The sequence below is a fragment of the Amycolatopsis sp. MtRt-6 genome, from assembly GCF_017308975.1.
Taxonomy (GTDB): Bacteria; Actinomycetota; Actinomycetes; order Mycobacteriales; family Pseudonocardiaceae; genus Amycolatopsis.
Window position 1 is genome coordinate 1 of record NZ_JADWPD010000050.1, and the last position, 56504, is coordinate 56504.

Below are 56504 nucleotides of genomic sequence, written 5' to 3' on the forward strand. Positions count from 1 at the left end.
CCATCGCCTTCACGATCAATAACCGGCCCCGCAAGATCCTCGGCTGGCGAACCCCGGCCGAGGTCTTCGCCGAGCAGCTACGCTCATTACAAACACCCGGTGTTGCATCGACCGATTGAACTCGCCCAGTACACCTCCAGCCAGTTCCGGGCCGCTCTGGCCGAGCACCGGATCCGGCCGTCGGTGGGGCGGGTGGGGTCCTGCTACGACAACGCCGTCGCCGAAGCCTTCTTCGCCACGTTGAAGACCGAGATCGGCACTACGATCTGGCGGACCCGAGCACAGGCCCGCCAGGACGTGTTCACCTGGCTGCGCTACTACAACCACAACAGGCTGCACTCCACCATCGGCCAGAACACCCCCGCCGAAGCCCGAACCAACTATCGTCAGGCCCACGCTGCCTGAAACCCCGTGTCCGCCTCAACGGGGCAACTCCACACGCGTGATTGGAGAGGCATCACGCGGGGCGGGAAAGACGACACGCCGGAAGCCATTTGGCTTCCGGCGTGTCGTGCGGGAGGCAGGTCAGGCGTCCATGGCGTCGGCCAGGGACTTCGGGCGCATGTCCGTCCAGTTCGCTTCCACGTGGTCCAGGCACTCCTGGCGGGACGACGGGCCGAAGGTGACCGTCCAGCCGGCCGGGACCTCGGCGAACTCCGGCCACAGGCTGTGCTGGTTCTCGGCGTTGACCAGCACCAGGTACGTCCCGGCGGGGTCTTCGAACGGGTTGGTCACGGCAGTCCTCCTCCTCAGGCGGTGATGTCCGTGCGGGCACTCTGCACCAGCGCGGTCAGCTTCTGGATGACCGGCGTGGCGAGCAGGTGGTTGAAGCGCGGCTCGGCCGACCAGTCTCCCAGCTGGTTGGCCTTGACCGCGGGCAGCTGGTTCCACGTCGGGAACTGCGTCATCTGGGCGCGCGGCAACGCGTACGAACGCGAGTCCGTCAGGATCAGGTCGGCCGGGTACTTGCCCGCCTGCTCCCAGGACAGTTGCTCCCAGTAGTCCTCGCTGCCGCCGCCGGAGACGATGTCCAGGCCGAGCTCGCGGTAGTACGCGAGGTCGGCGAAGAACTCCGGCTTCGCGATGTACAGGCCGTCCTTGTCGCCGTACAGCACCAGGACCTTGAGGCCGGCCTTCTCCTTCGCCGCCGCGCGCAGGTCCTCGGACGCCTTGTCGAAGTCCGCCTTGGCCTGCTTCATGGTCGCCGAGTTCGCGTCGCCGCCCAGGGCGACCGCCAGCTGCGAGTAGCGCTCGATCACCTTCGGCAGCGTGACCTTGTACTCCGACAGCGCGACGATCGGCGCGACCTGCTGCACCTTCGGGCCGAGGTCGTCGGTGAGCACCCACATGTCCGTCGGCTTGGTGCCGGTCAGGCCGGTGACGACCAGGTCCGGCTTCAGCGCGGCGAACTTCTCCATGCTGAAGTCGTCCCAGGCGTTGCCGATCGAGGTGACGGCGTTCAGGTCGATGTTGCCGGCCTGGATCTCCTTGCCGCCGTCGGCCGTCTTCTGCGGGCCGAACACGCCGACCGGGCGGACGCCGTAGTCCCAGAGCGCGGCGGCCGAGCTGGCGTAGGCCACCACGCGCGCCGGACGCTGGTCGCGCGTCGCCTTCTGGCCGCGGTCGTCGGTGAACTCCCACGGGCCGGCGGCGGCACCGCTCGACGGCTTGTCGCCGCTGCTGCACGCGGTGAGGGCCGCGGCGGCGGCAACGCCACCCGCCCCGATCAGGAATCCACGCCGGCTGAGCCCGGCAGCGCCTTCGAACACGGACATGAGAACCTCTCGCCGAACTTTAGGATAGGCACACCTTATTTAGGGCAGCCTGCCAAAGCAACTGTGTCAGCGCCCACGGCCGGACAGCTGCGCCGCGGCTCCCGGCACCGGCTCGGCCGGGTCGTGTCCCAGGTGGACCTGCCGGTTGTCCGCGTCCACGTGCACCACCCGCGGCCGGTGCCCGGCGCGCTCGGCCTCCTCCACCTGGGCGTAGGTGATGATGATGACGAGGTCGCCGGGGTGCACGAGGTGCGCGGCCGCGCCGTTGACGCCGATCACGCCCGACCCCGGCTCGCCGGTGATGGCGTAGGTCTCCAGCCGGGCGCCGTTGGTGATGTCGACGACCTGGACCTTCTCCCCCTCGACGATGTCCGCGGCGGCCATCAGGTCCGCGTCGATGGTCAGCGAGCCGACGTAGTGCAGGTCGGCCTGGGTGACGGTGGCGCGGTGGATCTTGGCGTTCATCAGGGTGCGGTGCACGTCTACTCCGTGTCTCGGGTGATCAGGATTCGTTCGGGGGCTCCGGGTGGCGGAGCCCCCGGCCCGGGGCGGAGCCCCGGTTTCAACACAGCGGCGAGACCCGCCGCGGTGGGGGTACGGAAGAACTCGGCGATCGCCAGCTCGGTCCCGAGCCGCTCGGTGATCCGGTTGCGCAGGACCACCAGCAGCATCGAATGGCCGCCGAGGGTGAACAGGTCGTCGTCGGCGCCCACGGCGGCGACGTCCAACACCTCCGCGAAGATCTCGCAGAGAGCCTTCTCCGTCGCCGTTTCCGGCGCCCGGCCGCGCGCCTCGAACGTGGGCACCGGCAGCGCGGCCCGGTCGAGCTTCCCGTTCGGTGTCACCGGGAACGCGTCCAGGGGCAGGATCGCCGCGGGCACCATGTACTCCGGCAGCGACCGCGCGAGGAACGCCCGCAGCTCCACCGGATCAGCGGTCGCAGGAGTCGTGTACGCGACCAACCGCTCGTCCCGGACGACGACCAGCGCCTGGTCGACGTCGTCGTGCCGGGTCAGCGCGGTCTCGACCTCGCCTGGTTCGATCCGGAAGCCGCGGATCTTGACCTGGTCGTCGGTGCGGCCGAGGTACTCGAGCTGCCCGCCGGGCCGCCAGCGCACCAGGTCACCGGTGCGGTACATCCGCTCCCCCGGCTCGAACGGCGAGGCGACGAACCGGTCCGCGGTGAGCGCCGGCTGCCCGTGGTAGCCGCGGGCCAGCCCGGCGCCGGCCAGGTACAGCTCGCCCGGCACCCCGGCCGGGACCGGCGAGAGGCCGCCGTCGAGGACGTACGCCCGCGTGTTGTGCACCGGACGGCCGACCACCGGCCGGTCGGCGTCGCCGAAGCGGCCGACCAGCGCGTCCACCGTGGCCTCGGTGGGGCCGTAGAGGTTGTACGCCGCCGTGCCCGGCGTCGACGCCAGGGTCTCCCACAGCGTCTGCGAGACGGCTTCACCGCCGACGCCGACCACGCCGAGGGCGCACCGGCCGTCCGCGATCACCCCGGCCGCGGCCAGCTGCGCGAAGTGCGACGGCGTCAGCTCGAGGAAGTCCAGCTGCCGCTCGCGCACGACCGCGGCCAGCCGCGAAGGGTCGCGACGGGTGTCGTCGTCGACGACGTGCACCTCGTGCCCGTCGAGCAGCCACAACTGGGGCTGCCAGGACGCGTCGAAGAAGAACGCCCACGCGTGCCCGACCCGCAGCCGACGGCCGCCCGCCGCGGCGACGGCCGGGCGGTAGAGCGTCTCGCGGTGGCTGTGGAACAGGTTGACCAGCCCGGAATGCGGGATGACGACGCCCTTGGGCTTGCCCGTCGAGCCGGACGTGTAGAGCACGTACGCCGGGTTGGCGGGCGAAGGCGGGGTAAGCGCCGCATCAGTGTCCACAATGTCCTCGACGAACAGCGCGCCGGGCACCGGCGAAGCCAGCGAACGGCTCGTGAGCACCAGCGCCGCCCCCGAGTCGGCGAGGATCGCGGCGATCCGGTCCGCGGGCTGGTCCGGGTCCACCGGCAGGTACGCCGCGCCGCTCTTGAAGACACCGAAGATCGCCTCGACGACCGCCGCCGACCGCGGCAGCACGAGCGCCACGACCTTCTCGGGACCCGCCCCCTGCGAGGCCAGCCACCGGGCGAGGCGGTCGGTCCGCGCGGCGAACTCCGCGAACGTGACACTCGACGAAGCGTCGCTCAACGCGGTCGCGTCGGGAGTCGCCGCCACCTGGGCGGCCAGCCTGTCGACGACCGTCGGGGCCGAGAGCGTCAGCGGCGCCCCGGCACCCCAGTCACGCAGGATGCGGTCCCGCTCGGTTGCGTCGAGGACGTCGAGCCGGCTCAGCGGCCGGTCCGGGTCCGCGACGACCGCCGCCATCACCCGGACCAGGCGCTCGGTGAGCGTCCGGGCCGTCGGCTCGTCGAAGAGGTCGAGGCTGTATTCGAGGTCTCCGTCGATGCCTTCGGCCGTTTCGACCAGGTCGAACGACAGGTCGAACTTCGCCTGCCGCAGCCCGGTGTCGCGGTAGGCCGCGTCGAGCCCGAGCAGCCGTTCCGGCTCGGCACCCGAGTGGTAGACGGCGAGCATCACCTGGAACAGCGGGTGCCGGGAGAGGGACCGCGGCGGGTTGAGCAGCTCGACGAGGTGCTCGAACGGCAGGTCCTGGTGGGCGTACGCCGCCAGGTCCGCTTCGCGCACGCGGTTCAGGAGCTCCCGGAACGTCGGGTCGCCGCCGGTGTCGGTCCGCAGGACGAGGGTGTTGACGAAGAACCCGGCGAGGTCCTCCAGCGCGTGGTCGGAGCGGCCGGCCACCGGCGTGCCGAGGGGGATGTCGGTCCCCGCCCCGAGCCGGGTCAGCAGCGCGGCCAGCGTCGCCTGCAGGACCATGAACGTGCTGGTGTCGCTGCGGTGCGCCAGCTCCCGCAGGCCGCGGTGGACGGCGGCGGGCACGGTGAACGGCACGGCGGCGCCGCGGTTCGTCGACCGCGCCGGCCGCGGCCGGTCCGCCGGGAGCGCCAGCTCGTCGGGGATCCCGGCGAGGGTGTCCCGCCAGAACGCCGCCTGCCGGCCCAGCACGCTGTCCGGGTCGTCGGCGCGGCCGAACATCTCCCGCTGCCACAGCGTGTAGTCCCCGTATTGCACCGGCAACGGCGTCCACTGTGGACGCTCGCCGCGCAGCCGGGCCGCGTAGGCGGTGCCGAGGTCGCGTTTCAGCGGCGGCAGCGACCAGCCGTCCCCCGCGACGTGGTGCACCAGCAGCACGAACACGTGCCGCTCCGGTCCGGCCGAGACGAGGGTGGCCCGGATCGGGAGCTCGGCGTCGAGGGTGAAGCAGTACGACGCCGCCGCGGTGACGCGCTCGTCGAGGTCGGCTTCGGCCACGGTCTCGGTGACCAGCACCGGCCGAGCCTCGTCGAGCACGACCTGCCGCGGAGTGCCCTGCTCCTCGACCAGCAGCGTCCGGAGGACTTCGTGCCGCGCCACGACGTCACCCAGCGCCGCCTGCAACGCGTCGACGTCGACCGGGCCGGTCAGGTCCCACGCCCACGGGATGTTGTAGGTCGCGGACAGCCCGTCGAGGCGGTCGAGGAACCACAGCCGCTGCTGCGCGAACGACAGCGGCAGGACGTCCGGCCGCCGCGCCGGGACCAGTGCCGGACGGCGGCCGCGGCCCGGGTCGAGGGCCGCGGCGAGCCGGGCCGGGGTCGGCGCGTCGAACACCGCCCGGATCGGCACCTCGACGCCGAGCAGCGCGCGGATCCGGCTGACCAGCCGCGTGGCCAGCAGCGAGTGCCCGCCGAGGGCGAAGAACCCGTCGTCCGGACCGACGGCCGGGACGCCGAGGACGTCGGCGAACAGCTCGCACAGCGCCTGCTCGGCGGGGGTCCGCGCGAGCCGTCCGGAGGCGCGGACCTCCGGGTCGGGCAGGGCGGCGCGATCGAGCTTGCCGTTGGCGTTCACCGGCAGCTCGGGCAGAACGACGATCGCCGACGGCACCAGGTACTCCGGCAGCCGTGCGGCGAGCGACGCCCGCAGCGCGACCGGGTCACCCGCCGGCGCCACGTAGGCGATCAGCCGGTTCTCGCGGGCGATCACGGCCGCGCGCGTCACGGACGCGTCGGCCGTCAGCGCGGCTTCGACTTCGCCGGGCTCGACGCGGAAGCCGCGGATCTTGATCTGCTGGTCGGCGCGGCCGAGGAATTCCAGAGCCCCGTCGGCGCGGCGGCGGACCAGGTCGCCGGTGCGGTACATCCGCTCCCCCGGCTCGAACGGCGAGGCGACGAACCGCTCGGCGGTGAGCGCCGGCCGGCCGAGGTAGCCGCGGGCGAGCCCGGCGCCGGCCAGGTACAGCTCGCCGCGGACGCCCGGCGGCACCGGGCGGAGACCGGCGTCGAGGACGTACGCGCGGGTGTTGGCGACCGGCCGTCCGATGGCCACCGGGCCGCAGACCTGGGCGAGGCTGTCGCCCGCGACCTCCGAGCAGCCGTAGAGGTTGACCAGTTTCGCCGACGGCCAGCGAGCCGCCACCTTCTCGGCGAGCGTCTCGGAAAGCGGTTCGCCGCTGGTGATCCAGGTGGTCACCGAGTCGAACGCGCCGGCCGGGGCGTCCTCGGCGAAGGTGTCGAGGAGGCTCGGGACCACCGTGAGCACCTGCGCGCCGGTCTCGCGCACGAAGGCGGCCAGTGCCAGGGGGTCGGTGGCCGTCGTGTCGTCGGCGAGGACCACCGGGTCACCCGCGACGAGGCCGCCGAGCAGCTCGGTCGAGCCGTCGATGAACGTCAGCGCGCTCTTGGCGACGCGCACGCCCGGGGCGAGGTCCCGGCCCCAGCGCAGCCGGTTGGCCAGGGCCCGCTGGGTGCCGGCGACGGCCTTCGGACGTCCGGTGGAGCCGGACGTGAAGATCACGTACGCCGGGTGGTCCGGGCTGATCGACGGCCAAGCCGGCTCCGGCCCGGTGTCGCCGGGCCGGACCAGGCGATCCCCGAAGCCGTCTTCGGCGACGACCAGGTGCGGTGCCGCGTCGGTGAGCATCAGCTCGACGCGGTCGGCCGGGTGGTTGCGGTCCAGGGGCAGGTAGGCGGCGCCGGTCTTGAGCACCGCCAGGAGGGCGACCACCAGGTCGACAGACCGCGGCAGCGCGACGGCCACCACGCGTTCCGGCCCGGCGCCCCGGGCGAGCAACGCGCGGGCGAGGGCCGTGGCCCGCGTGTCCAGCTCGGCGTAGGTGAGCCGTTCGGAGCCGAACGCCAAGGCGAGGGCGTCCGGTGTCCGCGCGACCTGGGCCGCGAACAGCTCGGCCGTCGTCTCCGCGGGCAGCGGGGTCGCGGGGGCGGCGGCGAGCTGCTCGTGCTCGGCGGCGGTGAGCAGGTCGACGGCGCCGATCCGGGTGTCCGGGTCGGCGACGACGGCGGCCAGGAGCGTCCGCAGCCGCTCCAGGAGCGCCTCGACGGTCGAGCGGTCGAAGACGTCGCTGTTGTACTCCGCCGTGCCGCGGATCCCGCTCTGGTGGCCGGGCCGCTCGCCGACGAAGAACGTCAGGTCGGCCCGCGCGGTGCCGGTGCGGACCGGCTCCTCCGCGACGGCGAGGCCCGGCAGCGCGAGGTCGGCGACGGCGTTGTTCTGCCACGCCAGCATCGTCTGGAACAGCGGGTGGTAGGCCAGCGACCGAGCCGGGTTCAGCGCCTCGACCAGCCGCTCGAACGGCACGTCCTGGTGAGCGTAGGCGTCGAGGCTGCGGTCCCGCACCCGGGCCACCAGGTCGCGGAACGACGGGTCACCGCCGGTGTCCACGCGCAGGACCAGGGTGTTGACGAAGAAGCCCACGAGGTCGTCGAGCGCGGCGTCGGTGCGGCCGGCGATGGAGGTGCCGAGCGGGATGTCGGTGCCCGCGCCGAGCCGGGTCAGCACCGCGGTGAGGCCGGCGTGCACGACCATGAACACGCTGGCCCCGCAGGCGCGGGCCAGCTCGACGAGTCCACTGTGGAGTTCCGCGTCCCAGCCGAAGGCGAACTGCTCGCCGCGGTAGGACGCTTCCGCCGGGTGCGGCCGGTCGGTCGGCAGCTCGATGCGTTCGGGCAGGCCGGCCAGGGTTTCGCGCCAGTAGGCCAGCTGCGGTTCGATCACCGGCTCGCCGAGGACGTCCCGCTGCCACAGCGTGTAGTCCGCGTACTGCACCGGCAGCGGCGTCCACCGGGGAGCTTCCCCGGCCTGCCGGGCGGTGTAGGCCGTCGCGAGGTCCCGCCACAGCGGCGCGGTCGACCAGCCGTCGGAGGCGATGTGGTGGAACACCAGCACCAGGACGTGCTCGCGGGCGCCGAGGCGCAGCAGCTCCGCGCGCAGCGGGAGCTCCGACTCCAGCTCGAACACCGCGCCGGCCGCCTCGGAAACCGCGTCGGCGAGCGTGGCCTCGGTGACCGCGCGGACCGGCAGCGGGATCGTGACGCCGTCGAGGACGAGCTGCCGCGCCTCCCCGTCGATCTCGGGGAACACCGTGCGCAGGGCTTCGTGGCGTTCGACGACGTCGGACAGCGCCGCGCGGAGCGCGTCGACGTCGAGGTTGCCGGTCAGCCGGACGGCCGACGGCATGTTGTAGGTCGCCGACGGGCCTTCGAGGCGGTGCAGGAACCACAGCCGCTGCTGGGCGAACGACAGCGGCAGCACGTCCGGCCGCGGCTCGGCACGCAGGAGCGCGGGCCGGGCCGGTGCCGAGCCGGAGGTGGCCAGCAGGGCGGCCAGGCCGGCCACCGTCGGCGCCTCGAACACCGACCGCACCTGCAGTTCGACGCCGAAGACCGCGCGCAGCCGGGCGACCAGGCGGGTCGCCATGAGCGAGTGGCCGCCGAGGGCGAAGAAGTCGTCGTCGACGCCGATCGACGACGTGTCGAGGACTTCGGCGAAGAGCCCGCAGAGGACCTCTTCGACCGGTGTCCGCGGGGCCCGGCCGGCGGTGACCGCCTGCTTGTCCGGGCTCGGGAGGGCGCGCCGGTCCAGCTTGCCGGAGGCCAGCAGCGGGAGCCGGTCGAGGACCACGAACGCCGAGGGCACCATGTACTGCGGCAGCCGGTCGCGGACGTGCGCCCGCAGCGCCGCCACCAGCGTGCTCGTGTCCCGTTGCCCGGCCGGGTGGTTGCCCAGCGCTTCGAGGGCGGCCCGGACCGGGCGGCCGCGGTGGATGCGCGTGGGCTCGCCGGTGGTGAAGACGGCTTCCAGCGCGCCCTCGTCCACGGTGAGGGTCGCGTAGACGCGGTAACCGTGCCGCGCGCCGAGGTCGTGCAGCGTCTCGGGGTCGACGCCGGATCGATCCTCCAATGAGGACAGTGCCGCCTCGGCGTCGCCGGCGGCCAGTGCGGCGACGGCGGCGAGTTCGCCGGACAGCCGGGCGTTGGGCACGCCGGTGACGCGCAACCGGGCCGGGCGGGCCGCCAAGGCTGCTTCCAGGTCGTCCAGGGCGACGACCAGCTCTTCGGGGGTGTCGGGTCGCGGTGCCTTGCGGAGGACGACGTCGTAGCGGTGCCGGGTCAGCTCGTTGTGGGCGTGGCCGCGCTTGACCCACAGGTCGACGTCGTCGAAGCCGTCGAGATCCAGGGCTGCGAAGAAGTCCGGGTCCAGGACCAGCTCGCCCTCGCGGGCGATCGCCTGGTCGACGGCGGCGACGTCACGGCGGCCGTGGCGCAGCTCGGTCGCGGTCCGGAACGCCCGCAGCGAGCGGAGGTTCCGGATGTCACCGAGGAAGATCACGCCGCCGGGCCGGACGTGCGCCGCGGCCGTGCGGATGACCTCGGCGAGGTAGCCGACGCTCGGGAAGTACTGGGCGACCGAGTTGATGATCACCGTGTCGAACTCCGGCAGCTCGCCCAGGTCGTGGGCAGGGCGCGCGGCGAGGTGCACCTTGCTCGCGAACGGCGTCGCCGCGAGTTCCCGCCGCAGGTTGGCGATGGCCTTTTCGGACAGGTCGACGCCCCAGTACTCCTCGGCGTCCGGCGCGATCCGCGACAGGATGAGCCCGCTGCCGACGCCGATCTCCAGCACCCGCTTCGGCCGCAGCGCTTGGATCCGCTCGATGGTCGCAGCGTGCCACTCGCGCATCTCTTCCAGGGGGATCTCGGAGCCGTCGTAGCTGGAGTTCCAGCCGGTGAAGTTCTCCTCCAGCCCGCCGGACGCGGCTTCGGTGAAGACGTTCTCGTGCAGCTCGCGCCACTCGCCGACGTGGTCCAGCTCCGCTTCCTCGTCCCGCCCGGCCGCGGGCACGGCATAGGCGATGAGCCGCCCGTCCTGGGCGACGACGACGGACTGCCCGACGGCCGGGTGCTCGGCGAGCACCGACTCGATCTCGCCCAGTTCGATGCGGTAGCCGCGGATCTTGACCTGGTCGTCGGCCCGGCCGAGGAACACCAGCCGGCCGTCCGGCAGCCACTTCACGAGGTCGCCGGTGCGGTAGAGACGGCCGCCCGAACCGAACGGGTCCGCCACGAACCGCTCCGCCGTCAGCGCCGGCCGGCCGAGGTATCCCCGCGCCAGGCCGGAACCCGCGAGGTAGAGCTCCCCCACCACGCCGGGCGGGACCGGCCGCAGCCCGGCGTCCAGGACGTAAGCCCGGGTGCCGGGGTCGGGGACGCCGATCGGGACGACCGTCGCGTCCGCCAGCTCGGCCGGGTCGCTCTCGCCGAGGGTCGAGTTGGTGGTCGCCTCGGTCGGGCCGTAGGCGTTGAACATCCGCCGCCCCGGCGCCCAGCGGCGCACCAGCTCCGGCGACACGCGTTCGGTGCCCGCCAGCAGCACGCTGTCCCGCGGCAGGTCGAGGTCCGCCGGCATCGCGTCGAGCAGGGCGGGCGGCAGGATCATGAAGTCGACGCCGTGGGCGTGCGCGTACTCGGTGAGCGCCGGGCCGGCGACCCGCCGCTCGGCCGGGACGACCACCAGGCGGCCGCCCGACAACAACCCGAGGCAGAGATCCCAGAAGGCGACGTCGAAGCTCGGCGACGCGAACTGCAGCACGCGGCTGTGCGGGCCGACCCCGAAACGTTCGACCTGGGTGGCGACCAGTTTCGCGACACCGGAGTGCTGGAGAACGACACCCTTCGGCCGTCCGGACGAGCCGGACGTGTAGATCACGTACGCCGCGTTCTCCGGCTTGACCACAACCGCGGGGTCCACTGTGGACGACGCTTCGAGTGCCGCGTCGTCGAGGAGGACCCGGGGCAGGGCCGCGGGCAGCTTCGCCTCGACGTCCCGGGTGGTCACCACGCAGACCGGGGCCGCGTCCTCGACCATGTAGGCGATCCGGTCGCCCGGGTAGTCGACGTCGATCGGCAGGTACGCGGCACCGGCCTTGAGCACCGCCAGCTCGGCGATGATCATGTCGACCGACCGCGGCACGGCCAGCGCGACGACCCGCTCCGGGCCGGCACCGCGAGAAAGCAGCAGGTGCGCGAGGCGGTTGGCGCGGGCGTTCACCTCGGCGTAGGTCAGCTCGACGTCCTCGAACACGAGTGCCACCGCGTCGGGGGCTTCGGCGACGCGGCGGGCGAACATCCCGGGGAACGTCTCGGTGCCCGCCGGGTCGAGCGAGCCTGCCCACTCGGTGAGCACCCGGTCGCGCTCATCGCCGTCGAGGAGGTCCAGGGCGCCGACCGGGCGGTCGGGCTCGGCCAGCGCCGCACGCAGCAGCACTTCCAGGCGGCGCAGGATCGCGTTCGCGCCCGCGTGGTCGAAGACGTCGGCGTTGAACTCCAGGACGCCGGCGATCCCGGCGTCGCGCTCGGTCAGCGAGATCGACAGGTCGAACTTCGACGTCCCGGTGGTCACCGGGACCTCGGTGACGGCCAGGCCGGGCAGGGTCACCTCGGCGCGGGCGTTGTTCTGCCCGGCGATCATGACCTGGAACAGCGGGTGGTACGACAGCGACCGCGCCGGGTTGAGCACCTCGACCAGGCGCTCGAACGGCACGTCCTGGTGGGCGTAGGCGTCGAGGTTGCGCTCGCGGACCCGGGCGAGCAGCTCGCGGAACGTCGGCTCGCCGCCGGTGTCCACGCGCAGGACCAGGGTGTTGACGAAGAACCCGACCAGGTCGTCGAGGGCCGGGTCGGTGCGCCCGGCGATGGGCGAGCCGATCGGCACGTCGGTGCCCGCGCCGAGGCGGGTGAGCAGGGCGGCGAGGGCCGCGTGCACGACCATGAACACGCTGGCGCCGCTCTCGCGGGCCAGCTCGGCCAGGCTCGCGTGGAGGCCGGCGTCCCAGGTGAAGGTGTGCAGCTCGCCGCGGAAGGTCGCGGTCGCCGGGTGCGGCCGGTCCAGCGGCAGCTCGATCCGGTCCGGCAGGCCGTCGAGGGCCGTCCGCCAGTAGTCCAGCTGCGCGCTCAGCACGCTGTCCGGGTCGTCCTCGCGGCCGAGCAGGTCCCGTTGCCACAGCGTGTAGTCCGCGTACTGCACCGGCAGCGGCGTCCATTGTGGAGCGTCACCGGCGCGGCGGGCGGCGTAGGCCGTGGCGATGTCGCGCCACAGCGGGGCCATCGACCAGCCGTCGGAGGCGATGTGGTGGAACACCAGCGCGAAGACGTGCTCGCGGGCGCCGAGCCGCAGCAGCTCCGCGCGGACCGGCACGTGCCGCTCCAGGTCGAACGACCCGCGGACCAGCCCGGTGAGGGCCGCGTCGAGGTCGGCGACCTCGCGCACCGGCAGATCGACGTCCACGGCCGGGAGGATGTCCTGGTAGGGCACGCCGTCCCGCTGCGGGAAGCGGGTGCGCAGGGCCTCGTGGCGGGCGACCACGTCCGAGAGCGCCGAGCGCAGCGCTTCGACGTCGAGGTCGCCGTCGAGCCGCATGACCAGCGGGACGTTGTAGGTGGCCGAGGGTCCTTCGAGGTGGTGCAGGAACCACAGCCGCTGCTGCGCGCCCGAGAGCGGGACGAGGTCCGGGCGGCGCGCGGGCAGCAGCGGTGGCCGCGCGGTCCCGCGAGCGGTGGCGAGCACCCCGGCCAGGCCCGCCGGGGTCGGCTTCTCGAAGACCGCCCGCACTTCGAGTTCGGCATGCAGCGTGGTGCGGACGCGGGCGATCAGCCGGGTGGCCAGCAGCGAGTGGCCGCCGAGGGCGAAGAAGCTGTCGTCCGGGCCGACCCGCGGCAGGTCGAGGACGTCGGCGAAGAGCGCGCACAGCTGCCGTTCGACCGGCGTGCGCGGCTCCCGTTCCGAAACCGGTGCGCTCGCCTCCGGCGCCGGCAGCGCGCGGCGGTCGAGCTTGCCGTTCGCCGTCACCGGCAGCGCGTCGAGCAGGACGATCGCCGACGGCACCATGTGCTCCGGCAGCCGTTCGGCGGCCAGCGCCCGCAGGTCCGCGGACAGGGCCGCGCTGCGGCGGGCGCGCCGGGGGTTGCCGGTGTAGGTCAGGAGGTCCGCCGAACCGGGCCGGAACGCGCCGGCCGGGTCACCGCTGGTGAACAGGACGTCGACCGAGCCGTCGCCGGCCGCGGACCAGGTGACGACCGCACCCAGCGCGTACCAGTCCTCGGGGTTCACGCCTTCGGTGATCCGCCCGTTCGGGACGCCTTCGACGCGCAGGCCGTCGCGGCGCCGAGCGACCACTTCGTCCACAGAGGACACATCGGTGCCCCAGGTCAGCGTCTCGGCCGGGAGGGGCTCGGCGGTCCCCGGCCGCAGGACCACGTCGTAGCGGTACTGGGTGAGTTCGTTGACCGCCCGGCCGCGCTTGACGCGGATGTCCGCGGCGACCCCGTCGAGGCCGGCGAAGAACTCCGGCGCCACCAGGAGTTCCTTTTCCCCCGGCAGAAGCTGGTCGACGTCGCCGCCGCGGGCCTGGGCCACGGCGGTGTGGAACGCCCGGACCTGGCGCAGGTCGCGGACGTCCCCGACGAAGAGCGCCCCGCCCGGCGCCAGGAGTGCCAGGGCCTGGCGCACGACGTCGAGGAGGTACGTCCCGCTCGGGAAGTACTGGACGACGGAGTTGAGCACGATCGTGTCGAAGAACCCGGACGGCAGGCCGGCGAGGTCGGCGGCCTCGCCGGTGCGCAGTTCGACGCGCCCGGCGAGCGTGGGGTCGGCCGCGACCCGCTCGCCCAGCGAGGCGATGGCCTCGGCGGAGATGTCCGTGCCCCAGTAGGCCTCGCAGTCCGGAGCCAGCTCGGTCAGCAGCAGGCCGCTGCCGACGCCGATCTCCAGGACCCGCTTCGGCCGCAGCGAACGGATCCGGGCGACGATGGCGTCGCGCCACTCGCGCATCTCCTCGGGCGGGAGCGGCTCGCCGGTGTAGCTGGAGTTCCAGCCGGCGAACTCGTCGCCGGTGCCCGAGTGGATCTCGGTCTCCTCCTCGGCCGCACCGGGCGTGTCCGCCGGGACGACGTACCCGACCAGCCGGACGTCGCCGGGCCGGTCTTCGCGGGCGACGACGACGGCGTGGGCGACGTCGTCGTGCGCGGACAGCGTCGCGGCGATCTCGCCCGGCTCGACGCGGAAGCCGCGGATCTTGATCTGCTCGTCGCCGCGGCCGAGGAACTCGAGGACGCCGTCGGGCCGGAAGCGGGCGAGGTCGCCGGTGCGGTACATGCGGGTGCCCGGCGCGCCGAACGGGTCGGCGACGAACCGCTCGGCGGTGAGCCCGGCCCGGCCGAGGTAGCCGCGGGCGAGCTGGACGCCGGCCAGGTACAGCTCGCCGGGGGTGCCCGGCGGGACCGGGCGCAGGGTGGCGTCGAGGACGTAGGTGCGGGTGTTCCGCACCGGACGTCCGATGGGGACGGAAGTGTCCGCCGCGGACGTGTGCCACGCGGTGACGTCGACCGAGGCCTCGGTGGGGCCGTAGAGGTTGTGCAGTTCGGCGTCGAGGACCTCGGGGAACCGGGTGACGGCGTCGAGCGGCAGCGCCTCGCCGCTGCACAGCACGCGGCGCAGGCTCGTGCACTCCGCCGCCGCCGGCTCCTGGAGGAAGACCTGGAGCATCGACGGGACGAAGTGGACGGTGGTGACGCCGCGGTCGCGGATCAGCCGGGCGAGGTAGGCGGGGTCCTTGTGCCCGTCCGGCCGGGCGAGCACCTCGGTGGCGCCGGTGAGCAGCGGCCAGAGGAACTCCCACACCGAGACGTCGAAGCTGGACGGCGTCTTCTGCAGCACGCGGTCGCCCGTGGTGAGGCCGTATTCGTCCTGCATCCAGAGCAGCCGGTTGACGATGCCGGCGTGCGGGACGACGACGCCCTTGGGCCGGCCGGTCGACCCGGAGGTGTAGATGACGTACGCCGGGTTTTCCGGCCGCAGCGGCACGTCCAGGGGCTCGTCCGGAACCCCGGCCAGGGTGTCCGGGTCGTCCAGCAGCAGCGCGCCCGGGACGGCGGTCTCCGCGACGGCCAGCACCAGCGCCGGGTCGGCGTCTTCGAGCATGAACGCGATGCGGCCGGCCGGGTAGCCGGGGTCGAGCGGCAGGTAGGCCGCGCCCGTCTTGAGGACGGCCAGGATCGCCGTGACCAGGTGCGTCGAGCGCGGCAGCGCCAAGGCGACCACGCGTTCCGGCCCGGCTCCGCGCGCGGCCAGCACGCGGGCGAGGCGGTTCGAGACGGCGTCCAGCTCGGCGTAGGTGAGTTCGTCGTCTTCGAAGACCAGCGCCGGGTGGCCGGGCGTCCGCGCGACCTGGGCGGCGAACAGCTCGGGCACGGTGACCGCGGGGACGTCCTCGACGGCACCCGACCAGGTCTGCTCGAGGCCGGCCCGCTCGGCCGTCGTGAGCACGTCCAACGAACCCAGGCGGCGGTCCGGCGCGTCGACAACCTGCCTGAGGAGGGTTTCCAGGCGGTCGAGGAGGCCGGTCACGGTGGCCCGGTCGAACACCTCGGCGTTGAACTCGGCCTGGCCGTGCAGGCCGTCGGCGCCTTCGGTGAAGGAGAACCAGAGGTCGAACTTGGCCGTGCCGGTGCCGACGGGCTGCTCAGTCACGGTCAGGCCGGGCAGCTCGACGCCGCTGCCGGGGGTGTTCTGCCAGGCGAGCATGGTCTGGAACAGCGGGTGGTGCGCCAGCGACCGGGCCGGGTTCAGCGCTTCGACCAGCCGCTCGAACGGCACGTCCTGGTGGGCGTAGGCGTCGAGGCTGCGGTCCCGCACCCGGGCCACCAGGTCGCGGAACGACGGGTCACCGCCGGTGTCCACCCGCAGCACGAGGGTGTTGACGAAGAACCCGACCAAGTCGTCGAGCGCGGCGTCGGTGCGGCCGGCGATCGGGGTGCCGATCGGGATGTCGGTGCCCGCGCCGAGCCGGGACAGCACCGCGGTGAGGCCCGCGTGCACGACCATGAACGGGCTGGCTCCGCACGCGCGGGCGAGGTCGGCGAGCCCGGCCTGGAGCCCGGCGTCCCAGGCGAAGGTGAAGAACTCACCGCGGTGGGCCGAGACCGCCGGGTGGGGGCGGTCGAGCGGGAGCGCGATGCGGTCGGGCAGGCCACCGAGCGTTTCACGCCAGTAGCCGAGCTGTGCGGCTTCCTCGGTGGCCAGGAGTTCGCGTTGCCAGAGCGTGTAGTCCGCGTACTGCACCGGCAGCGGCGTCCAGGGGGGAGCTTCGCCGCGCAGGCGGGCGCGGTAGGCCGTGGCGATGTCCCGCCACAGCGGGGACAGCGACCAGCCGTCGGCGGCGATGTGGTGCACGACCAGGACCAGCACGTGCCGCCGCGGGTCGACGGTGAGCAGCTCCGCGCGCACCGGCACACCGGCCCCCAGGTCGAACACGCCGCGGACCAGCCGGTCCACCTCGGTGTCCGCATCGGACACCGAGCGGACGGTGAGCGCCACCGTCCCTTCCGGCAGGACCTGCTGGTACGGGACGCCGTCGACGACCGGGAAGACCGTCCGCAGTGCCTCGTGCCGGTCGACGACGTCGTTGAGCGCTTCCCGCAGCGCGTCGACGTCGAGTTCCCCGGCCAGCCGCATGACGAGCGGGACGTTGTAGGTCGCCGAGCCGCCGTCGAGGCCGTGCAGGAACCACAGCCGCCGCTGCGCGAACGACAGCGGCAGCCGCTCCGGCCGCTCGGTGACGCGGGTGAGCGGACGGCGTTCGGTCCCGGTGACGGCCCCGGCGAGCAGCTCCGCGAGCGCGGCCGGCGTCGGGGCGTCGAACACCGCCCGCACCGGCACCTCGGCGCCGACGGCCGCGCGGATCCGCTGGATCAGCCGGGTGGCCAGCAGCGAGTGCCCGCCGAGAGCGAAGAAGTCGTCGTCCGGACCGGCCTGCGGCACCCCGAGGACGTCGGCGAACATCTCGCACAGCAGCTGCTCGACGGGGTTGCGCGGCGCGCGGCCCGGTCCGGCGGTGAAGCGTTCCGGGCTGGGCAGGGCCTTGCGGTCCAGCTTGCCGGAGGCGAGCACCGGCAGCTTGTCCAGCACGACGAACGCCGAGGGCACCATGTACAGCGGCAGCCGGTCCCGCACGTGCGCGCGCAACGACGCCACGAGCGCACCGGTTTCCCGGCGGGCCGCGGGGTTGTTGGCGTACGACGCCGGCGTGCCCGTCTGCCGCACCGGGCGGTAGGCCGGCCCCTCTCCCGAGCGCCCCAAGGCCACATTGGGGCGCATGAAGACGGCCTCCAGCTCGCCCCCGTCGGCCGCCGGCGTGATCGCGACGCGGTAGCCGGCCCGCTCGCCGAGCGCGTACAGGGCTTCCGGGTCGACGCCGTCCCGGCGGTCGAGGGCGGCCAGGGCCGCCTCGGCGTCGCCGGTGTCCAGGGCGCGGACCGCGGCCAGCTCGCCGGCCAGCCGCGCGTCCGGGATCGCGGTGACCCGCAGCCGAGCCGGGGTCTCGGCGGCCAGGAACCGTTCCACCGCACCGAGGTCGCCGAACGCGACGACCTGCTCGTCGGCGACGGCGCGCTGCGGCGCCTTCCGCAGCACGACGTCGTAGCGGTGCCGGGTCAGCTCGTTGTGCGCGGTGCCGCGCTTGACCCACAGGTCGACGTCGCCGAAACCGTCGAGGCCGCGGGCGAGGGCCGGGAAGAAGTCCGGGTCGAGAACCAGCTCGCCCTCGCGGGCGATCGCCTGGTCCACGGCGGCGACGTCGGCCCGGCCGCGGCGCAGCTCGACGGCGGTCCGGAAGGCGCGCAGCGAACGCAGGTTGCGGATGTCGCCGAGGAAGATCGTCCCGCCCGGCTTCAGCAGGTCCGCGGCGGTCCTGACGACCTCGGCGAGGTAGTCGGCGCTCGGGAAGTACTGGGCGACGGAGTTGATGACGACGGTGTCGAACGGCTCGTCCGGCAGCTCGCCCAGGTCGTGGGCGGGCCGGGCGGCGAGGTGGACCTTGGCCGCGTAGGACGTGGCCGCGACCTCGCGCCGGACGTTCTCGACGGCGCTCTCGGAAAGGTCGACACCCCAGTAGGTTTCGGCGTCCGGGGCGATCCGCGACAGGATGAGCCCGCTGCCGACGCCGATCTCCAGTACCCGCTTCGGCCGCAGCGAACGGATCCGGTCGATCGTCGCCGCGTGCCACTCCCGCATCTCTTCCAGCGGGATCTCGGTGCCGTCGTAGCTGGAGTTCCAGCCCGCGAAGTTCTCCTCGATGCCGTGGGAGCCGGCGAGCATCTCCTCGTGGACGTCGTGCCATTCGTCGACGTGGCCCTGTTCGGCCGCCGCGTCGCGGTCGGGCACCGGGACGGCGTAGGCGATCAGCTGCCCGTCCTGCGCGACGACGACCGACTGGCCGACGCGCGGGTGCTCGGCGAGCACCGACTCGATCTCGCCCAGTTCGATGCGGTAGCCGCGGATCTTGACCTGGTCGTCGGCCCGGCCCAGGAACACCAGCCGGCCGTCCGGCAGCCACTTGACGAGGTCACCGGTCCGGTAGAGCCGTCCGCCGGAACCGAACGGGTCGGCCACGAACCGCTCGGCGGTCAACCCCGGCCGCCCGAGGTAGCCGCGGGCCAGGCCGCTGCCGGCGAGGTACAGCTCCCCGACCACCCCGACCGGGACCGGGGCGAGGTGCGCGTCGAGGACGTACGCCCGGGTGCCGGGGTCCGGCACGCCGATCGGCACGGCCGAGCCCGGGGCGATCTCGGGGTCGCAGAGGCCGAGCGTCGAGTTGGTCGTGGCCTCGGTCGGGCCGTAGGCGTTGAACATCCGCCGCCCCGGCGCCCAGCGGCGCACCAGCTCGGGCGAGACGCGTTCGGTGCCCGCCAGGAGCACGCTGTCCCGCGGCAGGTCGCAGTCCTCGGGGAACTCGGCGAGCAGGGCGGGCGGCAGGATCATGAAGTCGACGCCGTGGGCGTGCGCGTATTCGGCCAGCTCGGGACCGGGCACCCGGCGCTCGGCCGGGGTGATCACCAGGCGGCCGCCGGAGAGCAACCCGAGGCAGAGGTCCCAGAAGGCGACGTCGAAACTCGGCGACGCGAACTGCAGCACCCGGCTGTGCGGGCCCACCCCGAACCGCTCGGACTGCGTCGCGACGAGCTTCGCGACCCCCGCGTGGGAAACCACGACGCCCTTGGGGCGCCCGGTGGAGCCGGAGGTGTAGATGACATAGGCGGCGTTGGCCGGGACGATCGCCGCGGCCGGGTCCGTCGCCGGTGCGCCGCCGGTGTCCAGATCGTCGAGGAGCAGGACGTCGCCGTCGAAGAGCCCGGCCAGTTCGCCGGTGGTCACCACGCACACCGGGCGCGCGTCGGACACCATGAAGGCGATCCGCTCGGCCGGGTAGTCCTGGTCCAGCGGGAGGTAGGCAGCGCCGGCCTTGAGCACGGCCAGCTCGGCGACGATCATGTCGATCGAGCGCGGCACGGCGAGCGCGACGACCTGCTCGGGACCGGCACCGCGGCCGATGAGGACGTGGGCGAGCCGGTTGGCGCGCGCGTCCAGTTCGGCGTAGGTCAGCTCCTCGTCTTCGAAGACGAGCGCGACGGCGTCCGGGTTCTCGCGGACGCGGGCCGCGAACAGCTCCGGGAACGTGACCAGCGGGGTGGCGAGGTCCGTGTCGTTCCAGCCGTCCAGGATCTCGTGCCGCTCCGGCGCGGTCATCAGGGCGAGCCGGTCGACCGGCCACTGTGGACGTTCGGTCGCCGCGGCGAGGAGGTGCCCGAGGTGGTCGAGCATGCGGTCCACAGTGGACTCGTCGAGCACGTCGGCGCGGTAGCGCAACCCGCCGGTGGTCAGGTTGAGATCCAGCGGAAGGTCCGTTTCGGCGCCGAAGCCGACGTTGACGAGCAGCGCGCCCCCACGACCGGGCTCCGGGTCCAGCTCGGCGACCAGGTCGGCGAACGGCACCTCGTGCGCGAGCGCTTCCTCGCGCGCCTCCCGCACCCGGGCCACGACGTCGGCGAACCCGGGCGAGCCGCCCAGGTCCACCCGCAGCGGCACCAGCGAGCCGATCCCCAGCTGGACGTCGACAGTTCCCGCATAGCGGGACAACAGCACCGTGAACGCCGCCAGCAAGGTCAGCTCGTCGGCCTCCGGCAACGGCCGGCCGAGCACCGCCCGCGCGCCGGGCTCCGCCGGGTACGGCCGGTCGACCGGCAGCGGCAGCTCCTTCGGCGCCGAAGCGAGGCGGTCACGCCAGAAACCGAGCCTCGACACCTGCTGCTGCACAGCGTCACCGTTGCTCACCGGTAGACCAGCCTCCCGCTGCTCACGCACCCCGATCGGGGTGCAAACTTAGGTGACCCTAACAAACGGATGGTGAGGACGCACTCCTGTACCATCGGTTAGCCTTACCTAAAATCAGTACCAGTCGGAGGTGCGGTGCGAACAGACCCCGGAGGGATCGCTCTCAAGCGACGCCCGCCACACACGGGCCGCGCGCTCGGTCTGCTGGCCGCTCTCGGTGTGCTGGTTTTCCTGTGCCTGCTGAGTGTCTGGCTGGGGTCGAAGGAGATCTCGTTCGGCGCCGTCTGGCAGGTGCTGTGGCACGACGACGGCTCGGCCGACGCCGTGATCATCCACAGTGTCCGGATGCCGCGGACCCTCCTGGCCGTGCTGGTCGGCGCCGCGCTCGGCCTGGCCGGCACCGTCATGCAGGCGCTGACCCGCAACCCGCTGGCCGACCCGGGCCTGCTCGGCGTCAGCGCCGGGGCCGCGTTCGCCATCGTCTTCTCCATCACCGTGCTCGGCGTCGGCTCCCTCTACGGCTACATCTGGTTCGCCTTCGCCGGCGCGCTCGCCGCGACCGCGGTCGTCTACTTCCTCGGCACCCGCGGCCGCAGCGGCTCGAGCCCGGTCAAGCTCGCCCTCGCCGGGGCCGCCGTCACGGCCCTGCTCGGCTCGTTCACCAGCGCGATGGTGCTGTCGGACCCGGTGGCGCTCAACCGCTACCGCTTCTGGTCGGCCGGCTCGCTCGCCGGCGTCGACAGCGGTTCGCTGCTGCGGGTCCTGCCGTTCCTGCTCGCCGGCGTGGTGCTCGCGATCACCAGCGGCCCGGCGCTGAACAGCCTCGCGCTCGGCGACGACGTCGCGGTCGCCCTCGGCCGGCGGCTCGGCCCGCTGCGGCTGCGCGGCGCCCTCGCCATCACGCTGCTGACCGGCGCTTCCGTCGCGGTCGCCGGTCCGATCGTCTTCCTCGGCCTGATCGTCCCGCACGCCGTCCGGTTCGTCGTCGGGCCCGACCACCGGTGGCTGCTGCCCTACACCGCGATCCTCGCGCCCTGCCTGCTGCTGGCCGCCGACATCCTCGGCCGGATCATGGCCCGGCCCGGCGAGGTCCGCGCCGGTGTGATCGTCGCGTTCATCGGCGCGCCCTTCTTCATCTGGCTGGTCCGCCGCCGCAAGCTGGTGGAGTCCTGATGAGCCTGTTGCAGGTGCGGCGCGACCGCGTCACCTTCCGCCTCGCGAAACCCGCGGTGTCCGGGCAGATCCGGCCCCGGCTGGTGGCCGTCTCGCTCGTGCTCGCCGTGCTGGCGTTCGCGTTGTTCTGCGTGGGCATGACGATCGGCGACGTCCCGCTGAGCGTGTCCGACGTCCTGTCCGCCGTGTTCGGCGGCGGCGACAGCGGCACCGCCTACATCGTGCAGGAGCTGCGGCTGCCGCGGGCGCTGACCGGGCTGCTGGCCGGGCTCGCGTTCGGCGCGTCCGGCGCGGTGTTCCAGACCATCACCCGCAACCCGCTGGCCAGCCCGGACATGATCGGCATCAACGCGGGCGCGGCCACCGCCGTCGTCGCCGGGATCTCCTTCGGCTTCGGCGGCGGCCTCGGCACCACCACGCTCGGCCTGCTGGGCGGGCTGCTGACCGGGCTGCTCGTGTACGTCCTCGCGTGGCGGCGCGGCACCACCGGCTACCGGATCATCCTGGTGGGCATCGGGATCTTCGCGATGTGCACCAGCCTGACCGACTACCTCCTCAGCCGCGCGCAGATCACCGAAGCCCAGGCGTCGATCGGCTGGCTCGTCGGCAACCTGAACAACCGCGGCTGGGAGCACGTCGTCCCGCTGGCCTGCGCGCTGGCGGTGCTGCTGCCGCTCGTGCTGGCCCTGTCCCGGTGGATGCGCACGCTGCAGCTCGGCGACGACGTGGCGGCCGGGCTCGGCACGCCGGTCCAGCCGGTGCGGCTGGGGCTGCTGCTGTCCGGCGCCGGGCTGGTGGCCTTCGCGACGGCGTCCGCGGGCCCGGTCTCGTTCGTCGCGCTGACCGCGCCGCAGATCGCGCAACGCCTGACGCGCCAGGCGTCCCCGCCGCTGACGGCGTCCGCGCTCACCGGCGCCGTCGTGGTGCTGGGCAGCGACATCCTGGCCCGCACCGTCACCGCGTCCCCGCTGCCGGTCGGCATCGTGACCGGCGCGCTCGGCGCCCCGCTGCTGCTCTGGCTGCTGGCCAGGGCCAACCGATCCGGCTCCGGAGGCTGAACAGATGACACCGTCCCTGCGCGTGCAGGACCTGCGCGTCGCCTACGACGACCGGGTCGTCATCGACGGCCTCGACCTCGACATCCCGCCCGGCAGGATCACCGCGATCGTCGGGGCGAACGCGTGCGGGAAGTCGACGCTGCTGCGCACGATGGCCCGGCTGCTGACGCCGAAGTCGGGCGCCGTCTACCTCGACGGCCGCTCGATCCAGGACATGCCGACCCGCCAGGTCGCCCAGCGGCTCGGCATCCTCCCGCAGTCGCCGGTGGCGCCCGAGGGCATGACGGTGGCCGACCTCGTCGGCCGCGGCCGCGCCCCGCACCAGAGCTGGTGGCGCCAGTGGTCCACATCGGACGAAGGCGCGGTCGCTTCCGCGTTGGCGGCCACGGAGATGACCGACCTCGCCGACCGCCCGGTCGACGAGCTGTCCGGCGGCCAGCGCCAGCGCGCGTGGATCGCGATGGCGGTCGCCCAGGACACGCCGGTGCTGCTGCTCGACGAGCCGACGACGTACCTGGACCTGGCCCACCAGATCGACGTGCTCGACCTGGTGGTCGACCTCAACCGCGCGGACGGCCGCACGGTGGTCATGGTGCTGCACGACCTCCCGCAGGCGTGCCGCTACGCCGACCACGTGATCGCGATGAAGGCGGGCCGCGTGGTGGCTTCCGGCGAGCCGGCGTCGGTGATCACCGAGGAGCTCGTCGACGAGGTCTTCGACGTCCGCTGCCGGGTGACCCCGGACCCGGTGAGCGGGACGCCGATGGTCATCCCGATCAGCCGTCACCACCCGGCGCCGGTGCTTTAGCGCTATCCTGGCTTCGGCCCGTCCTCACCCTTCGCCGAGGACCCATCCGGCCGAATCCCCCTCCAGGAAGCTGAGCACACCCATGTTCGTGCTGCCCGAAACCACCACCGGATCCGAGCGCCGCCTGCTCGAGGCGATGCTGGACCGCAACCGCCGCGCGGTCGTCGACACCGCCCGCGGGCTGTCCGAAACCGACGTCCGAAAACGCCTGGTCACCTCCCTGACCACGCCGATCGGCCTCGTCAAGCACGCCGCGATGGCCGAACGCCGCTGGTTCCAGCTCCTCGTGCTCGGCCTCGACGCGTCCGAATGCGACGGGAGCACAACCCCGGGCGACGCCAGCTTCGTCGTCGCGGAAAGTGAAACACTGGCGGACGTGATCGCCGAGTTCGAACGGGCCAGTGCCCGCTCGCGCGAGATCGCGGCCGGCTTCGACCTCGACGACACCTGGCCGCACGACGTCCTCGGCGAGGTCAACCTCCGGTTCGTCTACCTGCTCCTCATCGAGGATTTCGCCCGGCACGCCGGCCACGGCGACATCCTCCGGGAACAGCTCGTCCCGACTCCCCCGCAAGGAAAGTGACTGCCGTGTACGCCATTCCCGAAATCACCACCGGCTCCGAGCGTGAGCTGCTGGAGGCCATGCTCGACCGCGGCCGCCTCGCGCTCGTCGAAAACGCGCGCGGCCTGTCCGAAGCCGACGCCCGGCGCCGGCTGGTGCCGTCCCTGACCACCCCGATCGCCCTGGTCAAGCACGTCGCCGTCGCCGAGCGGCGGTGGTTCCAGTGGCTGGTGGGCGGGCTCGACGAAGCCGAAATCGACGGCCCCTCGACACCCGGGGACCCCAGTTTCGTCGTCTCCGACGGCGAAACCGTCGACGACGTGATCGCCGAGTACGAGCGGACCAGCAAGCGCTCCCGCGAGATCGCGGCGGGGTTCTCGCTCGACGACCGGTGGACGCACCCGGTCATCGGCGAGGTCACCCTCCGCTTCATCTACCTGTTCCTGATCGAGGAGCTCGCCCGCCACACCGGCCACGGCGACATCCTGCGGGAGCAGATCACCGCGCGCTGACCGCGAACTCCCCGGCCGGCACCGCGACGACCCGCAGGCGGACCTCCGCATCGACCGGCTGCCGACCATCCCGCCGGTGGACCTGCGCATCGACCGGCTCGCCGTGCCGCAGTTGCCCGACGGGCCGACCGGGCGCCGGACCAGCTGCTCCCCAGTCCGGCGCTGGTCGTGCGCGCACCCTACGTCTAAATGTCACCGCCGTGTGGCAAATTAAATGTCATCACCGTGTGACAATTCAGCGTAGGCTGACGGCAAGCTCCCCCGCCGGCTCCGCGACCACCCGCCGGTCCACGACGGACTGCAGGATCTCCCCCACCCGCACCGCGGTGTTCGACAGCAGCGAAGACGTGATGCCGTGCGTGTGCTCGGTGCCGCCCTGCAGGTAGATCCCGCCGCGCAGGGGCGCTTCCGTCACCAGCCGGTAGTCGCGCTCGACGCGGAGCCGGCCTTCGTCGTCACGCAGGCACCGCGGGCCCAGTTCGCCGAGCAGCGGCGTCGGGTCCGCGGGCCGGTAACCCGTGGCGTAGACGACCGCGTCGGCCTCCAGCACCGTCTGCGCGCCGGTCGTCAGCGACTCGACCGTCACCGTGCCCGCGTCGGTCACCTCGACCGGGCGCGAGACGTTGAACAGCCGCAGCCGTTCCACGCCCAGCACCTTCTCGCGGTAGACCCGCCGGTAGAGCTCGTCGATCAGGTCGATGTCGACGGCCGAGTAGTTCGTCGCGCCGTGGTAGCGCATCAGGCGGTCCTTGACCGGCTCGTCCGCGCGGTAGAACTGGTCGACGGCTTCGGGGTCGAAGATCCGGTTGGCGAACGAGCTGTCGTCGGCCGGGCTGTAGCCGTAGCGGGCGAACACCGCACACACCTCGGCGCGCGGGAACTCGTCGTGCAGCAACGCGGCGACCTCGGCCGCGCTCTGGCCGGCGCCGACCACCACGAACCGCTTCGGGTCGGCGTTCTTCAGGCCCTCGACGCGGAACAGCAGCTCGCTGTTGTGCCAGATCCGGTCGCCGGTGGTGACGCCCTCGGGCAGCTGGGCGCGCAGACCCGTGCCCATCACGAGGTTCCGGGCCCGCAACGACGTGCCGTCCGAGGCTTCGACGTCGAAGTACGCGACTTCCGGGCCGTCGTACACCGGCTTGATCGCGACGACCTCGGTGCCGTAGGAGACGACGTCGTCGACCTTCGCGGCCGCCCACTCGAAGTAGTCGTGGAACTCCACGCGCAGCGGGAAGAGGTTCTTGTGGTTGATGAAGTCGACCAGCCGCCCGGCGGCGTGTAGGTAGTTGAGGAAGCTGAACTCGCTGGTCGGGTTCCGCATGGTGACCAGGTCCTTCAGGAACGACACCTGCATGGTGGCGGTGTCGATCAGCATCCCGCGGTGCCAGCCGAAGCGCGGCTGCCGCTCGAGGAAGTGGGCGGTCACCGGCTCCCCGGCACCGGCGTTGTGCTCGGCGAGGGCGATCGCGAGGGCCAGGTTCGACGGTCCGAAGCCCACGCCGACGATGTCGTAGATCGGGACCTCTGCAGTCATGTTGCTCCCTCGCGCGCTCCGGTACGGTTCAGGGAACCCTAACCTAACTTAGGCGAGCCTCGCCTAGTACGTTCGTGGTGATGTTCGTCCCCCGACCATGAAAGGCACTCTCGAATGCGCGTGGCGATGTTCGGCTACCAGACCTGGGGGCACCGGACCCTCCAGGCGCTCATCGACGCCGGCCACGAGGTCGCCCTCGTGGTCACCCACCCGAAGAGCGACCACGCCTACGAGCGGATCTGGGCCGACTCGGTCGCCGACCTCGCCGCGGCGCACGACATCCGGGTGCTGCTGCGCAACCGCCCGGACGACGCGGAGTTGCTGGCCGAGCTCAAGGCCGCCGACCTCGACCTGATCGTGGCGAACAACTGGCGGACCTGGCTGCCGCCGGAGATCTTCGAGCTGCCCCGGCACGGCACCCTGAACATCCACGACTCCCTGCTGCCGGCGTACGCGGGCTTCTCGCCGCTCATCTGGGCCGTGATCAACGGCGAGCCGGAAGTCGGCGTGACCGCCCACATGATGGACGGCGAGCTCGACGCCGGGGACATCGTGCTGCAGCGCGCCATCCCGGTCGGGCCGGCCGACACCACGACCGACCTCTTCCACCGCACGGTCGACCTCATCGCGCCGATCACCGCCGAAGCCATCTCGCTGATCGAGACCGGCTACACCCCGGTGCCGCAGGACCGGTCGAAGGCGAGCTTCTTCCACAAGCGGGCGAAGCGGGACAGCCTGATCGACTGGACGCTGCCGCCCGCGGACATCGAGCGGTTCGTGCGCGCGCTGTCCGACCCGTACCCGAACGCGTTCGCCTACCACCGCGGCCAGGAGCTGCGGATCCTCAAGGCGTCGGTCTCGCAGGGCCACTACGGCGGCACGCCCGGCCGGATCTTCATCCGGGAGGGCGACGGCGTGGTGATCGTCGCCGGGCCGGACGCCCGCCGCGGCCAGTCCCCCGGCCTGCTCGTCGAGCGCGTCCGCACCGCCGACGGGACCGAGCTGCCGGCGCACGAGTACTTCAAGACGATGGGCGGCTACCTCACCGACCGCCCGTAACCGGTGAGCGGGACATCCCTTGGCGGCGGCCGCGCCGGTGAGCAGGATGTCCCGCATGGCCGGGATCAGTTTCCTCGACGGACACCGCACCTGGGTGCTCACCGGGGAGTCGAGCACATACGCGCTGCGGCTCGGCGAAGACGACGTCCCGGTGCACGTCTACTGGGGACCCGCGCTGGCCGACGCCGACGTCGTCGCGCTGATCGGGAAACCGCTTCCCCGGTGGGACGGCTTCAACGACCCGGACGAGGGGCTCGACGAACTCGCCGCCGACGGCGGCACCCGGTACTGGACGCCGGCCCTGCAGGTCCGGTTCGCCGACGGGACGCGGGCGCTCGAATGGCGTTACTCCGATTACGCGGCGACCGACGATCACCTGCGGCTGTTCTTCGCGGACCGGCACTACCCGCTGCGGATCACGCTGCACTACCGGCTGCGCGGCGATGTCCTCGAACGGTGGACCTCGCTTTCCGCCGACACGGACGTCGAAGTCGTCCGGGCCGACTCGGCCACCTGGGCGCTGCCGGTCTTCGAGGACTACCGGCTCAGCCACGTCACCGGCCGGTGGGCGGCGGAGACGCAGCTGGTGCGTCAGCTCGCGCCGCACGGCGAGACCGTGTTCGCCAGCCGCCGCGGGATCACCGGCCACCACGCCAACCCGTGGGTGATGGTCGACGACGGCACGGCGACCGAGCGCCACGGCGAGGTCTACGGCGTCGCGCTGGCGTGGAGCGGGTCGTGGCGGCTGACCACCACGCGTTCGTCGACCGGGCGGCTGACGGTGAGTGGCGGCTTCGGCCAGGACGGCGTCGTCCACCGCGTCGGACCCGGTCGTCCGCTGGTCACCCCCGTGTCCGCCGGGCTGTACACCGACGGCGGGTTCGGCGCGGCGAGCCGCGCGTGGCACGCCTACGTCCTCGCGCACGTCCTGCCGCACCCCGGCGAGCTGCGGCCGGTGCTCTACAACTCGTGGGAGGCCACGGGTTTCGACGTCACCGAGGCCGGCCAGCGCGCCCTCGCCGAGCAGGCGGCGGCACTCGGCGTCGAGCTGTTCGTGATGGACGACGGCTGGTTCGGCGCCCGCACCGGCGACCACGCCGGGCTCGGCGACTGGCACGTCAACCGCGCCCGCTTCCCCGACGGGCTGAAACCGCTGGTCGACGCCGTGCACGGGCTCGGCATGCGGTTCGGCATCTGGGTCGAGCCCGAGATGGTCAACCCCGACAGCGACCTCTACCGCGCCCATCCGGACTGGGTGCTGCACGACCCGCACCGGCGCCGGTCGGAGCTGCGGCGGCAGCTGGTGCTCAACTTCGCGCGCCCGGACGTCGCCGCGTGGGCGCACGAATGGCTGGACCGGCTCGTCGGCTCGCACGGCATCGACTTCCTCAAGTGGGACATGAACCGGCCGTTCAGCGAAGCGGGCTGGCCCGGCGAAGCCGACCAGGACCGGCTGTGGGTCGAGCACACCCGCGCGGTGTACGCGCTGCTCGACCGGCTGCGCGCGGACCACCCGGACCTGCGGATCGAGTCGTGCTCGGGCGGCGGCGGACGGATCGACCTCGGCGTGCTCGCCCGCACCGACCAGGTCTGGACGTCCGACAACACCGACGCGCTCGACCGGCTGCGGATCCAGCACGGCTACGGCCAGCTCTACCCGGCCCGCGCGATGGCGGCGTGGGTCACCGACAACCCGAACTTCGTGACGGCGCGGTCGGTGCCGCTGCGATTCCGGTTCCACGTCGCCATGGCCGGCGTGCTCGGCCTCGGCGGCGACATCGTGCACTGGCCCGACGACGATCTCGCGCTCGCCCGGGATCTCGTGGCGCTGTACAAGGACATCCGGCCGGTCGTGCAGCACGGTGCGCTGTATCGGCTCCGGCCGCCGGTCGACGACGGTCTGACGGCTTTGTCGTACGTCCACGGCGATCGGGTGGCCGTGTTCGCCTACCGGCAGGCCGCGCACTTCAACGCGCCGGAGCGGCCGCTGCGGTTGGCCGGCCTCGATCGGGGCGGGCGGTACCGCGACCCGGATTCGGGCCGCACGTACAGCGGCGCCGCGCTGCTCGCGCACGGCCTTCCGCTGGCCTTGCCGGCCGGTGACTTCGCCAGCGTGGTCGTCCGCCTCGATCGCATAAAGATCTGATCTATCTCCCTGTCTTTGCGACCCTTTCGCCCACTTGACGCTTGACATCGTCGAATAGGTCCGATGAAATGCGCCATACATCACATATGATGGAAGGTGGCTCGGACATGAGACGGTCCCTGGCGCTGGGCGCGGCGGCACTTTTGGCGGTGAGCGCGTGCTCGGTCGGCTCGAACACCGGCGGCGGCGCGGAGATCACCTTCCTGACCTTCGAAACGCCGAACCTGACCCCGGCGTACTGGGACGCCGCCATCAAGCGTGTCACCGACAAGAACCCGGGCGTGAAGGTCAAGAAGCTCGTCGCGCCGACCGCGGACGGGCGGACGTCGTACGCGAAGCAGCTGCTGCAGTCGGGCCAGTTCCCGGACGTGATGATCGCGGTGGACTCGGCCGGCTTCGCCGAGGCGGGCAACCTCTACGCGTGGACGCCCGAGGAGCTGAAGGACTTCCAGTTCCCGCAGGCCAACCCGGTGAACGGCAAGTACTACCAGCTGCCGGCCAACACCCAGACGATCCCGCCGATCTACTACAACAAGAAGATGTTCGCCGACGCGGGCATCGCGGCGCCGCCGAAGACGTGGGACGAGCTGGTCGCCGACGCCGGCCGCCTCAAGGACAAGGGCTACGCGCCGTTCACCATCGGCGGCGGCAAGGACGGCTTCCCGTCGTCGATGATCCTGTCCGGCCTGGTCAGCACCGAGGTCTACAACACGATGCCGGACTGGCTCACCCAGCGCCGTCAGGACAAGGTGAAGTTCGCCGATCCCGCGTTCCAGCACGCGTTCGCGAAGCTCGCCGACCTCGCGGCTGCGGGCTACGTGGACAAGACGAGCGTGTCCCGCGACTACGCGGCGACCGAGCAGGCGTTCCTCGACGGCCAGGGCGCGATGTACCCGATGGGCAACTGGTTCGCCGCCAACGCCGACTCGAAGAAGCACGACTTCGAGGTGGGCGTGTTCAACTTCCCCACCGAGGACGGCAGGCTCGTGGTCCCGGCCTACACCGGCGGCGGCATGATCGTGAACGCCAAGGCGGCGAACCTCGACGCCGCACGGAAGTTCGCGCTGGGCTTCCAGCTCGACAAGGACCAGCTGGACGCGTCCGTCAAGGCCGACGGGCTGTTCCCGGCGATCAAGGGTTACACACCGCCGTCCGACGTCGGGCCGACGTTCAAGGCCGGGTATGAGCTGTACGCGCAGGCGGTGCGGGAGAACGCCGTGGTGCACGCGTTCCGGTGGGAGACCGCCGACGACGGGTTGTTGCCGGGGATGAAGGACAAGGTCGACCAGGCCGCCCAGGACGTCATCACCGGCCGCAGGTCCGTGGCGGAGGCGTGCGCGTTCCTGGACACCGAGTGGGCGAAGGCGGGCTGACGTCCTTGACCGCCGTCGCCGCGCCCCCGTCCCCACCCCGCCCGGTCGCCCGCCGCCGGCCGGTGCTGCCACGGCTGGCGCACTTCGCGTCGTTCGGCGCACCGGGCGTGCTGGTCTATTCGTGCTTCGTGATGGCGCCGATCCTGATCAGCTTCGGGTACAGCCTGACGAACCACAACCCGTTCAAACCACCGGTGAAGTTCGTCGGTTTCGAGAACTACCGGCTGCTGTTCACCGATTCGCAGTTCCTCACGGCGTTGCAGGTGACGACGATCCTGACGGTGATCGTGGTGATCGTGCCCAACGTCCTGGGTCTCGGCGTGGCGTTGCTGCTGGACCGGAAAGGCTGGCTGTACAACGCTTTGCGGAGCGTGTTCTTCACGCCGGTGATCCTCAGTTCGGTGGTGGTGTCGATCGTCTGGTCCCGGTTGCTCGACGACCGCGGGCCGCTGAACACCCTGTTGCGTTCACTAGGGGTTGCCGACCCGCCGGGCTGGCTGTCCGACCCGGACGTGGCGCTGTATTCGGTGGCGTCGATCGTGTGCTGGCAGATGCTCGGGTTCTGCGTCGTGGTGTACCTGGCGGGGCTGCAGGGGGTGCCACCGGAGCTGCTGGAGGCGGCGGAGATCGACGGCGCGGGGCCGGTGCGCCGGTTCCGCGCGGTGACGTGGCCGCTGCTGGCGCCGTCACTGACGATCAACACGGTGGTACTGCTGATCTCGGCGTTCAAGACGTACGACTACGTCAAGGTGATCACCAACGGCGGCCCGGGTTCCGGAGCCACGGCAACGATCGCGTTCGGCGTGCTGCAGACGGGATTCGACTCGAACCACGTCGGTTACGCCTCGGCGATGGCGGTGGTGATGCTGGTGATCGTGGCGGCGGTGACGACGGTGGTGTTGAACTTCCTGCGCCGCCGGGAGGTGGACCTGTGAGCTCTCGCCCTCGTTCCCGTTCTTTGGTCCGGCCCGTGTTCGCCTTGCTCGTCAGCGCGGTGTTCTTCATCCCGTTGTACTTGGTGCTGGCCAACGTCTTCAAGCGGGGCGAGCGGATCGCCCCGTCGCCGGCGTCGCTGCCGCTACCGCCGACGCTGGCGAACATCCACGCGGTGCTGACCCGCCCGGACGGGCTGTTCTGGGTGAGCCTGACCAACAGCATCGTGGTGACGGCGTCGTCGATCGTGGTGCTGACGGTGCTGTCGGCGATGCTCGGCCACTACCTGGCGCGGTCGAGCAGGCGGTGGACGAAGGTCCTCACGCTGGTCCTGCTGGCCGGGCTGATGATCCCACCGCAGGTGATCCTGATCCCGATCACCGACGTCCTCCGCGTCACCCACCTCATGGCGACGTTGCAAGGACTGATCCTGTTCAACGTCGGGTACTACGTGCCCTTCGGGGTGTTCGTGTTCACGGGATTCATCCGAGGAGTGCCGGTGGAACTGGAGGAAGCGGCCCTCCTCGACGGCGCAAGCCGCATGCAGGCATTCTGGCGAGTGGTCTTCCCGTTGCTCCGCCCGGCCACGGCATCGGTCTTGATCTTCCTGGGCGTCTGGATCTGGAACGACTTCATCGACCCGTTGATCATTTTGGGCCCCAGCCAGGGAACCACGATCACGACGGGCATCTACCGCTCGATCGGCCAGTACCAGGCGGACTTGGGAAGCGTGTTCGCGCTGATGTTCCTGGCAACACTGCCGGTGTTGATCTTTTACCTCGCACTGCAGAAGCAGTTCGTGAAGGGCCTGACCGGAGGGGCAACAAAAGGGTGAGCGGTGCTCTCCTTTCAGAGCGCCACTCCCCACGCTCAACGCCCGACGCTCTCAATCGAGAGCACTGCTCACAACCCGCCCCACGACCACCCCGGGCGCCACCCCACGGCCAAGCATGCTCGAGAGCACCGCTCATCCAGGAACAGCAGCCGGTGCTCGAATTCGAGAGCACTGCTCACGCGAAACAGCGTGCGCCGCTCACCAATGAGAGCACTGCTCACATCAACGCGCGCTCCGTCCGTCGCCGAGATCACTGCTCACGCCAACCCACGCGCCCCCTCCCCATCGAGAGCACCGCTCACACCAAGCAGGTCACACCCCGGCCCCCGAGATCACTGATCATCGACGAGAGCACTGCTCACCTCGGATCCGGCGCAGTGATCCAAAGCGAGAGCACCGCTCACCCCACCACCGCGAGCAGCGGTCAATTTCGAGAGCACTGCTCACCAAAGGAACCAAAAGCCCGCGAGGTCAAAGCTCACTCACCTTGCCGCCGTCGACCGCGAGCCGGCGGGTTACCTGCACCGCGTCGAGCATCCGGCGATCATGGGTCACCAACAGCAGCGTCCCCGGGTACTTGTCCAGCGCCGCCTCCAGCTGCTCGATGGCCGGCAAGTCCAGGTGGTTGGTCGGCTCGTCCAGGACCAGCAGGTTCACCCCGCGCGCCTGCAGCAACGCCAGTGCCGCCCGGGTGCGCTCCCCCGGGGACAGCGTCGCCGCCGAGCGCAGGACGTGGGCCGCCTTCAAACCGAACTTCGCCAGCAGCGTCCGGACCTCCGCGTCCGCGAACTCCGGCACCTGCCGAGCGAACGCCGAGGCGAGCGGGACGTCGTCCAAGAACAACCGCCGCGCCTGGTCGACCTCGCCGACCACGACACCCGGTCCCAGGGCGGCAGCGCCGTCCGCAAGCGGGACCCGGCCGAGCAGTGCCGCCAGGAGGGTCGACTTGCCGGAGCCGTTCGCCCCCGTGATCGCGACCTTGTCCGCCCAGTCGATCTGCAGGTCGACCGGGCCGAGCGTGAACTCGCCGCGCCGGACCACCGCGCCGCGCAGCGTCGCGACCACCGCGCCCGCCCGTGGGGCCGCGGCGATCTCCATCCGCAGCTCCCACTCCTTGCGCGGCTCCTCGACCACCTCCAGCCGCTCGATCATCCGGTCCGTCTGCCGCGCCTTCGACGCCTGCTTCTCCGTCGCCTCGGTGCGGAACTTGCGCGCCGCCTTGTCGTTGTCGGGCTGCTTGCGGCGGGCGTTCTTGACGCCCTTCTCCATCCACGCCCGCTGCATCCGCCCGCGCGCCTCCAGCGAGGCCTTCGTGTCGGCGTACTCCTCGTACTCCTCACGCGCGTGCCGGCGGGCGACCTCGCGCTCCTCGAGGTAGGCCTCGTAACCGCCGCCGTAGACGTTCACCTGCTGCTGGGCCAGGTCCAGCTCGACAACGCGGTCCACCGTGCGGGCGAGGAACTCGCGGTCGTGGCTCACCAGCACCGTCGCCGCACGGAGGCCGGACACGAACCGCTCCAGGCGGGCCAAACCGTCCAGGTCGAGGTCGTTCGTCGGCTCGTCGAGCAGGAAGACGTCGTAGCGGCTCAGCAGCAGCGAGGCGAGCCCCGCGCGGGCCGCCTGGCCGCCGGACAGCGACGTCATCGGCTGGTCGAGGTCCACCGCCAAGCCCAGGTCGGCGGCCACTTCGGCGGCCCGGTCGTCGAGGTCGGCGCCGCCGAGGGCGAGCCAGCGGTCCAGGGCCGGCGCGTAAAGGTCGTCCGCGCCCGTGGCGCCCTCCGTGAGCGCGGAAGTCGCCGCGTCGAGTTCGGCCTGGGCCGCCGAGACGCCGGTGCGTCGCGCCAGGAAGGCCCGCACCGACTCGCCTTCCCGCCGCTCCGGCTCCTGCGGGAGGTGCCCGACGGTCGCGGACGGCGGGTTCAGCCGGACCTCGCCGCTGTCCGGCTTCGCGAGGCCGGCGAGGGTCCGCAGGAGCGTGGACTTGCCGGCGCCGTTGACCCCGACCAGGCCGACGACGTCGCCGGGCGCCACCACGAGATCGAGGCCGGAGAAGAGGATGCGGTCACCGTGGCCCGCGGCCAGGTCCTTCGCGACGAGAGTTGCGCTCATGAGGTAGCCGAGTCTACGACCCCGTGGTGAACTGTCAGATCAAGGTCAAAACCACCGACAGTGTGTGTCCTGTGGCGCTTTGATCACTCACTGTGGGTACCCTGTGGGGTTGTCAAGTCCCGCAGCGCAGTGAGGTCGGTGAACAGCATGGGCGAGCCCGCTCCCCCGGTCACCCTCGGCCGCAGGCCGAAGCCGAGGGAAGGCCGCCCGTCCGCGCCCCGGCCCACGGTGAGCCGCCGCCGCGAGGTCAGTCACGCCAGCGCGCGGTCGCTGCTGATGACCGTCCTCGGCGAGTACGCCCTGCCCCGGGACAAGCCGGTCTGGACGTCGATGCTCGTCGAGGTCCTGGGCATCCTTGACATCGAGGAGAAGTCGGCGCGCCAGGCGCTGGCCCGCTCCGCCGCCGAGGGCTGGGTGGTCTCCGAGCGCGTCGGACGCCGCGTGCGCTGGTCGCTGACCCCGCCCGGGCGCCGCCTCCTCACCGAGGGCGCCGACCGGATCTACGCCTTCGGCCGCGAGGAACGCAGCTGGAACGGGCAGTGGCTGATGCTGATCGTCTCCGTGCCGGAGGCCAAGCGCGACCTGCGGCACCGGCTGCGCACGCGGCTGACCTGGGCGGGCTTCGGCTCGCCCGTCGCCGGCGTGTGGGTCAGCCCGGACCTGTCCCGCCAGCGGGAGGCCCAGCAGATCGTCAACGAGCTCGGCCTCGACGCGCAGGCGATGTCGTTCACCGCCGCCTACGGCGAGGTCGGCGAGCAGGAGTCGATGGTCGCCCGGTCCTGGGACCTGACCGACCTCAAGGACCGCTACGAGGATTTCATCGACCGCTTCACCGGCCTGCACCCCACCGGCGGCCGCGCGGTGCTGCGCGCGCAGACCGAGCTGGTCCACGAGTGGCGGCGCTTCCCCTTCCTCGACCCACAGCTGCCGGCCGAGCTGCTCCCGGCGAAGTGGAGCGGGACGAAAGCGGCGGAACTGTTCCATCACAAACACGTCGACTGGCGCCCCGAGGCCCAGCAGTATTGGGATGACATCGTCGAAGCCGAAGAAGCAGGGTGATCATGACTCAGCAGGTCCGCCTCGATCGCGACGGCGGGCTCGCCGTCCTGACCGTCGACGCTCCGCCGTTGAACCTCTACACGGCTTCGCTGCAGTCCTCGCTGGCTTCGGCCATCGGCGAACTGGAGGCCGAACCCGCGCGGGCGCTGCTGGTCCGCGCCGAAGGCAAGATCGTCAGTGGCGGTGTCGACGTCTCGCTGTTCGACGCCCAGGGCTCGCCCGCCGAGGCGAAGGTGCTCTTCGACGAGATGCTCGCGGTGCCGGACCGGATCGCCGCGCTGCCGTTCCCCACGGTGTTCGCCGCGCACGGCCTGTGCCTGACCTGGGCGTTCGAGGTCGCCGTCGCCTGCGACGTCATCCTCGCCGCCGAGCGCGCGAAGTTCGGCCTGGTCGAAAAGGTCGTCGGCCTGACGCCGACCATGGGCGGCACCCAGCGGCTGGCCGCGCGGGCCGGCGTCGGGCGCGCCAAGGAGTTCGTCATGACCGGCGACACCTACGACGCGGCGACACTGGAGCGCTGGAACGTCGTCAACCGCGTGCTGCCGGACGAGGGCTTCGACGACGCCGCGCGCGCCTTCGCCCGGCGGCTGGCCGAGGGGCCGACCCGCGCCCACGCCGCGACCAAGCGCGTCCTCGACCACTTTTCCGCCGGCGGCGTCCCCGAGGCGAACGCCCACATCACCACCATCGCCGCCGAGCTCTTCGAGACCGAGGACCTGCGCAACGCCGTGAAGTCGTTCCTCGCCGACGGGCCGGGGAAGGCGACCTTCTCGGGACGTTAACAGTCCGTTCGGCCACCGGTTGCCGCCGTTCGGGCGTGCGCGGTTCTCCCCGCTCCGGGTTACATTCGATGTGGTCTAGACCACATCGCATTCCCTCGTGCCGTTTGGAGAACCGCCATGAGACGCACTCCCGCACGACTACGCTCCGCGCTCGCCGTCCTGCTCCTCGCGCTGGGCGGCACCGCGGCGCTCGCGCCCCCCGCTGCCGCGGCTGGTTCGCTGACCGCCACCCTGGCCATGAGCGGCACCACCGGTACGTACACCGTCGCCAACACCGGGACGGCATCGGTGAGCAACTGGGCGATCACGTTCACGCTGCCCGCCGGCGTCACCGCGTCGACCGGCGAACACGGCACGGTGACCCAGAACGGCACCCAGGTCACGTTGACGCCCGCGTACTACATCGCGACGCTGGCACCGGGCCGGAACACCTACCCGTACAACCCGGCTTTCCGGCTCAGCGCGGCCGCGACGCCGACGCAGTGCCGCGTCGACAACGCCAACTGCGACGGTTCACCGGACACCCCGCCCGGCGCGCCGGCGAACCTGCGCCTGGTCGCGAAGACGACGAAGTCGGTCGCGCTGGCGTGGAACGCCTCGGCGGCAGGCTCCCTGCCGGTGACCGGGTACGACGTCTACCAAGGGACGTCCCTGGCCGCGTCGGTGCCCGGGACGAACACCACCGTTTCCGGGCTCGCGCCGGGTACGGCCTACTCGTTCACGGTGAAGACCAAGGACGCCAAGGGGAACACGTCCCCGGCGAGCGCTTCTTTGGCCGTGACGACGAACAACCCGGCCGACGACACGTCGCCGCCGTCCGCGCCGAGCGGGGTGCGGGCGACGGGGGCCGGCTCCGGCAGCGTGTCCCTGGCTTGGACGGCGTCAACCGACAACACCGGCGTCGTCGGCTACGACGTCTACCGCGGGTCCACTTTGGCCACGACGGTGACCACGCCGTCGGCGGTGGTGACCGGGCTGGCACCGTCCACTTCGTACACGTTCACCGTCCGCGCCCGTGACGGCTACGACAACGTTTCGGCGCCGAGCGCCGCCGTGACGGCGAAGACCGGCGACATCGTCCCGGGTTACGCGAAGGTCGGGTACTTCGTGCAGTGGGGCATCTACGGGCGGCAGTATTTCGTGAAGAACCTGGAAACGTCCGGTGCGGCGGCGAAGCTGACCCACCTGCTCTACGCGTTCGAGAACATCGATCCGGTGAACCTGACGTGCCTGTCCGGGGTCACGAAGGGCACAACGGCCAACCCGCAGGACCCCAACCAGGGCGATGGCGCCGGTGACGCCGAGGCCGACTACTCGCGGCCCTTCCCGGCGGCGCAGTCGGTGGACGGCGTGGCCGACACCGGCTGGGAGCCGCTGCGCGGCAACTTCAACCAGCTCAAGAAGCTCAAGGCGAAGCACCCGAACCTGAAGGTGCTGGTGTCGCTCGGCGGCTGGACGTATTCGAAGTACTTCTCCGACGTCGCGGCGACCGACGCGTCGCGCAAGAAGTTCGTCTCGTCCTGTGTGGACACCTGGTTGAAGGGCAACATCGCGCCCTACGGCGGCGCCGGCGGGCCGGGTACCGCGGCCGGCATCTTCGACGGCATCGACGTCGACTGGGAGTGGCCCGGCAGTCCCGACGGCCACCCCGGCAACCACTGGAGCCCGAACGACAAGGCCAACCTGACCGCGCTGCTGGCCGAGTTCCGCACGCAGCTGGACGCCTACGGGGCGACCACCGGCAAGCGGTACCAGCTGCAGGCGTTCACCCCGGCGGACCCGGCGAAGGTCGCTTCGGGCTGGGACGTCTCCAAGATCTTCGACTACCTGGACGTCGCGAACGTGCAGGGTTACGACTTCCACGGGGCAGGCAGTGACAACTCGTGGGAGCCGAACCGCACCGGCCACCAGGGCAACCTGTTCGCCGACGCGGACGACCCGTACAACTTCCACTTCAGTGCGGAAAGCGCGATCAACGCGTACACGAATGCGGGCGTGGACCCGCGGCGGCTGACGCTCGGCCTGGCGTTCTACGGCCGCGGCTGGCAAGGCGTCGCCGACGGCGGGAAGAGCGGCGAATGGCAGCCGGCGACCGGCGCGGCGCCGGGCCAGTTCGCCGAGGAAGCGGGCACGCGCGGGTACGCGAACCTGGTGGCGAGCGTGCCGGGGTGCACGGTCCGCCACGACACGGCCGCCGTCGCGACGTCGTGCTACACGGGCAACGGCGGGCAGTGGTGGACGTTCGACGACGCCTGGTCGATCGGGCAGAAGACCACGTGGCTCAAGTCGCGCGGGTTGCTCGGCGTGATGGCGTGGGAGATGTCGGGCGACACCGGTGTGCTGATGAACGCGGTCAGCGCCGGCCTCGGCTGAAGGTTTGTTCAGCCCGCTGAATGCAGCTGTTCAGCGGGCTGAACACTTTCTTTGGGGCACAAAGAAAAGCTTGACCACTTGTGGTCTGGACCATGACACTGGGTCGGCGCGCGCCCCAGGACACCGTCGTCTCGAGGAGAGCCATGTCCCGCTTCCGCAAGGTCCTCGCGCTGGTCCCGCTGCTCTTGGGGGTGCTGGCCACCCCCGCCCCGGCGGCACCGGCGACGTTCACCCACCCGGGCGTGCTGGTGAGCCGTCCGCAGCTGGACTTCGCCAAGGCCAAGGTGAACGCCGGCGCCCAGCCGTGGAAAGCGGCGTACGACCAGGCGCGGGCCAGTTCCTACGCCTCCCTTTCGCGAACGCCGAAACCACGCGCGGTGGTCGAATGCGGCTCGTATTCGAATCCCAATTACGGCTGCACGGACGAGCGCGAGGACGCGATCGCGGCATACACGGACGCGCTGATCTGGTACATCACGGGCGACGCGCGCTACGCGCAGAAGGCGATCGCGCTGATGGACGCGTGGTCGGCGGTGATCACGAGCCACACCAACAGCAACGCGCCGCTGCAGACGGGCTGGGCGGGCTCGTCGTGGCCGCGCGCCGCGGAGATCATCAAGTACACGTACCCGAGCTGGCCGAACTCGGGCCGGTTCGCGACGATGCTGCGCAACGTGTATTTGAACAAGGTCATCAACGGCAGCAACAGCAACGGCAACTGGGAACTGTCCATGATGGAGGCCGCGGTCGGCATCTCGGTGTTCCTGGAGGACAGGACGAGCTACGACAAGGCGGTGACGCGCTACCGCAACCGCGTCGCGGCGTACGTGTATTTGTCCTCGGACGGCGCGTTGCCCAAGACGGTCCCGGGCAGCGGCCTCACTTCCCGGGACCAGATCGTGAACTACTGGCAGGGCCAGTCGACGTTCGTGGACGGCCTGACCCAGGAAACCTGCCGCGACTTCACCCACACGGGCTACGGCATAGCGGCAATAGCGGACGTGGCGGAGACGCTGCGCATCCAGGGCGAGGACGTGTACGGAACGGACATCGGCACGCGCCTGCGCCAGGCACTGGGCTTCCAGTCGAAGTACCAGCTGGGAACGGCGGCGCCGTCGTGGCTGTGCGGAGGCCGCCTGAACCTGGGCCTCGGCCCGGTGACCGAGGTGGGCTTCAACGCACTGAACACGCGCATGGGCATCGCGATGACGAACACGCAGACGTTGACGGAGCGCCAACGGCCGGCGGGCTCGAACAACCTGTTCGTGGCGTGGCAGACGCTGACGCACGCGGCGAACCCGGCCTGATCTTGGCACCGTGTCCCCCTGCCCTGTTTCCGCAGGTCAGGGGGACAGGGGACCCTGCTTGCAGGGCCGTTCGGCGGGCACGCTAGAGTACTTCTCACGCACTCAGGGAGTGCGAGTCCGGGCTGTGGCGCAGTTTGGTAGCGCACTTGACTGGGGGTCAAGGGGTCGCAGGTTCAAATCCTGTCAGCCCGACGGACAGCGGGTTTCCGCAGCTCACAGCTGCGGAGGCCCGCTTTTTGCTGTGGTCATGGGTGTCGATCCGGTCTAGCACAGCGCTCGGTGACACCTTCACTGGAGGCTCGCCCCATGCCGACGAATTCGACCAAACAGGGTCTTCCCAGGCCCGCGGATGACACGTGGCGTTCCTACGTCGAAGAGTGGGACCGCAGCCTGCGCTGCGAACCGCGCGCACACGACCCGCTACAACTACGAGCTCGCCGACACGCGGCTCGCCGACTTCCTGGGCGGCTCGGAGCTGCCGGAGTTCCTCGCGAAGATGGACATGTCCGCCGACGACGAGAGCGACGCCGCGGAGGATCCGGCCGACGTCGGACGCGAGCACGTCGAGTGGTTCATCACCTGGATGATCGACAGCCGCTCCGCCTCCACAGCCCCTCAACAAGTACAAGGCGATCCAGCAGTTTCTTCAACTACCTCCTCAAGTGCGAGGAGATCGATCGCCATCCGATGGACAAGCTCAGCCAGCCGAACACGCCGGACAAGCTCGTGCCGGTGGTGTCCGATGACGAACTGAGCCGCCTGCTCGATACCTGCCGCGGAAAGGCTATCGCGAACGCCGCGATCCGGCGATCATCCGCCTCTTCCTCGACACCGGTGCGCGGCTCACGGAGCTCGCCAGCCTCAAGATTCAGGACGTTGATCTCCGACGGACGGTGTCCTCGTCCAGGGCAAGGGTGACGGCCAAGCCATCAGCCGCTACCTCCGCAGCGGACCTCCCCTACCTGTTTCTCGCCGAACGCGGACGCGAGCAGACGAGACAAAACCTGTTCATCAAGCGACTTGGGTTTACGCCGACGAGCAGCTGATGTCGAAAATGTACGGCACGATACAGAAGCCCACCTCAGCCGCCTGCCGAGCCACAGCGCGGCGAGCAGGAACAGAATCGAGCCCGCGACCCCGACCGGAGTGAGCCCATCGCGGGCGCCGATCTTCTCCGGCTGCCCGACGTCCGGCGGTGAATGAAACGGCGGCACGGCCGGGCGAACTCGTCCGCTGCGTTACATCGGCAAAGCCACCGTCACAACATCGGCTTCGAAAGCGCTTGCCGCCCAACGGGTCCAGCGCAGGCGACGATCATCGAAACCAGCGTCCGGCAGATGATTCGCGCTCCGATATCCGTACCTGAATGCACCAAGAAGCAAGAGACCATCTGCGGCAACGGAGGTCGGAGACAATTTCGAACGATCGCTCGAAATTGCTCCAACGAGGGGGTATCCGAGGCGATCGTTGACTCGATCACACGGCCGACTGTACCGTCCGGTTCAAGGATCCCGCTTACTTGGGGGTTGGGAAATCCGATCGTGCTGGGGGGCGCGTGCTTCTCATCAAGACGACCATCACCGACGAAAAGACCGGCTTGCTCGCCCACGTGGCTGTCGACAGCCTCGTCGACGGGCGGGCGATGGGTGGTGTCCGGATGACTCCGGGCGTCACTGTCGAGGAGCTCGCCACGCTCGCCAGGCTGATGACACTCAAACTCGCATTGGCCGAGCTGCCTCTCGGCGGCGCGAAGGCCGGCATAGTCAGCGATCTACGACCGGGGCCGGAGCGCGACGCCCAGCTGCGGGAGTTCGGTGTGTCGGCCGCACCGCTTCTCAAGGGCGGCATCTACCTGGGCAGCGACCAGGGCATCACCCACCCGGACCGCACGATGATCTTCGACGCGGCGGGGTACGACGTCACCGGCGCACCCGGTGCCCGGCTGCCGTGCTCCTGGGCCGAACTGTGGCAAAAGTGCCAGGACATCACCGGTTTCGGTGTCGTGCGGGCGATTGAGGCGGCCGAGTACGGCCGAGCACCATCGACCGCGGTGATCCAGGGCTTCGGAACCGTCGGCCGTGGCGCCGCACGTCACCTGGCCGCCCTGGGCTATCGGATCGTCGCCGTCGCCGACGCACAGGGCACGGTCGCGCATCCGGGCGGGCTGCCCTTGGACGCCCTGTTCGCCGCCACCGACACCACCGGCTTGATCGACCGCAGCGCACTGCCACCGGCCGTGCGGACGAGCGACGCTCCGGAAGCCTGGCTGGACGTCCCGGCCGAGATCCTCGTACTCGCGGCGGGCGGTGCCGCGATCCGCAGGGAAAACGCGGACCGGGTCCGCGCTCGTCTCGTCGTCGAAGGCGCGAACATGCCCTGTACGGACGCCGCGCTCGAAACCTTGCAGCTGAGGAAAATCCCGGTACTGCCCGGCATCGTGGCGAATGCGGGTGCCGCCGCAGCCACCGCGCTCGTGCTGACCGGTCACGCACCGCAGGCCGAAAGCGCCGAAACGCTGGCACGCGGTCTCCGCGAGGAGGTCGGGCGCCGGATCCTGGCCGCATACCGGGCGGTCGCCGAGCGAGCGGCTGCCGACGACCTGACGCTGCCGCAGGCCGCCGTCCGGCACGCGCTCCGGCGCGTGTACTCGCCGCGGGCAGCGGCCAGCACCGCGATAAACCCCATCACCGTGCCCCCTTCGCGGGCGCGCACCGACATCCACTGATCCGAGAGGAGAACCGGTCATGAGCGTGGACGAAAACCGCACCACCGTCAGGCAGGTCAGGAACGAGTTCGAAGGCGCGTTGAACGCCAGCCTCGACCACGCGCCGGTCGGCAGGCCGACCGACCGGCTGGGCGACCCGGTACCGGAAGCCCTGCCACCCGAGCAGTTCGTCCAGGAGCTGACCGACGAGATCATGGGCTCCGCCGCCGCGAACATCGGCCCCTTCTACGAGCGGCTGATCGCCGAAGAGATCCCGATCGAAGGACTTCGAGACTGGGTCAAGCAGTGGTACATCGACGCGCGGACGTTCCCGTCGGTCATCGCCCAGATCTGCGCCAACGCCACCTACCACTACGACGCCCGGCAGTTCATGGGTGCCAACCTGGCCGAGGAGCTGGGCGAGTTCAACCCCGCCCGCGAGCACCCGGTGACCGTCCGCCAGCTGGGCAACGCGCTGGGCGTGAGCGACGAAGAACTGGAATTCGCCGAGCCGTACCCGGAAACGCTGCTCTACGTCGAATACCGCCAGCACCTGGTGCGGGACTTCCACTGGGTCGAGGCGCTGGCGTCGGGCAGCTTCGCCATCGAGCTGACGATCCCCAACCGGTTCCGCCAGATTGCCCGGGCGCTGAGCCACCAGCTGAACCTCGACGACAAGGCGCTCGAGGTGTTCCGGATCCACGCCGGTGACGAGCGGCTGGAACTGGATTACGGCGGCGACGACAAGCACGCCGCCGAGGCGGGCGCGTTGCTGGCGAAATACTCGGTGACCGCGGAAATGCAGCAGCGGGTCCGGCTCGCCGTGTGGCGTTCGGTTCAGGCTCGCCGGGTCTACCAGTGGGGTCTGTATCGTGAGATCGTCCTCAAGCGGCATCCGCAATGGGAAGCCGTGAACGCCCGCTGACCGCTTGACCGCAGGCGGCCCCGGCGACGCCACGAAGAGCCCGATCGGGAGAGAACTTGAGCTGGAAACTGCTGCTGCTTCTGGTTTCGGTGCCGCTGACCGCGGCCGGCAACCTGATAGCGGGCAGATACGCACTCGACAGTTTCACCCCGACGCAGGCCAATACGCTGCGCTACGCGCTCGCGCTGGTTCTCCTGCTGCCGATGGTGAAACGGTGGCCGAGGCCGGAGCGCCGGGACCTGCCCTGGTTGGCAGGGACCGGCCTCCTCGGCATCTGGGTGTACAATTTCCTGTTCTTTTCCGCGTTGCAGCTCATCCCGGCGTCGGAAGCGGGCCTGCTGGAGATGATCATCCCGGCGGCGTCGCTGGCGTTGGCGTGGCTGGTACTGAAGGAGAAGATCACCTCGCGCGGGCTCATCGGCGTGGGCATCAGCTTTCTCGGCATCGTGTGGCTGATGCGGATCCTGCCGCCGAGTGCCGCGGGCGCCAAGCTTTCCGGGACCTGGCAGGGCGAGATCCTGATGGTCGTGGCGGTCTGCATCTTCGCGGTGTACTCGATCACCAGCAAGTTCGCCATGCGACGGCTGCCGCCGCCCGCCGTCGCCACCTGGAGCTGCGTGTTCGGGCTCATCCCGATGCTGGCGATCACGCTGCCCGGCCTCGTCTCCGCACCCGAGGTGCTGACCCACGCGTCCCTGGCCAGCTGGCTCGGAGTGCTCTACGGCGGCGTGATCGGCTTCGTCTACAACATCATCGCCTGGTACTACTGCTTCCGCCACGTCGGCGTCGCGAAGACGAACATCTTCCTCTACCTGGTCCCGGTGTTCGGCGCGATGCTCGCGATCCCGATCTTCCGGGAATCGCTGACCGTGTGGCAGCTCTTCGGGGCCGGGCTGACGCTCGTCGGTGTCGTGCTCGCGACCTGGCCGGGCACGAAGAAGCCGAGCGCCGCCGAAGCCGCCCCGGCCGAGCCGCCGCCGTCAGACGTCGTCCGGACGCCGCCACCCCGCGGCGATGTTCCGTAACGGCCGTCCTTCGGTGAAGCGGCGGACGTTGTCCACGACCAGCTCGGCGAGATCGGCCGCCTCGCCGGGGTAGGCGAACGCGGTGTGCGGGGTGACCCACAGGCCCGGAACGCTCCACAGAGGACTTTCGGAAGGGATGGGCTCGGTCTCGTGAACGTCGAGCAACGCGCCGCGGAGCCGGCCCGCCGTCAGCGCCGAAACCACCGCACCGGTGTCCAGCACCGACGCGCGCGCGACGTTGACCAGGCACGCGCCGGCCGGCATCGCGGCGATCACGCGGGCACCGACCAGGCCACGGGTCTGCTCGGTCCCCGGCACCGCGATCACCAGGTTGTCGGCCTCGCGCGCCACATCGACCAGTTCGTCCGGCCCGGCGACCAGGTCCGCCGGCCCGCGCCGCCCGCTCCGGGTCACGCCGATCACCCGGACGCCGAAGGCCCGTGCCCGGTCGGCGACCAGTGCGCCGATCCGGCCGAGCCCGACCTGCACAAGCGTGCTGCCGGCCAGCAGCCGGGTGTCCGGTACCCGCCAGATCCCGGAATCCTGCTGCCGCACCAAGGTCGCGCTGTCCTTCGCCAGCGAGAGCAGGGCCATCATGACGAACTCGGCCACCGCGCGGGCGGGGACGGTACCGGCGTGCGTCACCCGCACGCCCTCGGGCGGCGACTCGCCGATCAGCTGGTCGGTGCCGGTACTGGTGAGCTGGAGCCACCGCAGCGCCCGGCAGCGGGCCAGCATTCCGGCCGGGAACGTGTTCGCGACGAGGATTTCGTAGCCGGCGACCTCCGCCGGTTCGGCGGCCGCGACGTCGACGGTCAGTCCGGGCACCGCGGCACGGACGCGGGCACCCAGCTCGGCCCCCAGCCGGGGGTGGAACACGCACATTCGCACCAAACCACCATAACCAGAATCTGTTCCGAGGTGACCGGATGATCCTCTCTGCCACCGCCGACGCCGTGCTCGACCGACTGGAGAACCGGTCTCGCGAAGAACGGCCCGAACTGGACGAACTGAACTCCCGTGGCGCGCGGTGGACCCGCGAAGCGGCGCCACGCCTGATGCTCGACGTCGGTCCGGACGTCGGCCGGCTGCTGAACATCCTCGTCCGGACCAGCGGCGCCCAGCACGTGGTGGAGATCGGCGGATCGGTGGGGTACTCGACCATCTGGCTCGCCAGCGCGGTCGCGGAGACGGGCGGTCTGGTCGTCTCGATCGAGACCGACGACGGAAAAGTCCAGCAGCTGCTGAAGAACGTCGAGGAAGCCGGGCTGCAGGACTACGTGGAGGTCGCCCACGGCAGCGCGGACACCGTCCTGACCGATCTCGCCGGACCGTTCGACCTGGTTCTCATCGACCACTGGAAAGACCTGTACATCAGGGAATTCGACCTCGTCTGGCCGAAGATCCGGCCCGGCGGGCTCGTCGTGGCCGACAACATCCTCGAACCCGCGGCGACCGCCGAGCGGATGCGGGCGTACGTCGAGCACGTCCGGTCGAAGCCGGACGCGTGCTCGTACACCGTGCCGCTCGGCGACGGCATCGAGATCACCAGCCGCGTGCTCCGGCGGGAGTCCTGACATGATCGAGCCGGTCGGTACGGTTTGGCTGGACGGTGCGCTCAAGCCCACGGAGGACGCCGGCGCGCACCTCATGACGCACACCCTGCACTACGGTTTCGGCGCCTACGACGGAATCCGTTCCTACCGGCAGGATGACGGCGGGATCGCCCTGTTCCGGGTGGCCGAGCACATGCGCCGCCTGCGGGAGTCCGCCGCGACCTTGTCGCTCGACGTCGGCTACAGCGTCGACGACCTGATCGAAGCCGCTCGTGACTGCGTCCGGGTCAACGGCCTCCAGGAAGCCTACGTGCGTCCGCTGGTCTACGTGGGCGAACCCCACATCATTTTCGCGCACTGGCTGAACGACGTGCACACGGCTGTGCTGGCCTTCGCGTGGTCGGGCTATTCCGACCGCGGGAACGCCGAAGGCACCACGGCTCTCCTCTCGAGCTATCCCCGCCCCCGCTCGCTTGCCGGGCTGTACAAGGCGAAGGCGTGCGGGCACTACCTGCTGAGCGTGCTCGCCTACACCGAGGCGAAGCAGCGCGGCTTCGGGCAGGCGATCTTCCTCGACGAGGAAGGCATGGTGTGCGAAACGACCGGCGAAAACATCTTCGCGGTCGTCGACGACGTCGTGTGCACTCCCCCGGAGAGCCGGGGACTGCTGCCCGGGATCACCCGGGACACCGTGCTCGCGCTGGCCGGCGACCTCGGGTTCGGCGTCCGCGAACGCGACCTGACCGCCGACGATCTCTTCACCGCGAGCGAGGTGTTCACCACCGGGACGGCTTCGGGCCTGCTGCCGATCCCGGCGATCGACGAGCGGCTCATCGGCACCGGCACCATCGGACCGGTCACCAAAGCCCTCCAGGACCGCTACGCCGGGCTCGTCCACGGACGGGTCCCCGACACCCGCGGCTGGCTCACGAAGATCTGATGACGAAGCGGGGTGTCAAGGCCTTCCCCGTTTGGGCGGCGCTGACGGCGACAAGGCGCTCAGGACGAACGCGTGCACGGCGTCCACCGACTCGGCCACGCTCTGGCTGTGCGCCGGGATCACCAGTTCCGGTGCCCGCGGCGCCTCGTAGGGATCGTCGACGCCGGTCAGTCCGCTGAGGACACCGGCGCGCTGCTTGGCGTAGAGCCCCTTGACGTCCCGGGCGCTGCAGATCTCCACCGGGGTCGCCACGTACACCTCGGCGAACGCGACTCCCTTCTCGGCGTGCCGGACGCGGACCTGGGCCCGGCTGTCCGCGTACGGCGCGATCACCGGCACCAGGGTGATCACCCCGTGCCCGGACAGCAGCCCGGCGATGAACCCGATCCGCCGGACGTTCTCCTCCCGGTCCGCACGGCTGAAACCCAGGTCACCGCTGAGGTTGCGCCGGACCTCGTCACCGTCGAGCACTTCGACCCGGCGCCCGCCGGATCGCAATCGCCCGGCCACCCCCTGCGCGATGGTCGACTTCCCCGAACTGGGCAGACCGGTCAGCCACAGGGTGAGCCCCTGCGCGGCAAGCACGGTGGTCACGACCGCACGACCTCCTTTTCACGAACGACTCGTCTCGGATTGCCGGCGGCCCCGGAGTGCCGAGGGCGGGCAGTGCGGAACAGACCGGCGTCGGATCTCACCGGTCTTCGGCACGGCGACGCATGTCCCGCACCAGCTCGGTCACGCTCCGGTTCGGTGCGGCCGCCGCGGCGGTCACCAGCGCCACGAAGTCGCCGGCGAACCGCTGGGCGGTGCCCTCGTCGAACAGCTCGTCGGAATACTCCAGGAACCCGCGGTAGCCGGACCGTTCGGAGATCAGGTACAGGGTCATGTCGAACTTGGACGTCCCCGTTCCCGGGTAGAGCCGGGTGGCTTCGACCCCGGGCAGGCCAAGGGGGATCCGCGGCGCGTCGTCCACCACGAGCGCCAGCTGGCACAGCGGTGGCTTCCCGAGGTCGACGGTCCTCCCGATCGAGCGGAGCACGGCCGGGTAAGGCACATCGCGACGCGCCATCACCTCCGCGACCCGCCGTTTGGTGGCCGCGACCAGCTCGGCGAACGGGTCCTCGGCCCGCACGGACTGCCGCAGTGGCAACACCGTGGTGAGACAGCCGACCAAAGGCTCGAGCGCGGCCGCGCCGCGCCGCGACACCGGCGCGCCGAAGATCACCTCACCGCGGCCGTGACAGCCGTGCAACAGGGCGGTCATGGCCGCGGCGAACACGGTGAAGGGCGTGGTCCGGGCCGTCCGGCCGAACCGGCGCACGGCCTGCGCGAGCTCGGCCGGGACCGGCACGCCGACCTGGCCGCCGGTGTACCGGGGTTCGGCCGGGCGGGGCCGGTCCAGCGGCAGTTCGTCCTGCTCCGGCGCATCCTTCAGCGCGCCGCGCCACCAGTCGAGCAGGACCGGGTCGACACGCGAGGCCCGCTGCGTGACCGCGAAGTCGCCGATCCGGCCGGTGATCGGCGCCAGCTCGGGCGGACGGCCCTGCACCCGCGCGCGGTAGAGCTCGCCGAACTCCTGGTCCAGCACCGAATACGACCAGTCGTCGATGGCGGAGTGGTGCAGCTCCACGGCCAGGACGAAATGATCGGCGGCGAGCTCGAGCAGCGTGGCCCGCAGGGGCGGCTCCGCCAGGTCGAGCGGGACCCTGGTCGCCCGCCGCACCTCCTCCTCGAGCGTCTCCTCGGTACAGGACCGCCGGTGCAGCACCAGTTCCGGTTCCGGGTGCACGAGCTGGACCAGCGCGTCGCCGTCGAAGACCAGCCGCGTCCGCAGCGCCTCCTGCCGGCGGACCACCTCGGTGAGGGCCCACTCCACGGCAGCCACGTCCACCGGACCGCGCAGCCGGTACACCCAGGACTCGAGCAGCGCGGAGTCGGCGTCGCCGACCTGCTCCTGCAGCCACATCGACTCCTGCTCGTAGGTCATCGGGTAGCGCCTGACCGCGGTGTCGCTCACCGGCTCGCCGAGGCCCGCCGCCGGTGCCCCCACCGGATCGTCGCGGGTGCCGGGAGCCGGTCCGGCCACGGTGGGGTGCAGGCGCGCCGCGATACCGCGCACCGTGGCGTCGTCGAACAGGTCGCGGATGTCCACGTCACCGCGGAGCTCGGCGCGGATCCGGCCGACGAGCCGCATGGCCAGCAGCGAATGCCCCCCGAGCCCGAAGAAGTCGTCGGTGACCCCGACCTCCGGCACGTCGAGCAGCTCGGCGAACAGGCCGCACAGCCACTTCTCGGCGGCGGACTCCGGCGCGACCGTGGCGGCCTGCACCGCCGGTCCGGGAGCGGGGAGCGCGGCGCGGTCCACTTTGCCGCTCGGCGTCTGCGGCAGAGCCTGCAGCGTCACCACCGCGCTCGGCACCATGTGCCGCGGGAGCCGGTCCGCCAGCAGCTCGCGGAGGCACGCGGAGTCCAGCTGGGCGCCGGACCGCGGCACCACGTAGGCCACGAGCTGGTGCTGCCCCGGGCGATCCGCCCGCGCGACGACGACGGCCCGGGCGACGCCGGGCAGTTCCTCGGTGGCCACCTCGATCTCGCCCAGCTCCACCCGCTGGCCGCGGATCTTCACCTGGTGATCGACCCGCCCCAGGAACTCCAGGCAGCCGTCGGCCGCCAGCCGGACCCGGTCGCCCGTGCGGTACATCCGCTCGCCGGCGGGGCCGAACGGGTCGGCGACGAACCGGGTGGCCGTCAGTCCCGGCCGATGGAGGTAGCCGCGGGCCACCCCGGAGCCGGCCAGGTACAGCTCGCCCACCGTCCCGCCCGGAACCGGCCGCAGCCGGTCGTCGAGAACATGAGCTCGGGTCTCGCGGATCGGCGTCCCGATGGGCGGCGCGCCCTCCCGCTCCCGGTCGCCGAGGGTGTGGGCAGTGGAATAGATCGTCGTCTCGGTGGGCCCGTACCCGTTGGTCACCTCGGCCCCCGCCGCGCGCATCCGCTTCGCCAGCGCGGCGGACAGCGCCTCGCCCCCCGTCACGATCCGCACCCCCGAGAGATCGGCAGCGGGCGTCTCGAGCAGGACCTCCCAGAGCGACGGCGTCGCCTGCATGATCGTGATCCCGGCCTGCCGGATCAACGCCGCGAGACGCTCCGGATCACGGTGCTCCGCCTCGGTGGCGAGCACGACGGTGGCGCCGCTGATCAGCGGGAGGAGCAATTCCAGCCCCGCGATGTCGAAGCCGAGGGTGGTGACGGCCAGCAGCCGGTCGGCCGGTTCGACGGCGAGCCGCCGGCGGAACTCGGCCAGGACGTTGGCCATGGCCGCGTAGGTGACGACGACACCCTTGGGCTTCCCGGTGGACCCGGAAGTGTGCAGCACCCAGACCGGGTGCTGGGCGTCCCGGCGACCGCGCAGTTCGCCGGCCTCGATGCCGGTGCCGGCCAGGGTGGTGAGCTCGGCGGCGACCTCGGGGCTGTCGAGCCGCAGACGCGGCACCGTCAGCCAGTCCGCGGCCGCCGCGGGACCCGCCGCGGTCAGCACCAGCACCGGCTTGGTGTCCTCGAGGATCAGGCCGTTGCGCCTCGCCGGGTGAGCCGGGTCGAACGGGACGCAGGCGGCCCCGGTCTTGCCCACCGCGAGCAGGGCGACGAGCATGTCGGCCGTGCGGGGCAGCATCAGCCCGACCAGCGACTCCGGACCGGCGCCGCGGCGGATCAGCAGCCTGGCGAGCCGGTTGGCCCGGGAATCGAGTTCGCGGTAGGTCAGCCGGTCTCCGCCACACAGCAGGGCGACCGCCACCGGCGACCGGGCCGCCTGCTCCTCGAACAGCGTCACCGGCGCCGGCGGCGCGGCACTCCGCGGCGTCACGCCGGGCAGCCCGGGGTCGCCCTGCGCGTCCGCTCCTGTGTCCACATCGCCGGCAGGGTGATCTCCCCCGACGGGACCTCGTAGCCGAACGACAGGAGCTCATTGGCCTCGTCCAGGATTTTCACCATGTCGTCGTGGTCACGCGCTTCGCCCCGGACGACATCGATCCACCTCGTCATGAAGTCCTTTTCCAACGACGCCGGGGGATGCAGGAAGATTTCGTAGGAGGTGACGCCCGGCACCTTTTTCACGGCCTCGGCACCCTGCACCCAGGTCAGCCGGTGCGCGTCCAGGGGCGGCGAGTTGTGGAACTGGAAGTAGACCTTGTCCGGTTTCGCCGCCACGATGTCGTCCGTGTCCATCCCCAAGGCTATCCGCGCGCCGAGATCGATGATGTCGATTCCGCTCGCCCGCGAAGACATATCGTTGATCTGCCCGCCGATGCGTCCGTTCACCTCGATCACCCGCGGCCCGTCGGCCGTCAGCTTCACCTCGGTGTGGATCATTCCCGTCATGATGTCCAGATTGGACAGTGCCCGCTGGGCGAGATCGAGGATCTCGGCCCTTTCGGCGTCGGAGACCGGGGCAGGCCAAAATCCTCCCTGCTCGCGGAACGGGGGCAGGATATCGAACTTGCCGGTGATGCCCAGATGCCTGATGGTGCCGTCCACCACGCAGCTTTCCACCGACACGTAGTCACCGAGCGGCGGACGTTTCTTCCCGACGATGAATTCCTCCGCGATGAGCGGCCCGCGGTAGGATTTCGCCAGGTCGCGAAGCACCGTTTCCCCCTGCTCGACGCTGTGGATCAGGTGGGTGTACTGGCTCCCCTCCCCCACTCGCGGCTTCACGACCAAGGGAAATCCCACCTCGGCGGCCACCTCCGGCCACTGGTCGGCTCCGGGCAGCGAGACCGATTTCGTCCGTTGTACCCCGGCCTCCGCCAAGCGCTTGCGCTGGGCGAACTTGTCGCGCAGCAGGTTCACCGTCGCCATGGAGTAATACGAAAGGCCCAGCTCGGCGGCCACCTCGGCGGTGGGGACGAGCATCCGTTCCGCATAGGTGGTGATGCCGTCCGGGCGCCACGTGCGCAGGTGGTCGAGGAGCTCCGCGCGCGGCTGGTCCCAGGTGAGCGTATCCGCGATTTCGTCGAGGAACGGCTTCATCGCCACGGCGTAGGGCGACGTGCCGACGACGAGCATCAGGTCGGCCCAGTCGGTCAGGCTGAGCACGAGCTCCGCGGGCGTCACCGCCCCCTCTTCGAACATGACGATCAGTCGCGGTCGCCCGGTGCGCCCCGAGTTCACGTTGGCCATCCCCTCATTCCTCCGATGCAGTCTCGGGCAGCGGCCGCCTCGCCACCGCTAAATCGTCTTCGCGGCGGGTTCGAGGGGCACGCGTTCGCCGATCGTCCGAATCCCCTTGCTGAACGTCGCGATCACCGAGGCCACCACGAAGACCGACGCGAACACCGCGAGGACAGCCGGGCTTTCCAGGTGTTCGAGCAGGATGCCGGCCGCCAGCGGGGCCACCGGGTTCATCGCCGACATGAACAGGCCCAGCGCTGTCACCACCCGCCCGTGCAGGTGGTCCGGGGTGACCGCCGTCTGGTGACCGAAGACGGTGGCCGTCGTGGCCGGCGCGAAGAACACGAGGACCGGCATCGGCGCGACGACCCAGTATCCCGCGGGCAGCAGGACACACATCATCGCCATCAGCGCACTCGTCCACGACAGGAGCACGATGAGCAGCCACGGGGAGAGCAACCTCTTGATCCACGGGGCAGCCACCGCGCCGAGGATGCCGCCCACCGCGGTCACGGCCATTGCCGCACCGATGCCGTAGGCGGGGATGCCGGCGTCGTGCAGGATGACGATGATCACGAACAGGGTGCCGGTGAACGCCATGTTGAGCAACGGCTCGAAGACGATGACGGCACGGAGGAACGGCTGCCGCCACAGGAACCCGAATCCCGCCTTGAACGCCTTGACGAAGCTCTCGTGGTGTTCCGGGACGTCTCCGCGCAACGGCCGCTTGATCGCGAGAACCGCGAAGAACGATGTGGCGTACGCGGCGGCGTTGAAGAGGAACGGCAGGGCGCGGGCGAGTCCGAAGAGGGCACCACCGAGCGCCGGCCCGAGCAGCTCGGCGGTGAAGGTGCGGGCTTCGTTGCGCGCGCTCGCGACCGTGATCTGGTCGTGGGTGACGATGTGCCGGAGGACCGTCCGCTCGGCGGAGACGAACAGGGCGGATCCGCCGGCGTCGACCGCGGCGACGGCGAAGACCAGCGGAACCGAAATCCAGCCGAGGGCCGCGGTGGTGAAGGCGGCGATCATCGCCGACACCCGGGCGGCCTCGGTCCACAACATCACCTTCCGGCGATCGAGCCGGTCCAGCAGCACGCCTGCCGGGATGCGGACCGCGATCTCGACCAGCGCGGCGGTTCCCGCCACCGCCCCCGCCGCCGCGGTCGAGCCGTCGATGGCGAGGATGAGCAGCGGATAGACCAGGTAGGTGACCCGCGCGCCGACGGCGGACAACGTCTGGCTCAGCCAGAGGCGGACGAAGTCCTGGTTGCGGCTCAGCGGGACCGGTTCGCCGGTCTTCGGTGACTGGGTGTCTTCGGTCATGGTCCAAGGGTCCTGGTGGGAACGACTGGATGGGTGGCCCGCCGGTCCGGGCCGGGCTTCAGCGCCATCGCAAGGCCGCCGGAAGGTGCCGGTAGCCCTGCACCTGGTTGACGCTCATCCACTGTGGCTCGGCCAGCAGCTCCACCCCGGCCAAGGTCTCGGTCAGCGCTTCGAGCAGGACCGCCAGCTCCGCTCTGGCCAGCGCGGCTCCGAGGCAGTGGTGCAGCCCGTGGCCGAAGGCGAGGTGCCGGTTCGGCTGCCGGTCCAGGCGGACCGCGTCCGGGCCGGGGAAGACGCCGGGGTCCCGGTTCGCGGCGGGCAGCCAGGCCACCACGGCCACGCCCTCGTCCACCTCCTGGCCGGCGACGACCGTCGGCTCGGTGGACACGCGCAGCACGTGCATCGCCGGCGAGGCCCAGCGCAGGATCTCCTCCACGGCGGCGGGGATCAGCCCCGGATCGGCTCGCAGGGCGGGCAGGATCGCCGGGTTCTCGGCCAGCGCGTGGAAGCAGCCCGTCACCGCGTGGCGGGTCGTCTCGTTCCCGCCGATGAGGACGTTGTCGCAGTTGATCAGGATTTCGCGATCGGCCAGGGACCCGTCGGCGAGCAAGGCCGCCACCAGGTCATCACCCGGGTCGGCGCGGCGCTCGGCGATGACGTCCAGGAAGTAGCTCAGGATTTGCGTATGGGCCTCAGAGGGCTCCATGTCGGCGAACGCGGGCTCCTCCCCGCCGAAGGCGTGGTTGGTCAGACCGACGACCAGTTCGCGGTCACTCGCCGGGATGCCGAGCAGTTCGCAGACGACGGCGGCGGGCAGGCGGGACCCGACGTGCGAGGCGATGTCCGGCCCGGTGGCGCCCGGGCTGCGCGGATCGCCGCCCGCACGCAGCTCCGCCAGGATCTCCGCCACTTCGCGGCGCATGAACTCCGTCAGGGACTGCGCCGAAGCCCGCGACAGGAACGGGGCGATCAGGCGGCGAAGCTGGTTGTGCCGCGCACCCTCGCTCGCGACCAGCATCGTGCCGCCGGCTTTGTCCGGCCGGTCGCGGTCGAAGCCGATCATCATCCCGTACTCGGACGTGAAGGGCGAATTCGGCGCCAGCAGCTCCGAACACGCCTGGTGGGAGAAGACCGACCAGAACCCGCTGGGCGAGCTTCCGGGCGGGCTCCACACCGCCTTGTTCCCCGCCACCAGCTCCGCCCACATCCGATAGCGGGCCGCCGTCTGATAGAGATGAGGATCGCCGAGGTCGGCGACGCTCTCGATGGCCGCATTCGTCATACCCGGCCGGCTCCTTCCAGCGAACTCACCACGAGCGCACGAACGCCGGCTTCCTGGGGGCCCGTGTTCCAGAAGTGGCCCCCGTCGAGGACGTGGACGTCGGCACCTTCGGTCGTGAGTTCGCCCCACCGACCGAGCTCGCTGACGTCGACAGCCGGGTCTTCCCGCCCGGCGAGCACCGTGACCGGCACGGGGATGGGCGGCCGTGGTGCGTACCGGTAGGTCTCACAGATTTCGAAGTCCGCACGGAAGCGCGGCAGCAGGAAATCCATCATCTCCGGGTTGCGGAGCAGATCGGCGGGCATTCCCCCCATTTCCGCCAGCCGTTCGGCGAACTCCTGGTCAGCCGAATCGTGCAGCACCGGCGCCCTGCTGGGCAGGTGCGGTGGATGGTGGCCCGAGACGATCAGGTGAGAGGGCGGCAGACCCCGATCCGCCAGGGCGGCTGCCGTCTCGTAGGCCAGCAGCGCGCCCATGCTGTGCCCGAACAGGGCGAAGGGCCGCCGCGCGCAGGCCGTCAACGGCTCCACGATCGCGGCGACCACCGCGGCGACCGACGTCAGGAGCGGCTCCGCGAACCGCGACTCACGGCCGGGCATCAGCACGGGAACCAGCTCGATGTGCGGCGGCATGTCCGCCTTCCACCGCCGGAACTGCTCCGCGCCACCGCCCCCGTGGGGGAAGCAGAACAGCATGCACCCGGCGGATCCGGCGCCGACGTCAGCGGGAAACCAGCCGCCGGAAGGTCCGCCTGCCATCTCGCCTCCCCGCTGGTCCAGAGGTTTCCACTGTTCCGCTCCTGCTCCACCGCGCCGGAATCCGCCCGCGGAATCGTCCGTGTGTCAGCCGGCGGCCGATTCTTCTTGCATGCGCGAGACCAGGCTCCGCGGCCGAAGATCGGTCCAGTGGGTCTCGACGTAGGCCAGGCAGGCGTCACGGGCGTCCGCTCCGAAGACCGTCGTCCACCCTTCCGGGACTTCGGCGAATTCCGGCCACAGCGAGTGCTGTCCCTCGTCGTTGACGAGAACCAGGTAGCGAGCACTTTCGTCCTCGAATGGGTTGGTCATCATTGCCTCCTTCGTCGGTACGCGCCTGTGCGGTGGGCGCGGGTCTCCCAGCCGGCGGAATCACCCGTTCCGCTCGGCTCCGGCCAGCCGGGCCGCGAGCTCCCCTGCTGTCGGGGCCTCGAAGATGTCACGAATACTCGTTTCGGTGCCGAGCTCCCGGCTCACGTAATCGGCGAGGCGCATGGCGGCGAACGAGTTGCCGCCGAGGTCGAAGAAGTCGGCGTCGATGTCCACCGACTCCAGCCCCAGCGCGTCGGCGAACGCCGCACACAACACCCGCTCGTGCCGCGTCCGCGGACCCTGCTCCGCCACCACGGCATCGCCGGGCACCGGCGAAGCACCACGATCGACCTGCTCGGGCTCGACGCGGAACCCGCGGATCTTCACCTGAGCATCCGCCCGCCCCACGAACTCCAGCACCCCACCACCACCCCACCGCACCAAATCACCCGTGCGATACATCCGCCCCCCACCACCACCGAACGGATCAGCCACAAACCGCTCCGCAGTCAACCCCCCACGCCCCACATAACCCCGCGCCAACCCCACCCCCGA

General features: G+C 71.1%; 35 protein-coding genes and 1 tRNA gene. 21 read left to right on the top strand and 15 right to left on the bottom strand.

Features of this window, described 5'->3' with window-relative positions:
• Positions 1–99 precede the first annotated feature (99 nt).
• Positions 100–405, top strand: a complete 306-nt coding sequence (locus I4Q55_RS46870) for an integrase core domain-containing protein (RefSeq protein ID WP_206797355.1) — start codon at positions 100–102, stop codon at positions 403–405.
• 120 nt (positions 406–525) lie between these two features.
• On the opposite strand, the gene I4Q55_RS46875 is transcribed toward I4Q55_RS46870, so the two are convergent.
• The 4 genes from I4Q55_RS46875 to I4Q55_RS46890 all read right to left on the bottom strand — a co-directional run bounded on the left by I4Q55_RS46875 (position 526) and on the right by I4Q55_RS46890 (position 20332).
• Positions 526–735: an MbtH family protein gene (locus I4Q55_RS46875; protein ID WP_206797356.1), complete on the bottom strand. Its 210-nt coding sequence runs from the start codon at positions 733–735 to the stop codon at positions 526–528.
• 14 nt (positions 736–749) lie between these two features.
• Positions 750–1775 (bottom strand): ABC transporter substrate-binding protein, encoded by a 1026-nt coding sequence (locus tag I4Q55_RS46880; protein ID WP_206797357.1) that lies wholly within the window; start codon positions 1773–1775, stop codon positions 750–752.
• A 66-nt stretch (positions 1776–1841) separates the two neighbouring features.
• Positions 1842–2255, bottom strand: coding sequence for an aspartate 1-decarboxylase (gene panD / locus I4Q55_RS46885; protein WP_206797358.1), 414 nt, complete (start codon positions 2253–2255; stop codon positions 1842–1844).
• 2 nt (positions 2256–2257) lie between these two features.
• Positions 2258–20332 carry an amino acid adenylation domain-containing protein gene (locus tag I4Q55_RS46890; RefSeq protein ID WP_374194546.1) on the bottom strand — a complete coding sequence of 6025 codons (18075 nt, stop codon included), beginning with the start codon at positions 20330–20332 and terminating at the stop codon, positions 2258–2260.
• 135 nt (positions 20333–20467) lie between these two features.
• Here I4Q55_RS46890 and I4Q55_RS46895 point away from each other — a divergent pair, with 135 nt between their 5' ends.
• From I4Q55_RS46895 to I4Q55_RS46915, 5 genes are all read left to right on the top strand, one after another.
• Positions 20468–21505 carry an iron ABC transporter permease gene (locus I4Q55_RS46895; RefSeq protein WP_206797359.1) on the top strand — a complete coding sequence of 346 codons (1038 nt, stop codon included), beginning with the start codon at positions 20468–20470 and terminating at the stop codon, positions 21503–21505.
• Positions 21505–22563 carry an iron chelate uptake ABC transporter family permease subunit gene (locus I4Q55_RS46900; protein WP_206797360.1) on the top strand — a complete coding sequence of 353 codons (1059 nt, stop codon included), beginning with the start codon at positions 21505–21507 and terminating at the stop codon, positions 22561–22563. Before I4Q55_RS46895 ends, I4Q55_RS46900 begins: the two co-directional genes overlap by 1 nt.
• A 4-nt stretch (positions 22564–22567) precedes the next feature.
• Positions 22568–23371 (top strand): ABC transporter ATP-binding protein, encoded by an 804-nt coding sequence (locus tag I4Q55_RS46905; RefSeq protein ID WP_206797362.1) that lies wholly within the window; start codon positions 22568–22570, stop codon positions 23369–23371.
• Between the two features lie 82 nt (positions 23372–23453).
• Positions 23454–23954, top strand: coding sequence for a DinB family protein (locus I4Q55_RS46910; protein WP_206797364.1), 501 nt, complete (start codon positions 23454–23456; stop codon positions 23952–23954).
• 5 nt (positions 23955–23959) lie between these two features.
• Positions 23960–24445, top strand: coding sequence for a DinB family protein (locus I4Q55_RS46915; protein ID WP_206797365.1), 486 nt, complete (start codon positions 23960–23962; stop codon positions 24443–24445).
• Positions 24446–24680: 235 nt separating this feature from the next.
• Here the strand turns inward: I4Q55_RS46915 and I4Q55_RS46920 are convergent, their stop codons facing one another.
• On the bottom strand, positions 24681–25979 hold the full coding sequence (locus I4Q55_RS46920) for a lysine N(6)-hydroxylase/L-ornithine N(5)-oxygenase family protein (RefSeq protein ID WP_206797367.1): 1299 nt from the start codon (positions 25977–25979) through the stop codon (positions 24681–24683).
• A gap of 114 nt (positions 25980–26093) precedes the next feature.
• Between I4Q55_RS46920 and I4Q55_RS46925 the strand changes: the two genes are divergently transcribed.
• From I4Q55_RS46925 to I4Q55_RS46945, 5 genes are all read left to right on the top strand, one after another.
• Positions 26094–27038 carry a methionyl-tRNA formyltransferase gene (locus I4Q55_RS46925; protein ID WP_206797369.1) on the top strand — a complete coding sequence of 315 codons (945 nt, stop codon included), beginning with the start codon at positions 26094–26096 and terminating at the stop codon, positions 27036–27038.
• Positions 27039–27093: 55 nt separating this feature from the next.
• Positions 27094–29184: an alpha-galactosidase gene (locus I4Q55_RS46930; RefSeq protein WP_206797370.1), complete on the top strand. Its 2091-nt coding sequence runs from the start codon at positions 27094–27096 to the stop codon at positions 29182–29184.
• 107 nt (positions 29185–29291) lie between these two features.
• Positions 29292–30557: an extracellular solute-binding protein gene (locus I4Q55_RS46935; protein WP_206797372.1), complete on the top strand. Its 1266-nt coding sequence runs from the start codon at positions 29292–29294 to the stop codon at positions 30555–30557.
• Positions 30539–31492: a carbohydrate ABC transporter permease gene (locus I4Q55_RS46940; protein WP_206797374.1), complete on the top strand. Its 954-nt coding sequence runs from the start codon at positions 30539–30541 to the stop codon at positions 31490–31492. The genes I4Q55_RS46935 and I4Q55_RS46940 overlap by 19 nt, the downstream gene beginning before the upstream one ends.
• A 35-nt stretch (positions 31493–31527) precedes the next feature.
• Positions 31528–32325, top strand: coding sequence for a carbohydrate ABC transporter permease (locus tag I4Q55_RS46945; protein ID WP_307793490.1), 798 nt, complete (start codon positions 31528–31530; stop codon positions 32323–32325).
• 471 nt (positions 32326–32796) lie between these two features.
• Here I4Q55_RS46945 and I4Q55_RS46950 read toward each other — a convergent pair whose 3' ends face one another.
• Positions 32797–34434, bottom strand: a complete 1638-nt coding sequence (locus I4Q55_RS46950) for an ABC-F family ATP-binding cassette domain-containing protein (RefSeq protein ID WP_206797378.1) — start codon at positions 34432–34434, stop codon at positions 32797–32799.
• A gap of 147 nt (positions 34435–34581) precedes the next feature.
• On the opposite strand from I4Q55_RS46950, the gene I4Q55_RS46955 reads away from it, so the two are divergent.
• The 8 genes from I4Q55_RS46955 (at position 34582) to I4Q55_RS46990 (ending at position 44609) form a co-directional block, all read left to right on the top strand.
• Positions 34582–35493, top strand: coding sequence for a PaaX family transcriptional regulator C-terminal domain-containing protein (locus I4Q55_RS46955; protein WP_206797379.1), 912 nt, complete (start codon positions 34582–34584; stop codon positions 35491–35493).
• 2 nt (positions 35494–35495) lie between these two features.
• Complete coding sequence (locus I4Q55_RS46960) at positions 35496–36275, top strand: enoyl-CoA hydratase/isomerase family protein (RefSeq protein ID WP_206797381.1); 780 nt, start codon at positions 35496–35498, stop codon at positions 36273–36275.
• A gap of 117 nt (positions 36276–36392) precedes the next feature.
• Positions 36393–38648, top strand: a complete 2256-nt coding sequence (locus I4Q55_RS46965) for a glycosyl hydrolase family 18 protein (RefSeq protein ID WP_374194547.1) — start codon at positions 36393–36395, stop codon at positions 38646–38648.
• A 143-nt stretch (positions 38649–38791) separates the two neighbouring features.
• Positions 38792–39955: an alginate lyase family protein gene (locus I4Q55_RS46970; RefSeq protein ID WP_206797383.1), complete on the top strand. Its 1164-nt coding sequence runs from the start codon at positions 38792–38794 to the stop codon at positions 39953–39955.
• Between the two features lie 118 nt (positions 39956–40073).
• A tRNA-Pro gene (locus I4Q55_RS46975) sits at positions 40074–40147 on the top strand.
• A gap of 1363 nt (positions 40148–41510) precedes the next feature.
• Positions 41511–42680 (top strand): Glu/Leu/Phe/Val dehydrogenase, encoded by a 1170-nt coding sequence (locus I4Q55_RS46980; RefSeq protein ID WP_206797385.1) that lies wholly within the window; start codon positions 41511–41513, stop codon positions 42678–42680.
• A 19-nt stretch (positions 42681–42699) separates the two neighbouring features.
• The gene (locus I4Q55_RS46985; protein ID WP_206797387.1) at positions 42700–43584 is read left to right on the top strand and encodes a TenA family transcriptional regulator; all 885 of its coding nucleotides are present in this window, start codon (positions 42700–42702) and stop codon (positions 43582–43584) included.
• A gap of 56 nt (positions 43585–43640) precedes the next feature.
• Complete coding sequence (locus I4Q55_RS46990) at positions 43641–44609, top strand: DMT family transporter (RefSeq protein ID WP_206797389.1); 969 nt, start codon at positions 43641–43643, stop codon at positions 44607–44609.
• On the opposite strand, the gene I4Q55_RS46995 is transcribed toward I4Q55_RS46990, so the two are convergent.
• Positions 44565–45494 carry a D-2-hydroxyacid dehydrogenase gene (locus I4Q55_RS46995; RefSeq protein ID WP_242547988.1) on the bottom strand — a complete coding sequence of 310 codons (930 nt, stop codon included), beginning with the start codon at positions 45492–45494 and terminating at the stop codon, positions 44565–44567. The genes I4Q55_RS46990 and I4Q55_RS46995 overlap by 45 nt on opposite strands.
• 44 nt (positions 45495–45538) lie before the next feature.
• On the opposite strand from I4Q55_RS46995, the gene I4Q55_RS47000 reads away from it, so the two are divergent.
• Positions 45539–46186, top strand: a complete 648-nt coding sequence (locus I4Q55_RS47000) for an O-methyltransferase (protein ID WP_206797394.1) — start codon at positions 45539–45541, stop codon at positions 46184–46186.
• A 1-nt stretch (position 46187) separates the two neighbouring features.
• Complete coding sequence (locus I4Q55_RS47005) at positions 46188–47105, top strand: branched-chain amino acid transaminase (RefSeq protein WP_206797395.1); 918 nt, start codon at positions 46188–46190, stop codon at positions 47103–47105.
• A 15-nt stretch (positions 47106–47120) separates the two neighbouring features.
• Here the strand turns inward: I4Q55_RS47005 and cysC are convergent, their stop codons facing one another.
• The 8 genes from cysC to I4Q55_RS47045 all read right to left on the bottom strand — a co-directional run bounded on the left by cysC (position 47121) and on the right by I4Q55_RS47045 (position 56369).
• A complete protein-coding gene (gene cysC, locus I4Q55_RS47010; RefSeq protein ID WP_206797396.1) occupies positions 47121–47699 on the bottom strand; it encodes an adenylyl-sulfate kinase in 579 nt (192 codons plus the stop codon).
• Between the two features lie 97 nt (positions 47700–47796).
• A complete protein-coding gene (locus I4Q55_RS47015) occupies positions 47797–51015 on the bottom strand; it encodes a non-ribosomal peptide synthetase (RefSeq protein WP_206797397.1) in 3219 nt (1072 codons plus the stop codon).
• Positions 50967–52286 carry an acetyl-CoA carboxylase biotin carboxylase subunit family protein gene (locus I4Q55_RS47020; protein WP_206797398.1) on the bottom strand — a complete coding sequence of 440 codons (1320 nt, stop codon included), beginning with the start codon at positions 52284–52286 and terminating at the stop codon, positions 50967–50969. The genes I4Q55_RS47015 and I4Q55_RS47020 overlap by 49 nt, the downstream gene beginning before the upstream one ends.
• A 48-nt stretch (positions 52287–52334) precedes the next feature.
• On the bottom strand, positions 52335–53600 hold the full coding sequence (locus I4Q55_RS47025) for an MFS transporter (protein WP_206797399.1): 1266 nt from the start codon (positions 53598–53600) through the stop codon (positions 52335–52337).
• A gap of 58 nt (positions 53601–53658) precedes the next feature.
• Complete coding sequence (locus I4Q55_RS47030) at positions 53659–54882, bottom strand: cytochrome P450 (RefSeq protein ID WP_206797400.1); 1224 nt, start codon at positions 54880–54882, stop codon at positions 53659–53661.
• Positions 54879–55640, bottom strand: a complete 762-nt coding sequence (locus I4Q55_RS47035) for a thioesterase II family protein (RefSeq protein WP_206797401.1) — start codon at positions 55638–55640, stop codon at positions 54879–54881. The genes I4Q55_RS47030 and I4Q55_RS47035 overlap by 4 nt, the downstream gene beginning before the upstream one ends.
• 84 nt (positions 55641–55724) lie before the next feature.
• On the bottom strand, positions 55725–55949 hold the full coding sequence (locus tag I4Q55_RS47040) for an MbtH family protein (RefSeq protein WP_277992120.1): 225 nt from the start codon (positions 55947–55949) through the stop codon (positions 55725–55727).
• 60 nt (positions 55950–56009) lie between these two features.
• On the bottom strand, positions 56010–56369 hold the full coding sequence (locus tag I4Q55_RS47045; protein WP_374194548.1) for a phosphopantetheine-binding protein: 360 nt from the start codon (positions 56367–56369) through the stop codon (positions 56010–56012).
• Between the last annotated feature and the right edge of the window lie 135 nt (positions 56370–56504).

Coding starts and splice junctions, on each gene's coding strand:
- I4Q55_RS46955 (WP_206797379.1), top strand. CDS start 34,582: ATGGGCGAGCCCGCTCCCCCGGTCACCCTCGGCCGCAGGCCGAAGCCG.
- I4Q55_RS47030 (WP_206797400.1), bottom strand. CDS start 54,882: ATGACGAATGCGGCCATCGAGAGCGTCGCCGACCTCGGCGATCCTCAT.
- I4Q55_RS47025 (WP_206797399.1), bottom strand. CDS start 53,600: ATGACCGAAGACACCCAGTCACCGAAGACCGGCGAACCGGTCCCGCTG.
- I4Q55_RS47020 (WP_206797398.1), bottom strand. CDS start 52,286: ATGGCCAACGTGAACTCGGGGCGCACCGGGCGACCGCGACTGATCGTC.
- I4Q55_RS46985 (WP_206797387.1), top strand. CDS start 42,700: ATGAGCGTGGACGAAAACCGCACCACCGTCAGGCAGGTCAGGAACGAG.
- I4Q55_RS46935 (WP_206797372.1), top strand. CDS start 29,292: ATGAGACGGTCCCTGGCGCTGGGCGCGGCGGCACTTTTGGCGGTGAGC.
- I4Q55_RS46920 (WP_206797367.1), bottom strand. CDS start 25,979: ATGACTGCAGAGGTCCCGATCTACGACATCGTCGGCGTGGGCTTCGGA.
- I4Q55_RS46910 (WP_206797364.1), top strand. CDS start 23,454: ATGTTCGTGCTGCCCGAAACCACCACCGGATCCGAGCGCCGCCTGCTC.
- I4Q55_RS46965 (WP_374194547.1), top strand. CDS start 36,393: ATGAGACGCACTCCCGCACGACTACGCTCCGCGCTCGCCGTCCTGCTC.
- I4Q55_RS46905 (WP_206797362.1), top strand. CDS start 22,568: ATGACACCGTCCCTGCGCGTGCAGGACCTGCGCGTCGCCTACGACGAC.
- I4Q55_RS47000 (WP_206797394.1), top strand. CDS start 45,539: ATGATCCTCTCTGCCACCGCCGACGCCGTGCTCGACCGACTGGAGAAC.
- I4Q55_RS46925 (WP_206797369.1), top strand. CDS start 26,094: ATGCGCGTGGCGATGTTCGGCTACCAGACCTGGGGGCACCGGACCCTC.
- I4Q55_RS47040 (WP_277992120.1), bottom strand. CDS start 55,949: ATGACCAACCCATTCGAGGACGAAAGTGCTCGCTACCTGGTTCTCGTC.
- I4Q55_RS47035 (WP_206797401.1), bottom strand. CDS start 55,640: ATGGCAGGCGGACCTTCCGGCGGCTGGTTTCCCGCTGACGTCGGCGCC.
- I4Q55_RS46930 (WP_206797370.1), top strand. CDS start 27,094: ATGGCCGGGATCAGTTTCCTCGACGGACACCGCACCTGGGTGCTCACC.
- I4Q55_RS46960 (WP_206797381.1), top strand. CDS start 35,496: ATGACTCAGCAGGTCCGCCTCGATCGCGACGGCGGGCTCGCCGTCCTG.
- I4Q55_RS46900 (WP_206797360.1), top strand. CDS start 21,505: ATGAGCCTGTTGCAGGTGCGGCGCGACCGCGTCACCTTCCGCCTCGCG.
- I4Q55_RS46950 (WP_206797378.1), bottom strand. CDS start 34,434: ATGAGCGCAACTCTCGTCGCGAAGGACCTGGCCGCGGGCCACGGTGAC.
- I4Q55_RS46970 (WP_206797383.1), top strand. CDS start 38,792: ATGTCCCGCTTCCGCAAGGTCCTCGCGCTGGTCCCGCTGCTCTTGGGG.
- I4Q55_RS46995 (WP_242547988.1), bottom strand. CDS start 45,494: ATGTGCGTGTTCCACCCCCGGCTGGGGGCCGAGCTGGGTGCCCGCGTC.
- I4Q55_RS46880 (WP_206797357.1), bottom strand. CDS start 1,775: ATGTCCGTGTTCGAAGGCGCTGCCGGGCTCAGCCGGCGTGGATTCCTG.
- I4Q55_RS47005 (WP_206797395.1), top strand. CDS start 46,188: ATGATCGAGCCGGTCGGTACGGTTTGGCTGGACGGTGCGCTCAAGCCC.